This is a genomic window from Olsenella profusa, from assembly GCF_016900315.1.
GTDB lineage: Bacteria > Actinomycetota > Coriobacteriia > Coriobacteriales > Atopobiaceae > Thermophilibacter > Thermophilibacter profusus_A.
Genome location: NZ_JACSNQ010000011.1, coordinates 1 through 57671 on the forward strand (window position 1 = coordinate 1; position 57671 = coordinate 57671).

At 68.7% G+C, this 57671-nt stretch carries 45 protein-coding genes (1 of these 45 running past the window's edge); 27 read left to right on the forward strand and 18 right to left on the reverse strand.

Features of this window, described 5'->3' with window-relative positions; all coding sequences use genetic code 11:
• The first annotated feature begins 37 nt into the window (after positions 1 to 37).
• The 8 genes from H9X80_RS06010 (at position 38) to H9X80_RS06045 (ending at position 10955) form a co-directional block, all read left to right on the forward strand.
• Positions 38 to 2374 carry an ABC transporter ATP-binding protein gene (locus H9X80_RS06010; protein WP_204793441.1) on the forward strand — a complete coding sequence of 779 codons (2337 nt, stop codon included), beginning with the start codon at positions 38 to 40 and terminating at the stop codon, positions 2372 to 2374.
• Complete coding sequence (locus H9X80_RS06015) at positions 2374 to 4170, forward strand: ABC transporter ATP-binding protein (protein ID WP_204793442.1); 1797 nt, start codon at positions 2374 to 2376, stop codon at positions 4168 to 4170. Before H9X80_RS06010 ends, H9X80_RS06015 begins: the two co-directional genes overlap by 1 nt.
• A gap of 261 nt (positions 4171 to 4431) precedes the next feature.
• Positions 4432 to 5361: a quinolinate synthase NadA gene (nadA, locus tag H9X80_RS06020; RefSeq protein ID WP_204793443.1), complete on the forward strand. Its 930-nt coding sequence runs from the start codon at positions 4432 to 4434 to the stop codon at positions 5359 to 5361.
• Positions 5361 to 6683, forward strand: coding sequence for an L-aspartate oxidase (locus H9X80_RS06025; RefSeq protein WP_239471707.1), 1323 nt, complete (start codon positions 5361 to 5363; stop codon positions 6681 to 6683). The genes nadA and H9X80_RS06025 overlap by 1 nt, the downstream gene beginning before the upstream one ends.
• 122 nt (positions 6684 to 6805) lie before the next feature.
• Positions 6806 to 7660, forward strand: a complete 855-nt coding sequence (gene nadC, locus H9X80_RS06030; protein ID WP_204793444.1) for a carboxylating nicotinate-nucleotide diphosphorylase — start codon at positions 6806 to 6808, stop codon at positions 7658 to 7660.
• Positions 7657 to 8202 (forward strand): transcription repressor NadR, encoded by a 546-nt coding sequence (locus tag H9X80_RS06035; RefSeq protein WP_204793445.1) that lies wholly within the window; start codon positions 7657 to 7659, stop codon positions 8200 to 8202. The genes nadC and H9X80_RS06035 overlap by 4 nt, the downstream gene beginning before the upstream one ends.
• Positions 8203 to 8313: 111 nt before the next feature.
• Entirely contained in the window at positions 8314 to 9267 is a 954-nt protein-coding gene (locus H9X80_RS06040) for a hypothetical protein (protein WP_204793446.1), read from the forward strand.
• Positions 9268 to 9431: 164 nt separating this feature from the next.
• Entirely contained in the window at positions 9432 to 10955 is a 1524-nt protein-coding gene (locus H9X80_RS06045) for an alpha-amylase (RefSeq protein ID WP_204793447.1), read from the forward strand.
• Positions 10956 to 11005: 50 nt separating this feature from the next.
• Here the strand turns inward: H9X80_RS06045 and H9X80_RS06050 are convergent, their stop codons facing one another.
• The gene (locus H9X80_RS06050) at positions 11006 to 12424 is read right to left on the reverse strand and encodes a Sapep family Mn(2+)-dependent dipeptidase (RefSeq protein ID WP_204793448.1); all 1419 of its coding nucleotides are present in this window, start codon (positions 12422 to 12424) and stop codon (positions 11006 to 11008) included.
• A gap of 391 nt (positions 12425 to 12815) precedes the next feature.
• A complete protein-coding gene (gene trhA, locus H9X80_RS06055; RefSeq protein ID WP_204793449.1) occupies positions 12816 to 13532 on the reverse strand; it encodes a PAQR family membrane homeostasis protein TrhA in 717 nt (238 codons plus the stop codon).
• A 129-nt stretch (positions 13533 to 13661) separates the two neighbouring features.
• On the opposite strand from trhA, the gene H9X80_RS06060 reads away from it, so the two are divergent.
• From H9X80_RS06060 to H9X80_RS06070, 3 genes are all read left to right on the forward strand, one after another.
• On the forward strand, positions 13662 to 14147 hold the full coding sequence (locus H9X80_RS06060) for a hypothetical protein (protein WP_204793450.1): 486 nt from the start codon (positions 13662 to 13664) through the stop codon (positions 14145 to 14147).
• A 348-nt stretch (positions 14148 to 14495) separates the two neighbouring features.
• Positions 14496 to 15221, forward strand: a complete 726-nt coding sequence (locus H9X80_RS06065) for a DUF554 domain-containing protein (RefSeq protein WP_204793451.1) — start codon at positions 14496 to 14498, stop codon at positions 15219 to 15221.
• Between the two features lie 317 nt (positions 15222 to 15538).
• Positions 15539 to 16981 carry an ATP-binding protein gene (locus H9X80_RS06070; RefSeq protein WP_204793452.1) on the forward strand — a complete coding sequence of 481 codons (1443 nt, stop codon included), beginning with the start codon at positions 15539 to 15541 and terminating at the stop codon, positions 16979 to 16981.
• 15 nt (positions 16982 to 16996) lie between these two features.
• Here H9X80_RS06070 and H9X80_RS06075 read toward each other — a convergent pair whose 3' ends face one another.
• From H9X80_RS06075 to H9X80_RS06100, 6 genes are all read right to left on the reverse strand, one after another.
• Positions 16997 to 18268, reverse strand: a complete 1272-nt coding sequence (locus H9X80_RS06075) for an ATP-binding protein (RefSeq protein WP_204793453.1) — start codon at positions 18266 to 18268, stop codon at positions 16997 to 16999.
• A gap of 190 nt (positions 18269 to 18458) precedes the next feature.
• Positions 18459 to 18905, reverse strand: a complete 447-nt coding sequence (locus H9X80_RS06080; protein WP_204793454.1) for a helix-turn-helix domain-containing protein — start codon at positions 18903 to 18905, stop codon at positions 18459 to 18461.
• 55 nt (positions 18906 to 18960) lie between these two features.
• A complete protein-coding gene (gene brnA, locus H9X80_RS06085) occupies positions 18961 to 19224 on the reverse strand; it encodes a type II toxin-antitoxin system BrnA family antitoxin (protein WP_204793455.1) in 264 nt (87 codons plus the stop codon).
• Entirely contained in the window at positions 19217 to 19498 is a 282-nt protein-coding gene (locus tag H9X80_RS06090; RefSeq protein WP_204793456.1) for a BrnT family toxin, read from the reverse strand. The genes brnA and H9X80_RS06090 overlap by 8 nt, the downstream gene beginning before the upstream one ends.
• Positions 19499 to 19822: 324 nt before the next feature.
• Positions 19823 to 20578: a hypothetical protein gene (locus tag H9X80_RS06095; RefSeq protein WP_204793457.1), complete on the reverse strand. Its 756-nt coding sequence runs from the start codon at positions 20576 to 20578 to the stop codon at positions 19823 to 19825.
• A gap of 329 nt (positions 20579 to 20907) precedes the next feature.
• The gene (locus H9X80_RS06100; protein WP_204793458.1) at positions 20908 to 21486 is read right to left on the reverse strand and encodes a hypothetical protein; all 579 of its coding nucleotides are present in this window, start codon (positions 21484 to 21486) and stop codon (positions 20908 to 20910) included.
• 297 nt (positions 21487 to 21783) lie between these two features.
• On the opposite strand from H9X80_RS06100, the gene H9X80_RS06105 reads away from it, so the two are divergent.
• A complete protein-coding gene (locus H9X80_RS06105) occupies positions 21784 to 23868 on the forward strand; it encodes a DNA/RNA helicase domain-containing protein (RefSeq protein WP_204793459.1) in 2085 nt (694 codons plus the stop codon).
• Positions 23869 to 23876: 8 nt separating this feature from the next.
• On the opposite strand, the gene H9X80_RS06110 is transcribed toward H9X80_RS06105, so the two are convergent.
• Positions 23877 to 24212: a nucleotide pyrophosphohydrolase gene (locus H9X80_RS06110; protein ID WP_204793460.1), complete on the reverse strand. Its 336-nt coding sequence runs from the start codon at positions 24210 to 24212 to the stop codon at positions 23877 to 23879.
• 91 nt (positions 24213 to 24303) lie between these two features.
• Between H9X80_RS06110 and H9X80_RS06115 the strand changes: the two genes are divergently transcribed.
• From H9X80_RS06115 to H9X80_RS06135, 5 genes are all read left to right on the forward strand, one after another.
• The gene (locus H9X80_RS06115; protein WP_204793461.1) at positions 24304 to 24786 is read left to right on the forward strand and encodes a DUF4268 domain-containing protein; all 483 of its coding nucleotides are present in this window, start codon (positions 24304 to 24306) and stop codon (positions 24784 to 24786) included.
• Between the two features lie 92 nt (positions 24787 to 24878).
• Positions 24879 to 25040, forward strand: coding sequence for a hypothetical protein (locus tag H9X80_RS06120; RefSeq protein ID WP_204793462.1), 162 nt, complete (start codon positions 24879 to 24881; stop codon positions 25038 to 25040).
• Between the two features lie 151 nt (positions 25041 to 25191).
• Entirely contained in the window at positions 25192 to 26628 is a 1437-nt protein-coding gene (locus H9X80_RS06125) for an alanine/glycine:cation symporter family protein (protein WP_204793463.1), read from the forward strand.
• Positions 26629 to 26714: 86 nt separating this feature from the next.
• On the forward strand, positions 26715 to 28175 hold the full coding sequence (locus H9X80_RS06130; RefSeq protein ID WP_204793464.1) for a DUF2130 domain-containing protein: 1461 nt from the start codon (positions 26715 to 26717) through the stop codon (positions 28173 to 28175).
• A 60-nt stretch (positions 28176 to 28235) separates the two neighbouring features.
• A complete protein-coding gene (locus H9X80_RS06135; RefSeq protein ID WP_204793465.1) occupies positions 28236 to 28847 on the forward strand; it encodes a cyclic nucleotide-binding domain-containing protein in 612 nt (203 codons plus the stop codon).
• Here the strand turns inward: H9X80_RS06135 and H9X80_RS06140 are convergent.
• Entirely contained in the window at positions 28844 to 30619 is a 1776-nt protein-coding gene (locus H9X80_RS06140; protein ID WP_204793466.1) for a 1-deoxy-D-xylulose-5-phosphate synthase, read from the reverse strand. The genes H9X80_RS06135 and H9X80_RS06140 overlap by 4 nt on opposite strands.
• 267 nt (positions 30620 to 30886) lie before the next feature.
• Between H9X80_RS06140 and H9X80_RS06145 the strand changes: the two genes are divergently transcribed.
• The 3 genes from H9X80_RS06145 to H9X80_RS06155 all read left to right on the forward strand — a co-directional run bounded on the left by H9X80_RS06145 (position 30887) and on the right by H9X80_RS06155 (position 35566).
• Positions 30887 to 31741 carry a DegV family protein gene (locus H9X80_RS06145; protein ID WP_204793467.1) on the forward strand — a complete coding sequence of 285 codons (855 nt, stop codon included), beginning with the start codon at positions 30887 to 30889 and terminating at the stop codon, positions 31739 to 31741.
• Positions 31742 to 32190: 449 nt separating this feature from the next.
• On the forward strand, positions 32191 to 34548 hold the full coding sequence (feoB, locus tag H9X80_RS06150) for a ferrous iron transport protein B (RefSeq protein ID WP_204793468.1): 2358 nt from the start codon (positions 32191 to 32193) through the stop codon (positions 34546 to 34548).
• Positions 34549 to 34768: 220 nt separating this feature from the next.
• Complete coding sequence (locus H9X80_RS06155; protein ID WP_204793469.1) at positions 34769 to 35566, forward strand: HAD family hydrolase; 798 nt, start codon at positions 34769 to 34771, stop codon at positions 35564 to 35566.
• A gap of 79 nt (positions 35567 to 35645) precedes the next feature.
• Here H9X80_RS06155 and H9X80_RS06160 read toward each other — a convergent pair whose 3' ends face one another.
• Positions 35646 to 37223, reverse strand: a complete 1578-nt coding sequence (locus H9X80_RS06160) for a glycoside hydrolase family 32 protein (protein ID WP_204793470.1) — start codon at positions 37221 to 37223, stop codon at positions 35646 to 35648.
• Positions 37224 to 37595: 372 nt separating this feature from the next.
• Here H9X80_RS06160 and H9X80_RS06165 point away from each other — a divergent pair, with 372 nt between their 5' ends.
• A complete protein-coding gene (locus H9X80_RS06165) occupies positions 37596 to 38288 on the forward strand; it encodes a TIGR00730 family Rossman fold protein (protein WP_204793491.1) in 693 nt (230 codons plus the stop codon).
• 247 nt (positions 38289 to 38535) lie between these two features.
• Here the strand turns inward: H9X80_RS06165 and H9X80_RS06170 are convergent, their stop codons facing one another.
• Positions 38536 to 38790, reverse strand: a complete 255-nt coding sequence (locus tag H9X80_RS06170) for an HPr family phosphocarrier protein (protein ID WP_204793471.1) — start codon at positions 38788 to 38790, stop codon at positions 38536 to 38538.
• Positions 38791 to 39243: 453 nt separating this feature from the next.
• Here H9X80_RS06170 and H9X80_RS06175 point away from each other — a divergent pair, with 453 nt between their 5' ends.
• The gene (locus H9X80_RS06175) at positions 39244 to 39753 is read left to right on the forward strand and encodes a DNA-deoxyinosine glycosylase (protein ID WP_204793472.1); all 510 of its coding nucleotides are present in this window, start codon (positions 39244 to 39246) and stop codon (positions 39751 to 39753) included.
• 81 nt (positions 39754 to 39834) lie between these two features.
• Here the strand turns inward: H9X80_RS06175 and H9X80_RS06180 are convergent, their stop codons facing one another.
• From H9X80_RS06180 to H9X80_RS06195, 4 genes are all read right to left on the reverse strand, one after another.
• Positions 39835 to 40791 (reverse strand): carbohydrate kinase family protein, encoded by a 957-nt coding sequence (locus H9X80_RS06180; RefSeq protein WP_204793473.1) that lies wholly within the window; start codon positions 40789 to 40791, stop codon positions 39835 to 39837.
• Between the two features lie 181 nt (positions 40792 to 40972).
• Positions 40973 to 42364 (reverse strand): glycoside hydrolase family 32 protein, encoded by a 1392-nt coding sequence (locus tag H9X80_RS06185; protein ID WP_204793474.1) that lies wholly within the window; start codon positions 42362 to 42364, stop codon positions 40973 to 40975.
• A 185-nt stretch (positions 42365 to 42549) separates the two neighbouring features.
• Positions 42550 to 44751 carry a glucose PTS transporter subunit IIA gene (locus H9X80_RS06190; RefSeq protein ID WP_342590881.1) on the reverse strand — a complete coding sequence of 734 codons (2202 nt, stop codon included), beginning with the start codon at positions 44749 to 44751 and terminating at the stop codon, positions 42550 to 42552.
• 286 nt (positions 44752 to 45037) lie between these two features.
• Positions 45038 to 46021 (reverse strand): LacI family DNA-binding transcriptional regulator, encoded by a 984-nt coding sequence (locus H9X80_RS06195; RefSeq protein ID WP_204793476.1) that lies wholly within the window; start codon positions 46019 to 46021, stop codon positions 45038 to 45040.
• 141 nt (positions 46022 to 46162) lie between these two features.
• On the opposite strand from H9X80_RS06195, the gene H9X80_RS06200 reads away from it, so the two are divergent.
• Positions 46163 to 48718, forward strand: coding sequence for an excinuclease ABC subunit UvrA (locus H9X80_RS06200; RefSeq protein ID WP_204793477.1), 2556 nt, complete (start codon positions 46163 to 46165; stop codon positions 48716 to 48718).
• 625 nt (positions 48719 to 49343) lie between these two features.
• Positions 49344 to 50102, forward strand: a complete 759-nt coding sequence (locus H9X80_RS06205; protein WP_204793478.1) for an MATE family efflux transporter — start codon at positions 49344 to 49346, stop codon at positions 50100 to 50102.
• 802 nt (positions 50103 to 50904) lie between these two features.
• Here the strand turns inward: H9X80_RS06205 and H9X80_RS06210 are convergent.
• Positions 50905 to 53289 (reverse strand): plasma-membrane proton-efflux P-type ATPase, encoded by a 2385-nt coding sequence (locus tag H9X80_RS06210; protein WP_204793479.1) that lies wholly within the window; start codon positions 53287 to 53289, stop codon positions 50905 to 50907.
• A gap of 114 nt (positions 53290 to 53403) precedes the next feature.
• On the opposite strand from H9X80_RS06210, the gene H9X80_RS06215 reads away from it, so the two are divergent.
• Positions 53404 to 54276, forward strand: a complete 873-nt coding sequence (locus H9X80_RS06215; protein WP_204793480.1) for a LysR family transcriptional regulator — start codon at positions 53404 to 53406, stop codon at positions 54274 to 54276.
• 137 nt (positions 54277 to 54413) lie between these two features.
• Here the strand turns inward: H9X80_RS06215 and H9X80_RS06220 are convergent, their stop codons facing one another.
• Entirely contained in the window at positions 54414 to 56438 is a 2025-nt protein-coding gene (locus H9X80_RS06220) for an amylosucrase (RefSeq protein ID WP_239471709.1), read from the reverse strand.
• A 424-nt stretch (positions 56439 to 56862) separates the two neighbouring features.
• Between H9X80_RS06220 and H9X80_RS06225 the strand changes: the two genes are divergently transcribed.
• Together H9X80_RS06225 and H9X80_RS06230 are read left to right on the forward strand one after the other, a co-directional pair.
• On the forward strand, positions 56863 to 57078 hold the full coding sequence (locus H9X80_RS06225) for a LysR family transcriptional regulator (RefSeq protein ID WP_204793481.1): 216 nt from the start codon (positions 56863 to 56865) through the stop codon (positions 57076 to 57078).
• A 74-nt stretch (positions 57079 to 57152) separates the two neighbouring features.
• Positions 57153 to 57671, forward strand: partial view of a substrate-binding domain-containing protein gene (locus tag H9X80_RS06230; RefSeq protein WP_204793482.1) — the 5' portion only. It continues 81 nt past the right edge of the window; only the first 519 of its 600 coding nucleotides appear in the window; it begins with the start codon at positions 57153 to 57155; its stop codon lies off the right edge, out of view.

Genomic DNA, 57671 nt, shown 5'->3' on the forward strand with positions numbered 1-57671 from the left:
CCCCCGCAGCCGCCCCCGCCCGCGAGGAGGCCGCCGAATGAGGATTGTCAAGCTCTTCAGGAACCACGTGCTCGCCGTCCTGGCGGTGATCGCGCTGCTCGTGGTCCAGTCCAACGCGGACCTGGCCCTGCCCACGCTCATGAGCGAGATCGTGGACGTGGGCATCCAGCAGGGCGGCATCGAGTCTCCGGTGCCGGACACCATCCGCGCCAGCTCCCTCTCCGACCTCGAGCTCTTCATGAGCGACGACGAGGTCGCGCTCGTCGAGGCCGCCTACGCCCTCGCGGACGGCTCCGGCATCCGCGCCTACCAGGGCAGCGCCGCCGAGAAGGACGCGGACTCCGAGCTCGCCCAGGCCATGAGCCTGCCCGAGGTGGCCGTGCTCGCCCTCGAGCAGGGCGTGGACGCCTCCGCCCTCGGCGACCCGGCGCTCGCCTCCGCGGGCACTCTCGACCTCGACGCGGTGCGCGCCGCGGTGGGCGCCGGGCTCGTCTCGCGCACGCAGCTCGCCCAGGCGGCCACCGCCCTCGGAGACCAGATGGGCTCCATGAGCGGATCGATCGTGGAGCAGCGCGCGGTCTCCTACGTGAGCGCCGAGTACGCCGCCCAGGGCATCGCCGCCGCAGACGTCCAGAACGCCTACCTCGGCCGCACGGCCCTCACGATGTTCGGCCTGTGCCTCGTCTCCCTGGTGGCCACGGTCCTCACGGGCGCCGTTGCCTCCCACACCGCCGCCACCATCGCGCGCGACCTGCGCCGGGAGACCTTCGCGCACGTCATGCAGTTCTCGCCGGCCGAGGTCAACCGGTTCTCCCAGGCGTCTCTGATCACCCGCTGCACCAACGACGTCCAGCAGGTCCAGATGGCCGTGACGATGTTCATGCGCCTGGTCCTTCTCGCCCCGATCATGGGGGTCGTGGCCGTGATGCGGGTGCTCGCCACCTCGACGGGCCTGGAGTGGACCATCGGCGTGGCCGTCATCGCGGTGCTCGCCATCGTGGGCGTGCTGCTGGGCCTCACGATGCCCAAGTTCAAGAGCATGCAGCGCTTCGTGGACCGCGTGAACCTGGTGGCGCGCGAGATGCTCGACGGCATCATGCCGATCCGCGCCTTCGGCCAGCAGCGCCGCGAGCTCGCGCGCTTTGACGGCGCCAGCCGCGACCTCATGGAGACGCAGCTGTTCACCAACCGCGCCATGAGCTTCATGATGCCGCTTCTGATGTTCGTGATGAACTGCGTGACGGTGATGATCGTGTGGTTTGGCAGCCACGGGGTCTCGGACGGCGTCATGCAGGTCGGCGACATGATGGCCTTCATCTCCTACACCATGCAGATCGTCATGGCGTTCATGATGCTCACGATGGTCTCCGTGATCCTGCCGCGCGCCGAGGTCGCCGCCGAGCGCATCGAGGAGGTCGTCGAGTGCCCGGTCTCCATCAAGAGCCCGGCCAGGCCCAAGCTGCCCGCCGCGGGCGCGCCGCGCGGCGAGCTCACCTTCCGCGACGTGAGCTTCCAGTACCCCGACGCCCGAAACGACGTCATCCAGGGCGTCTCATTCACCACCCACGCCGGGAGGATGACCGGCATCATCGGCTCCACGGGCTCGGGCAAGTCCACACTCGTGCAGCTCATTCCGCGCCTCTACGACGTCACGGGCGGCGGCGTGCTGCTCGACGGCGTGGACGTGCGGGACTGGGACCTCTCCGAGCTGCGCGCCCGCATCGGCTACATCCCGCAGCAGGGCATGCTCTTCTCCGGCACCGTGGAGTCCAACCTGAAGTTCGCCGGCGAGAAGGTCAGCGACGCGGACATGCGCGAGGCCGCCCGCATCGCCCAGGCCACCGACTTCATCGAGGGCCGCGAGGGCGGCTGGGAGAGCCCGATCAGCCAGGGCGGCACCAACGTCTCCGGCGGCCAGCGACAGCGCCTGGCCATCGCCCGCGCCCTGGCCAAGCACCCGGAGGTCGTGGTCTTTGACGACTCGTTCTCCGCGCTCGACTACAAGACCGACGCGGCGCTGCGCGAGGAGGTGGCGCGCTCGCTCACGGACACGGCCGTCGTGGTGGTGGCGCAGCGCATCGCCACGATCATGCACGCCGACGAGATCCTCGTCCTGGACGAGGGCCACGTGGTCGGCCAGGGCACGCACGAGCAGCTCCTGCGCAGCTGCCCCACCTACCTGGAGATCGCGCAGAGCCAGCTCTCCGCATCCGAGCTCGGCCTCACGGAGCAGGAGGTCGCGGCCGTCCTGGACGGCGGCGCACCCGGCGAGAAGGACGGTGCAGCTGGCGAGAAGGGCGCCGCGCCCGTCAAGAAGGGCGCCGTGCCTGACCCCGCCTTGGACGGCCGCACGACGAAGGGAGGTGAGCGCTGATGCCGCGCGCAGGACATGGGCGCTCCGTCGAGCGCGCAAAGGACTTCAAGGGCACGATGCGCCACCTGCTGGGCTACGTGGGCGCCCACAAGGTCGCGGTTCTTCTCGCCCTGGTGTTTGCCGTGTGCTCGGTGGTGTTCAACATCGTGGGGCCGCGCGTGCTCGGCTCGGTCACCACGAAGCTCTACGAGGGCCTGGTGGCCACGGTCCAGGGCACCGGCTCCGTCGACTTTGCCTGGATCGGCGCCACGCTGCTGGGGCTTCTGGGCATCTACCTGCTGAGCTCGGGGTGCAACCTCGTCCAGGGCTGGCTCATGACCGGCGTCACGCAGAAGATCTGCTACCGCATGCGCGCCGAGATCGCCGAGAAGATCGCGGTGGTCCCGATGAGCTACTTCAACGGCCACAGCAAGGGCGACGTGCTCAGCCGCATCACCAACGACGTGGACACCCTCGGCCAGTCGCTCAACCAGTCGATCACGCAGCTCATCACCTCCGTCACGCAGATCGTGGGCGTGCTCGCGATGATGCTCTCGATCAACCTCACGCTGACGGGCGTGACGGTGCTGACGCTGCCGGCGTCGATCCTCATCGTGGGCGTGGTGGTGCACTTCTCGCAGCGCTACTTCCGCGAGCAGCAGACGGTGCTCGGCACGGTGAACGGCATCGTGGAGGAGGACTTCGCGGGCCAGAGCGTGATCCAGGTGTTCGACCGCGCCGACGCCTCCGTGGAGGAGTTCGAGCGGGAGAACGACCGCCTGTTCACGAGCGCGTGGCGCAGCCAGTTCCTTTCCGGCCTGATGATGCCGCTCATGAGCCTCGTGGGCAACATGGGCTACGTGGGCGTCGTTGTGGTGGGCGCGGGGCTCGCGCTCAACGGCACGGTCATGCCCGGCGACATCCAGAGCTTCATCCAGTACGTGCGCAACTTCACGCAGCCGGTCCAGCAGCTGGCCAACGTCTCCAACACCATGCAGTCCATGGCGGCGGCCGTGGAGCGCGTCTTCGAGTTCCTGGACGCCCCGGAGGAGACCGAGCCGGAGCACCCCGAGCTTCCCGCCCGCCGCGAGGGCCGCGTGGAGTTCGACCACGTGCGCTTTGGCTACGTGCCCGGAAACGACGTCATCCACGACTTCTCCTGCGTGGCGGAGCCCGGCCAGACCGTGGCCATCGTGGGCCCCACCGGCGCCGGCAAGACCACGCTCATCAAGCTGCTCCAGCGCTTCTGGGACGTGGACGGCGGCTCGCTCAAGGTGGACGGCCTGGACGTGCGCAGCTGGGACCGCTCCGAGCTGCGCGGGCAGTTTGCCATGGTGCTGCAGGACACCTGGCTCTTCAACGGCACCATCCGCGAGAATATCCGCTACGGCCGGCCCGACGCCACCGACGAGGAGGTGGAGGCCGCGGCCCGCGCGGCGCGCTGCGACCACTTCATCCACACGCTGGCCGGTGGCTACGACTTCGTGATCAACGAGGAGGGGACCAACCTCTCCCAGGGCCAGCGGCAGCTCGTGACCATCGCGCGCGCCGTGCTGGCCGACCGGCCGATCCTCATCCTGGACGAGGCCACCTCGAACGTGGACACGCGTACCGAGGAGCTCATTCAGCGCGCGATGGACGCGCTCATGGTGGGCCGCACGAGCTTCGTGATCGCGCACCGGCTCTCCACCATCCGCAACGCCGACGTCATCCTGGTGCTGCGCAACGGCGACGTCGTGGAGAAGGGCACTCACGAGGAGCTGCTCGCGGCCGGCGGCTTCTACGCGGAGCTCTACAACTCGCAGTTCGACGAGTAGGCGAGAAGAACCCTCCGCCTGTGGCTCGCGCGCCCGGCGGCCCGGCCAGGGTCCCGCCGCCGCGCGCCCGCCGCGTCCGCTCGCCCAGCGGCCCGACCGCGACATCCGCGGCCGGGTCGCTTCTGTCCGCGCCGCGCGCCTCGCTCGGGGCGGCGGACACTCCGCCGCTCCCTCGTTTGTGCCGTGCCCCCGTGCTTACTGTCTTGTCACCTGTCAAGTTTGCTGTCATACTGACGAGGTTTGCCGAAGAGGGGAGCCGACATGGTGACGGACGAGCTGCGCGCCGAGGTGGCGCGCCTCAAGAGGGAGCGGGACGCCGTGGTGCTGGCGCACTACTACGTGCCTGCCGAGGTTCAGGAGCTGGCTGACCACGTGGGGGACTCCTTCGCGCTGGCGCGCCTGGCGGCCACGCTGCCCAACCGGACGCTCGTCTTTGCGGGCGTGCGGTTCATGGCGGAGAGCGCCAAGCTCCTCTCGCCGGACAAGGTCGTGCTCATGCCGGACCCCAGCTCCGACTGCCCGATGGCCCACATGGTGCGCCGCGAGACCGTGGACGAGGTGCGCGAGCGCTACGGCGACGACCTCGCCGTCGCCTGCTACGTCAACTCCACGGCCGAGGTGAAGTCGTGGTCGGACGTCTGCGTGACCTCGTCCAACGCGGTGCGGATTGTCCGGGCGCTCCCGCAGCAGAACGTGCTCTTCGTCCCGGACCGCCACCTCGGCCGCTACGTGGCGGGCCAGGTCGGCGAGAAGAACGTGATCTTGAACGACGGCTTCTGCCCCATCCACCAGGCTGTCTCCGCCGCCGAGGTCGCGGCGCTTCGGGCGGCGTACCCCGGGGCCCCGGTGCTCGCGCACCCCGAGTGCGGCGAGGATGTGCTCGCGCTTGCCGACGTGGCGGGCTCCACGGCCGAGATCATCGAGGCGGCGGCCGCCGGCACCGCCACCGACTACATCATCGTCACGGTGGACGGCGTCCGTGCCGAGCTCGAGCGCCGCTGCGCCGGCACCGGCAAGCGCTTCCACTTCCCGCCCACGCGCCCGGTCTGCCCGGACATGGAGCGCATCACGGCCGAGAAGCTCGCGGCCTGCCTGCGCGACGGCTCCGGCGAGGTGGGGATGCCCGCGCCCGAGGTCGCCGACGGGGCGCGGGCGGCGCTCACGCGCATGCTCGAGCTGGGGGCACGCTGATGGCCGCCGCGGCAGCGGTGGCCCGCGCCGCCCGCACCATGGACTGCGACGTCGTGATCGTCGGCTGCGGCGTGGCCGGCCTCTACTGCGCGCTCAACCTGCCCGCCGCGCTCTCCGTGGTCATGCTCTCCAAGGAGGAGGTCGACCACTGCGACTCCATGCTCGCCCAGGGCGGCATCTGCGTCCTGCATGACGCCGGGGACTACGAGTCCTTCTTCGAGGACACGCTGCGCGCCGGCCACTACGAGAACCGCCTGGAGAGCGTGGACCTCATGATCCGCGCAAGCCGCCCGATCATCGACGACCTCATCAAGCGGGGCGTGCGCTTTGCGCGCCGCGCGGACGGCAGCCTCGACTACACGCGCGAGGGCGCGCACTCCCGCCCGCGCATCGTCTACCACGAGGACGTCACGGGCAAGGAGATCACCGAGCACCTGCTTGCCTGCGTCCGTGAGCTGCCCAACGCCCGTATCCTCGAGCACACCTGCATGACCGACGTCATCGAGGGCTTCGACGCCTCCGGCCGGCGCGTCTGCCGCGGCGTGGTGGCCACGGCCGCCGACGGCGCGCGCCTGGAGATCACCGCCGACGCCACGGTCATGGCCACCGGCGGCGTGGGCGGGCTCTACTCCCACTCCACCAACTTCGGCTGCCTCACCGGGGACGGCTGCCGGATCGCTGCCGAGCACGGCGTGCTGCTCGAGCACATGGACTACGTGCAGATCCACCCCACGACCCTCTGGACCAGCCGGCCCGGCCGCGCCTTCCTCATCTCCGAGAGCGCCCGCGGCGAGGGCGCCGTCCTTCTCGACGCGCGCGGGGAGCGCTTCTGCGACGAGCTGCAGCCGCGTGACGTGGTCTCGGCCGCGATCCTCGCCAAGATGGCCGAGGAGGGGTCCGAGCACGTCTGGCTCTCGTTCAGGGACGTGCCGCGCGCCACCATAGAGGGCCACTTCACCCACATCCTCGAGCACTGTCTCGAGGAGGGCTACGACATCCGGGAGGAGCCGATCCCGGTGGTGCCCGCGCAGCACTACTTCATGGGAGGCATCCACGTGGACTCCGACTCCGAGACCACGCTGCCGCACCTCTTTGCCTGCGGTGAGACCTGCTGCAACGGGGTGCACGGTCGCAACCGCCTGGCCTCCAACAGCCTGCTCGAGTCGCTCGTCTTCGCGCAGCGGGCGGCCGACAAGATTATGCGCGACCGCTTTGCCGAGGACACGGCGGCCCAGCTCGCGGCCGCGGCGCGGGAGCGCTCGCGCTTCATCGCCGGCTCGCGAGACGTGACGGACGTGGCGCTTCTGACCGGCGCCGAGTGAGACAATACTGGGACGGGCCTGCCGGGGCTGCCGGCAGGCGGGGCAGACGCCCGCCAGGCACGGGCCCCGCAGGCGAGAAGAACCCGCGCCGCGCGGCCCGGCCGGTCCCGAGAGGAGAGACGATGACGGATCCGATGGTTCAGATGCAGATGGACGACCACATCCGTGCGGCGCTCAGGGAGGACATGCCCTTTGGCGACGTGTCCACGATGGCCGTGATGCCGGAGGCCCGTCCCGGTCGCGTGCAGCTCATCGCCAAGGCCGACGGCGTGATCGCCGGCCTCGCGGTCTTCTCGCGCGTCTTTGAGCTGCTCGACCCCGCCTCGCACGTGGAGGCCCGCGTGGCCGACGGCGACGAGGTCTCCTTCGGCCAGGTGCTCGCCGTGGTGGAGGGCGACGTCCGGGCCCTCCTTGAGGGGGAGCGGACCGCCCTCAACTACCTGCAGCGCATGAGCGGCATCGCCACCTACACCCGGCGCGTGGCCGCGGCGCTTGCGGGCACCGGCACCACGCTCGTGTGCACGCGCAAGACCACGCCGGGCATGCGCCTCTTCGAGCGCGAGGCCGTGCGGTTGGGTGGCGGCGGGATGCACCGCTTCGGCCTCTCCGACGGCGTGCTGCTCAAGGACAACCACATCGACGCCGCGGGCGGCGTCTCGCAGGCCGTGGCCGCGGCCCGGGCTTCGGCTCCCTTCGTGGACAAGGTCGAGGTGGAGTGCGAGACGCTCGACATGGTGGCCGAGGCCGTGGAGGCCGGCGCCGACATTATCATGCTCGACAACATGGACCACGAGCAGATGGCCGAGGCGGTGGCGCTCGTGGCCGGGCGCGCGCAGACCGAGGCCTCCGGCAACGTGGACGCCGCCAATGCCGCGGCCTACGCCGACCTCGGCGTGGACTTCGTCTCGTGCGGGGCGCTCACCCACTCCGCGCCGATCCTCGACCTCTCCCTCAAGCACCTCGAGGTTCTGGGATGACGTCCGGCGACGCCCGTCGCGCGCAGATCATCCAGGAGCTCCGCAAGGCGTCGGGGCCCGTGAGCGGGGCCCTTCTCGCCGAGCGCTGCGGGGTGAGCCGCCAGGTGGTGGTGACCGACGTGGCGCTGCTGCGCTCCCGCGGCGAGAAGATCGTCTCGACGAACCGCGGCTACGTGCTGGAGTCGCCCGCGCCGGCGCGCCCCGTGCGCCTCTTCAAGTGCCGCCACGACGTGTCCGAGACCGCCGACGAGCTGACCTGCATCGTCGACCTCGGCGGATGCGTGGAGGACGTCTTCGTGAACCACCGCGTCTACGGCAAGCTCTCCACGCACCTCGGCGTGGGCAGCCGCCGCGACGTCGAGCGGTTCATGGGCGAGCTCTCCTCGGGCGTGTCCGCTCCCCTCATGCAGGTGACCGACGGCTACCACTTCCACCACGTGAGCGCCCCGACCGAGGACGCCCTTGACGAGATTGCCGCCGCCCTCGACGAGCGCGGCTACCTCGCCGAGCCCACCGCCTACGAGCTCGCCGCCTTCGCGTGACGGCGTGCGCGGCCGCCCGTTGCGCTTCGCGGCCGCTGACCCCATGAGGGCGCTCCCGCACAGTTGGGTATACTCCCCACATCCGAGCGACAAGGAGAAGGGGAGCCATACGTGATCGATCTTGAGCCATCCGTCCCGCGCACGCCTGCCCAGGCGGTGCTGCGGATCGTCTCGATTCTCATGGCGATCATCGGCGTGGCCGTGCTTGCCGGAGGCGTGGCGCTGCTTGTCGCAAACGTCCTTGGGGCGCTGCCGGGCGGCGACGTCTGGACCGTCGCCACCTTCGGCGTCATCATCGTCGTGGCGGCGGGGCTGCTCATCCTCACGGCGGTCCTCGGTCTTGCGGCGTCCAACAACTCGGCGCGCGTGGGCCCCTACCGGTTCCTGTGCTACCTCGTGGGCCTGGCCGTGCTCGTGGCCATCGTCTGGGGCTGGGGCGTGGGCAGCTTCATCCTGTTCAACCCCGTCGTGCTTGTCACCACGATCGTCTACGTGCTCGTCTGCTCGCGCCTCGCGGACAAGGTGAAGGAGGAGCACGACCACGGCGTCACCGGCGAGACCTTCCTCCGCTCGCGCTACCAGCGCGTGCTGCACCTGCTCTCAGAGATCACCGTCCTCAAGGGCGTGCTCACGGCCGTGGTGACGGCCGTGCTGACCGCCGCCCTGCTCGTCTACGGGGAGGGGGAGCAGGCCACCATCTCCGGCATGGACATCACCGTGACCGGGGCGACCTTTGCGCTGATGGTGGCCGGCGCGGTGTCGGCGGGCATCAACCTGCTCGTGGGGTGCCTCGGCATCTGGGGCTCAAACCGGCCGTCCAAGATCCGCCCGTTCCTCTTCCTGGCGGCGCTCGTCACGGTGACGGACGTGGTGCGCGTGGTGGTGGCGCTCGTGACGGTCGGGCTCATGGGCGTGTCCTTCGACCTCGTGCTCGACCTGCTGTTCATGGTGTCCTGCACCTACCTGGCCGCGCGCATCCTGCGCCAGCCCTCGCCCGAGGAGCTGCTCGCCCAGTCCGTGGGCGCCGCCACCGTCTCGCCTGCGGACGAGGGGGCCGACGCCTGAGGCCCGCAGCGTCGGCGGCCGCGCGTGACGGCGTCGGCGGCCGCCTAGACGGAGCGCGCCCCGCCGGTGCCCGACCCGACAGCCCCGAGGTTCTTCTCGCCGTGTCGCTCTGACCGTCCGCTGCCAAGTCCCGCCCCGCCCGTGGGCGCAAGAAAGGAAGTCGCATGAACGGAACGATGCTCCAGGGGTTCTCGTGGTACCTGCCGGCCGACGGCTCGCACTGGCGGCGCATCGCCGAGCAGGCCCCGAGCTTTGCCTACGAGGGGATCACGGCCGTGTGGCTGCCGCCCGCCTACAAGGGCCAGGCCGGCGCGCAGGACGTGGGCTACGGCGTTTACGACACCTACGACCTCGGCGAGTTCGACCAGAAGGGGACCGTCCGCACCAAGTACGGCACGCGTGCCGAGTACGAGGCCGCCATCGCCGCGCTCCACGCAAACGGTATCCAGGCCCTTGCGGACATCGTGCTCAACCAGCGGATGGGCGCCGACGGGGTGGAGGACGTGCGCGCCCAGGAGGTCTGCGCGCAGGACCGCGACGAGGCCACGGGCGCTCCGCTCACCATCGGCGCGTGGACCCGCTTCACCTTCCCGGGCCGCGCGGGCGCCTATTCGGACTTCACCTGGGACTGGACGTGCTTCCACGGCGTGGACTGGGACGAGAGGACCCGTCGGAAGGGCATCTTCCTCTTTGAGGGCAAGCACTGGGATGACGCGGTGGAGCGTGTGGAGAACGGCAACTACGACTACCTCATGGGTGCCGACGTGGACGTCAACGACCCGCGCGTGTACGACGAGCTCGTGCGCTGGGGCGCGTGGTACGTGGGGTCCTGTGGGCTCGACGGGTTCAGGCTGGACGCGCTCAAGCACATCGACCGGGACTTCTACCTGCGCTGGCTTTCCGAGATGCGCTCTCGGGCCGGCCGGGAGCTCTTCTGCGTGGGCGAGTACTGGGCCCGCACGGCAGACGAGCTCCAGGCCTACCTCGGCGCCGAGAGGTGCATGTCCCTCTTCGACGTGCCGCTGCACTACAACCTCTACCGCGCGAGCTGCTCGAACGGCGACGTGGACCTCTCCAAGATCTTCTCGGGCACGCTCGTGGAGCGCGACCCGGTGCACGCTGTGACCTTTGCCGAGAACCACGACACGCAGCCCGGCCAGGCGCTCCAGTCCTTTGTCCAGAGCTGGTTCAAGCCGGCGGCCTACGCGCTCATCCTGCTGCGTGAGGCGGGCTACCCCTGCGTCTTCTACGGGGACCTCTACGGGATGCCCAACGGCGGCAACATCCCGGCGGTGGCCGAGCTGCCGCTCCTGATGGAGCTGCGCCGGCGCTTTGCCTATGGCGCCCAGCACGACTTCCTCGACGCGCCCGACGTCATCGGGTGGACGCGCGAGGGCGACGACGAGCACCCGGGCAGCGGCCTCGCCGTGGTGCTCACGGACCGCGACGGCGGCGAGAAGCACATGTACGTGGGCACGCGCCACGCGGGCGAGCGCTGGGGCTGCGTGATCGGCGAGCAGGACGACGTGGTGGTGGGCGCCGACGGCTGGGCGAGCTTCCGCACGCTCGGCGGCCGGCTCTCGGTCTTTCTGCCGGAGCGCTCGGCCGACGCCCTCGAGCACGACCGCGTGCTGCGCCGGATCGTGCGCGAGACCGCCGAGGACACCGAGGAGATGCGCGTGCGGTAGGGCGCGCGGCGTCGGCGTGCGGTAGGGCGGGCCACACGCCGACGCGTTCCCTAGAGGTCGAGCTCCATCAGGCGCGCGATGGACACGATGTAGATCTTGAGCGCGCGGCGCAGGCTCTCCTCGGAGACCGCCTCGTCGGGACCGTGCTCCATGCCCACCCAGTCCGGCGTCTTCTCGCTCGGGTCGTGCGGGCCGAAGGCACAGGCGCGCTTGAAGTGGCGCGCGTAGGTGCCGCCGCCGATGGTGAAGGCCTTGGCCGGCCTGCCGGCGTACTCCTCGTAGGTGCTGAGCAGCACGCGGATCTCGGGGCTGTCCGGGCTGATGTAGAAGGGCTCCTCGCCGGAGGTCTGCTCGAAGGCGCAGCCGTACTCGGCGGCCACCGAGCTCAGGCGCTCGGTGATGGCCTCGGCCGAGGTGGTGGTGGGGAAGCGGGAGTCCACCGTCTGGACGAAGCGGCCGTCCACGGTGCGCACGGTGCCGGCGATGCAGGTGAGCGCGCCGAACTTGTCGTCCGAGGCGGCGATGCCGGTTGCGGTGCCGTCGGTGTCCTCGGTCAGGCGGGCGAGAAGCTCCAGGAAGGTGCGCTCGCCGGCGCCCGCGAGGTCGTTTGCCAGGAGGTAGCGCGCGAGCACGCCGATGGCGTTGACGGTGCCGGCCGGCATCGAGGCATGGCCGCCCACGCCGGTGGCCGTGACGCGGGCGAGGCCCTCGCCTGCGCCCTCCACTGCGATGCGCTCGGCCGCGGGAAGCGAGCCCGCGTCGGCGCGCACGACTGCCACGGCGTTGCCGGGGATGGCGTTGCTCGAGGTGCCGCCGTCAAGCTCCACGATCTTCTCGCCGGCGACGACGCCGGAGGTGAAGCGGCCGCTGTAGAGGCCCTTCTCGCCGCAGATGAGCGGGAAGTCGGCGTCGGGGGAGAAGCAGAAGAGCGGCTCGGGGTAGCGTCCCAGGTAGCGGGGTACGTCGCCCATGCCCGTCTCCTCGTTGTTGCCGATGATGCAGCGCAGCGTGTAGGGAAGCTCCAGGCCTGCGCTCGCGCGGCGCGCGAAGAAGTGGGCGGCGTAGAGGGAGACCACGAAGGGGCCCTTGTCGTCCTGGACGCCTCGGCCGACGAGGTAGCCGTCCTTGCGCGTGACCTCGAGCGGGGGGAAGTGCCAGCCCAGGCCGAGGGGGACGATGTCGGTGTGGGCGATCGTGGCGATGTAGCGGTCCGGGCCGGAGGCGCCGGGGACGTCGGCAAAGCCCAGGTAGCCTTCCACGTCGGTCACCTCGAGGCTCAGGCGCGCGGCCATGTCCTCGGCCTCGACCAGCGCGGCGTTGGAGGCAGGCCCCCAGGGCTTGCCGAGCTCCGCCGCAGAGAGGTCCTCCACGGACTCGTGGCGCACCAGGCGCGCGATGTCCGCGACGACGTCCTCCCAGACCTCGTCGACGTAGGCGTCGACCTCGTGCTTGAACTGCTCGTCTACCATGTGCCCTCCTCGGGGTCGGGTGTGTGCCGCGTCCCATAGTAGCGCGCCGGCGGGTCGCTGCGCGGGATGTCCGGGGAGTGTGCGCCGGCGGGCGTGTGACGACCAGGCGACGACCGGGCGACCGGGCGACGACCGGGTGGCGACCGGGTAGCGGCCGGGCGACCACGATTCCCTGCGCCGGTTTTGCCGGGGGTGTGCGTTTTGGGTGCGAGAAGTACGGGGTCTGTGCGCGTCGGCACGCACAGGGGCGCTGATTCTGGCACCGAAAACGCACAACGGCGCCGAATCCCGCGCACACCTCCGGCCAGCACGCAACGGCGCCGAATCCGGCGCCGCGCCACCGCGCCACCGCGCCGCGCCACCGCGCCGCCCCGCGGCCGGCCGTCCGGCCTCACACCACGAACAGCAGCGCCGAGAGCGTGATGCAGACGCTTCCCGCCAGCGTGAACAGATGGAAGACGAAGTGCAGGTAGGGAACCTTCTTGATGGCGTAGAGGACCGCGCCCACGGTGTAGCTGAGGCCACCGGCCAGAAGCAGCCAGAACGCGGGCGGCGCGAGCAGCTCCCAGAGGTCGCCCACGCGGAAGATCACGAGCCAGCCCATGATCACGTAGACGATCGCGGTGAGCCAGGCGGGCTGGCGCTCGCGCAGCAGGCACTCGGCCACGATGCCCGCCACGGCCACGGCCCAGACCGCCGCGCAGAGCGGAATGCCGCCGCGGTCGGCCAGCGTGACCAGCGAGAAGGGCGCGTAGCTGCCGGCGATGAGCAGGTAGATGCCGCAGTGGTCGAGCACGCGGAAGACCGCCTTGGCCTTCTCGGGCGCAAGGGCGTGGTAGAGCGTGGAGAAGAGGTACTCGATGATGAGGGAGATGCCCATGATGAGCGCCGCGGCCAGGCGCACGCCCCCGCCGTGGGAGACGGCCGTCACGATTAAGAGCACGAGGGCCGCGATGGCCAGCAGCACGCCGACGCCGTGACTCACCGAGTTGGCGATCTCCTCGCCGAGGGAGTAGAGCCGCTTGCGTAGGGGCTTCTCGCCAGCCGGGGCTCCTGCCGGGCCGGCCGCGTCTGGGACGGTCGTGGTTGGGTCGGTTGCGCTTGCCATGTGTCTCCCTCCGCCTGCGAGCCGTCCGCCTCGCCCGGGTATACTGGTACGTGTCGTGCCGGGGCGAGCGGTGTGCCGCCGGCGCGTTGTCTTGGAAGCATACCTTTCTGGAGGCGGGAGTCGCGGGCCATGAGGAAATCTACGTTCATCGGTAACTTTGTCGCGTGGGTGGTCGTGGCGGCGGTCTGCATCGCGTTTCTCGCGTGGTACCACATGAGCGACATGACCGTGGTGGCCGACGTGCTGGGCGACTCGCCGCTGGCGCAGCTTGGCGTGGTGCTGGCCGCGCCGGTGCTGCTCTACGCCATCGGGGTGATCTTGGGCCTCATGGTGCTCTGGTTCAAGAAGATCACGCTGGGCCACGCCTTCAAGCTGCTGTGGCGCGTGCTCGGGATTGTGGGGCTCGCGGTCCTTGCTCTGGCGGCGGTGCCGCTGCTGGGCGGCGACGCGGCCCAGGCCTTCATGTGGGCGTCGGTCATCGTGGTCTACGTCTCCGTGGCCGCGCCGATCCTCATCATGGTCTTCGGGTTCTTCTACGCGCTCGGCTGCGCGGGCACGGACAAGAGCCGCCGCGGGCCGTTTGCCAAGTACCTGCCGGACGACCACTTCGAGTAGGGCGGGGCTGCGGCGGCTGCGGTCTGGTTGACCGGGCCGGTTGCGGCGCACCGGTGGCGGCGCACCGTTTTCGGACGTTTTTCTCGCCAGAAACGTCCGAGAACGGTGCGCCCAGTTGTGACGCACCGTTACCGGACACTTTTCTCGTCGGGACCGTCCGAGAACAGTACATCAACGGTTTATGTACCGTCTTAGGACGCTCCGGGTGAGAAGAACGACCGAAAACGGTGCGTGATCCGCGCCGTAGGACCCGGTCAGTCCTGCCCCGAGGCAAACGTCTTGTCTGCCCAACGGTCACGTGCCGTACAATGCGCACGGCGCACAGGCGAGAAGAACGGGCGGCAGCACATGATCGGACTCGGGACCATCATCAACGTGGCACTTATCGTGGCCGGCGGAGCCGTGGGGCTGCTTGCCGGGCGGCTTGTGCCGGAGCGCGTGCAGGAGGGCCTGCTGCGCGCCACGGGCGTGGCCGTGCTCTTCATCGGGCTGGCCGGGGCGCTCGCGGGCATGCTCTCGGTGGGGGAGGACGGCGCGATGGTCTCGGGCGGGAGCGCCCTGGTGGTGGCGTCGCTGGCCCTGGGAACGCTCGTGGGCGAGCTGCTTGACATCAGCGCGTGGTTCGAGCGGCTGGGCACGTGGCTGCGGCGCGTCTCCGGCAACCAGGACAACGCTCGCTTTCTTGACGCCTTTCTCACGGCAACCTTCACCGTGTGCATCGGCGCCATGGCGGTGGTGGGCGCCATTCAGGACGGGATCCTCGGCGACTGGTCCACGCTGGCGCTCAAGGGCGTGCTCGACGCGCTCATCATCGCCTCGATGGCGGCGTCGATGGGCGTGGGCTGCCTCTTTGCGGCGGTGCCGGTGGCGGTGCTGCAGGGCTCGGTGACGCTGCTCGCGCGGCTCCTCTCGCCGCTCATGACGGACGCGGCGCTCGCGAGCCTCTCGTGCGTGGGGTCGATCCTCATCTTCTGCGTGGGCGTGAACCTCGTGCGTGAGCGCACGTTCAACACCGCCAACATGCTGCCCGCGGTGGTCGTGGCGGTTGCGCTGGCGCTCGTGGGGGTGGCATAGGTGTAGCTGGACAAGGTGTCCCAGCCAACTGGCCGACCTCGGTGCCTTGGGACCGGCGTTCCGAGCACCTGTGCTCCTTTTTTTCAACCTAGTGGAAAACAGTGCTGATCTTCGCTCTGATTGTTGTGGCTGAGTGCATCGAGGACTGCGACCTAATGTACGAGGGACACGCGTCGGCTCGTCTTGCGCCCTATTTGATGACGCTGGCATCAGAGACTAGGGAGTGCGCTCGATATGAGGTAAGGTCTTCTCATTATTTGTTGTCTACAATATACTAAGATACAACTTAGTAAGTCATAACTTAGTATGAGGTGGCAATGTTTATCGGTAGAGAGCGGGAGCTGTCAGACCTTGAGCGTGCCTACAAGGACGGTGGCTTTCAGATGGTTGCTGTGTACGGGCGGCGCCGCGTTGGAAAGACCGCCCTACTCCACAGGTTCGTCTCTGACAAGGAGAACGTGTGCTACTTCACGGCTCTGCGGACGACTGCACGTGAGAACTTGGACGGTCTGAGCGCGGCGCTGGCCCAGGAAACCACATATCCGGACAATGACCTGTATCCTGGCGCAGCGGTTTTTCCGGAGGCCTACCCCGTGTACCGCTCCTTTGCGGAAGCGTTTGCGGCTCTGTTCAGAATGGCCCAACGCGAGCGAATCATCTTCGTCATCGACGAGTATCCCTATCTCGCCGAGAGCTATCCCGGTATCTCCTCACTTCTTCAGAAGCTGATTGATGAGAACAAACAGTCAAGCAGGCTGTTCCTCGTATTGTGCGGTTCCTCGATGAGCTTTATGGAGGAGCAGGTCCTCGGCGAGAAGAGCCCTTTGTACGGTCGCAGGACCCTGCAGATGAAGCTCGATCCCTTCGACGCCTTCGATGCGGCACAGCTGCTTGGCAATCCCGACTCCGCGAAGGCTGTCGAGTTCTATGCGCTTGCGGGGGGCGTCCCCCTCTACCTCGAGCAACTCGATGCTCGTAGGAGCGTGGCGTGGAACATCGCGAACAGGCTCCTGGCGCCGAGCTCGATTCTCTCCAACGAGGTGGAGAATCTCCTACTTCAGGAGGTCAGGTCCCCTTCGAGCTATAACGCCATTGTCGAGGCAATCGCCCGAGGCTGCGTGCGGCCTCAAGAGATCTCGGATAGGACGGGCATCAAGTCACCGCTGGTCCAACAGTGTCTTTCTCGGCTGGAGCGTCTGGCCATTGTACGACGGACGGAGCCCGTTGGCCATCACAAGAAGAATCAGGTCCGCTATGTAATCGCGGACAACCTGTTTCGGTTCCACTATCGTTTTGGGATTCGCTATCGCACGGCCGTGGAGTCAGGGCTGGCCGAGGCCGCGGCGAGAAGAATCGTCTCCGATGACCTCTCGACCTTCGTAGGCCCGGTCTTCGAGGAGGTCTGCCGGCAATGGCTGATGAGGCAGGTCGCTGGCGGGGAGCTGGACATGATTCCCGTCGAGATGGGCTCTTGGTGGGGGACCAACCCCGTGACTCGACAGGAGGAAGAGGTGGACGTCGTTGTGCGGGGCGTCGATGGCGAGCTCGTGATCGGTGAGTGCAAGTGGAACAACGCGCCGGTAGACGCGTCTGTGCTGGGCACATTGCGGCGTCGTGCTGCACTCTTTGGGGGAGGGGAGAACACCCAGCTTTATCTGTTTGCAAGGAACGGATTCGACGAAGCGTGTCGTGAGCGGGCGCGGCGCGCTCCGGACGTTCATCTGGTTGCGTTGGGCGAGATGTTTGGATGCGACGGGTGACGGAACCGCCTCGCCCTACACCGCCCAGACGGGGAACGCCCAGGCGCGCTCGCTCACGGGGAACGTGTCCCGCGTCATGCAGACGATGGCGCCCGTGCCGATCTCGCGCCTGAGCGCCGCCAGCTCGGCCGGGACGTCATCGGCGGCGACCGGGTCGAGGACCCCGAGGTTGCGCGCGTCCTTCTTGGACGGCGAGGCGGTCTTCTTCACCTCGATGGGGTAGAGCGTCCCGTCGCTCTCCATGAGCAGGTCGATCTCCTTCTTGTCGTTGTTGCGGAAGAAGCAGAGCGGAGCCCTCCGGCCCGCGTTGAGGAAGCTCTTATAGATCTCCCCGAAGGCGTAGGTCTCGAACATCTGCCCGCTCATGGCTCCCGCCTCAAGGGCGCGCGGGCTCGTCCAGCCGGTCAGGTAGGCGGCGAGGCCGGTGTCCAGGAAGTGCATGATCGGCTGCTTGGAGAGGCGCTTGAGCAGGTTGTTGGCATAGGGCTCCACGACCTTGACGATGTAGGAGCTCACGAGCAGCGACAGCCACGTTTTGGCGGTCTTCTCGTCGATGTCCGCGATGCGCGCGAGCTCTGCGTAGACCACGGGCTTGGAGGTGAGCGCCGCGCACGCCGTCATGAAGCGACGAAACTTGAGCTCGTCGCCGATCTGCGAGAGATCGCGGATGTCGCGCATGATGTAGGTGTCGAGGTAGGACTCGTAGCCGCCGGGACGCAGGTCGTCGGGTAGCGCACGGATGCCGGGGAGCGAACCGGCGCAGATGCGCTCGTACGCCTCGGCCACGTCATAGGATGCGGATGCGGCCACGCGTCGGACGAAGTAGTCGGGGCCGGGCGAGAAGGGCTCGGACGCCGTGCCCGCGATCTCCGCACCGGAGAGCCCGAGCATCTCGATGACGCCGACGCGTCCGGCCAGCGACTCGGAGACCTCCTTCATGAGGTGGAAGGGCTGCGACCCGGTGAGCCACACCGTGCCGTTCTGGTCGGAGGCGTCCACGACCTCCTTGATGTATGGGAGAAGCTCCGGTGCCTTCTGGATCTCGTCGATGAGGACGGGAGGGCTATAGCGCTGAAGGAAGAGGGCGGGGTCATCCTTTGCCGTCTGGAGGATGGCGGTGTTGTCGAGCGACACGTAGGAGCGCCCGGCGCCGTTTGCGGCGTCCTCCTCCATGAGGTGGCGCAGCATGGTCGTCTTGCCGACCTGGCGGGGACCGGTCACCACGATGACCTTGAAGTGCCCGGAGTAGCGACGAACGACGGGCTCGAGTGCGCGCGTGATATACATCGGCTGCCTTCCTCGAATCTTCTCAAATCCGGAGTCGATTCCGGATTTGAGAAGATTATAACAGGGGTGATGAGAGTGGCGCTTTGGTGACGGGTCTTTCTGCCGCCAGGCTCCGGAATCGCCGCCTCGGCGCCGGGCCAGCGTGGCGGCGCGCTGTAATGGGGTGCCGGGACGGGAGGGAGACCATCCGCTACGCCGTCCGAGCCTTCTTCCGTGGCCGGCCGGGATGCGGCGGGTCGACGAGCCGTGCCTCCACGCTTGCGCGTGTGACGAAGGTGGCGTGGCCCTTGGTGTAGCCCTCGAGCCTGCCCGACCTGATCATCTGCGTGATGCGCGGCCGGCTGACGCCCAGCGCCCTCGCCGCCTCGCTTGCCGTGACGGTGTCGATGGCCTCGAGGGAGACGTCGACGCCGATCAGGATGACGGTTCCGCCATGCGCAGGCGGCAGGCCGATGGGGAGCTCCGGCGGCTCGGTTCCGGCCATCAGCCAGTGCTCGGCCTCGCCCCGGAGCCACTCGGCCGCCATCATCGAGGCGTCGCGTGGGTCGCTCCCCTCGGTTCCTCCTTCGAGTCCGTGCGGCACGGCGAGGACCACGCACTCGGTCTCGACGAGCTCGAACTCTGCCATCACGAACATGCGCGCTCCGTTCTCACTTGAGGCCCGCCTGGCGCTTGATCTAAGTGCGGACGGGCTACATCGAAGTCCTCCTCGCGCGCCGGTCGTCCTCGTCGTCGAGCCGCTCGGCGAGCCATATCTTCACGAGCGACTGGCGCGTGACGCCGTACTCGCTCGCGTAGGCGTCGAGGCGGGCCACCATTGGCGCGCTCATGTCGACACTCACCCGCCGCTGCGGCTGTCGGGGGCGCTCGAAGGTCGCCTCGTCGGCGTAGGGGAGCACCTCCCCTCCGGCGTCGAACAGCTCGTCGATTTGCTGGCTTGTTGGCTGGTCAGTCATGGTATCGCCTCACCTCTGCCTTGGTCGCGCATCGCGCGGAGATGATGCGGGTGCGCTCGCCACTGATTCCGCGGTAGGTGACAATCGCGGACAGATAGCGCCCACGAGCGACGCGCCCCACCACGAGCCATCGGTCCTCGGGTTCCTGGGCGACCTTGACGCGATAGTAGTTCGGGTCGAGCCAGATGCGCGTTGCCTCATGAAAGCTTACCCCGTGCTTGGCGAGGTTTGTGCTCGCCTTGTTCTTGTCCCACTCGAATCCTGACGGCCTCATTGTACGCTTTCTGAACAGTTATGGAGTAGATACCGTGCTTTGCTCAGACGTTTTGAGGTTGTCAGGCTAGCGCTACGACTTCGCCGTTGTCTGACGGCTGACTGACCTGAAGGTGACCGCCCAGCTCGGGGCGGCGGGAGGGTCGTGTGGTTGCAGGTTCTATCGGTGGGCGGTAGCTGGGGAGGCGACGAGCGTCGCGTGCGCTACGCGGTTCGCGTTAGCCCCAGCCATGTTGTGCGCCAAATGGACCGTTTGCACCCGGTCTTTGTTGCGATGTCTGGACTGTGTTATCACCAGTCACTTGCTATATGATATCCAGCGCAGTTAAGGAGCTCCAACTAAGAGCTGGCAGATTCGGGTAACCTGGAACGACGTTCTCCGCGTCGCCTTCATGTACAAGTTCGGGATGGGGAAGCTCCTGAACCTTTTTCCGCGTAGATTGACGGGCGTTTTAAGACATGCCTCGAGGCTCTCGTCCTGACGGGAGATTTTCATGGCTTCACTTTTCGCTCTCAGAGACGCCTTCGTGGCATCGTCGGCCACCCTGAGGCATTCCTCCGTGAACTCCGCCCACTCCTTCGCGCTTTTCTGCACGAAAATCGACCCGATCTTGCTGATGGTGAACGCTGCGCCGGCAACTACCGCCAGTATCCAGGCGACGGCGACTGGCGGCTTCTTTTTGAGGAGGTTCCCTATCTCGTTGCGGAACTTGCAGACGGCGCCCAACACGCCGCCAACGGTAGCAACTGCGGCGCCCGCTGCAATTGCGTCTCTCGCGAACTGCTTTTCAACTATCTCGTTGCTTTTTCGGAACTTCTTCCTTGCTCGCCCGACGAATCGAACCTGTCTTCTCATTCTGAAGGGCGCGGACCTCATCGAGCTCAGCAGATCGAGACACTCTGAGACCGTAGCTTCCGCCTTAGCCCTCGCGTCTGTAAGCGTCTTGCGGCTCTCGTCCAGCGCATCAAGAGCCCCATCCCGTCTCTTCTCCGCTTCTTTGGCGCGCTCTGATTGTTCTTTCCTTATTCCAAACACGCCGTTCGCGCTCTCTCTCGACACTTGCCAATCAATAAGAACCATTATTGGACATTTCCCGATTCCTCCTCCCGCGTGAATTCCTTTGTGGAACGACAGAACGCATCGCCTTGCGCCCTTTCCCGGCTGAAATGGCGCTTTGTGACCACGTTGGACACCCTTCCCGAGCGGGGCATCCCCGCCCGGAGAGGAGATACGAATGGAATCGGTGGTCACGACGCTGATGATGGACCTTCTAACACCTGTAAGCATGCTGGGTGCAATCGTGGCCAATGTCGACATGCTGGTGGGTTACGCGATGCTGATGGCAGGACTTGGCGCCGCAACCGATAACGCACGCGCCATTCGAGTCACGCTGTGCAGACGAACGAATCCTACAGCCCCAAGAAGTACGTCCGTATCTTCTCCGCCATGAGCTTGCGGCGCTCCTCGAGGAAGTACTCGTAATCCTCGGCTCCCATGCTATATACATCGGCAGGAATGCAGTTGGCGGAGAGATTCGCATTGAGCTCGTCAACCGTCTGGATGTCTCCGAAGTACTTCTCCCCCGCCTGACAGGCATGCAGCGCCTTTGCGAAGTAGTCGCCCGGTCGGCTGTCGGCTATCGCGATGTTGATGCGCTTCTCGAGATAGGCGTAGTTGGCGATCTGGTTGTAGAGGCGCTGCGGCGCGTCGAGCTTTTCCCTGAGGTACGCCTTAGGGAAGATGTGGTGGATGTCGCCGATGTTGCTGATGACGTCAGCGACCTTGAACCCGCTCGTAAAGAGCGTGTTATCCGCTGAGCGCACCTGCGAGGCAAGGTACACCAGCCAAGCGCCCGTGCGCGTGCTCGTCGTGTTGAGTTGCTGGGGCAGGCCGACCTCCCAGAACGTGTCGGAGAGTTGCGCCCGGACGATCTCCTCGTACACCGTAAGAAAGCCCCGCTCGGCGATGGAGCGGATGTCACGGTCCATAACGGACTCAGACGATCCCGAGTACCTCCCCGTCAGAACGGACGTCACGTACTAACGCTGGACATACCGCTTCACGTCAGTGGCCGAGACCGCCGCGTCGTCTCGCAGCCTGAGATAGACGCTGTAGGCGAAGTTGATCGCACCCTGAGAGCAGGGCCACAAGGTCGGCGAAGATCCCACTTCCGCCATTCGGAGCCATACTTGCTGTTCAAAGCACTCCTTTCGCTCGGCAGACTCTTGGATAGAGAATTGTAAGCTACAGTAGTATCTGACGTCCTGAGAGTGAAGGAAGACGAAGTGACTCCTCAAGATCTCATTCCCCAACCGCTCGTTGTCGACGCTCCCGTTTGGGATTTTGACGAGGACTCGTTTGCGCGACGGTATCGGGATAAGCTCGGGAAGGACGAGCGCCATCTTATCTTCCATTATCCGACGGTGTACGTCGTTTATTCAGGGACGTGCGACCAGCATTCTCGGATGAACGAGTATGACGTCTACGTCGGAGAGACGAACGGCATCGTCGCGAGGACGAGGCAGCACCTTGGCCCCGATGCGAAAGTCCGAGAGGACTGGGGGGAACTTGCCAATCGCGCAGAGCATGATCACGAGTCAGTCCGTCAACTCATCATCGGAAATGAGCACTTCAACAAGTCACTTACGCTAGATGTCGAGAACCGCATGATGCAGTATCTTCTCGGCTCGGATGCTGTCTCGCATCTTAATAACCGTCGCTCCAACGCTCAGGGCGATTATTATACGCGTAAGGAGTTCGACAGTCTTTTCTCGAGCATTTGGCGCAGCTTGAGCACAATGCGCCCGGAGATTTTCCCGTCGGAGACCGTTGTCAAGGACTCGGCGCTCTTCAAGGCATCTCCCTTTCATCGGCTGACAGACGAACAAATTGAGGCTGAAGAGATGGTTCTTCAGGCGATTCAGGAGGCCTTGATCGCCTCAGCGTCAGCCGACGCGCTTGCTGACGGACAATTCGGGAAGCTGATTCTTGTTGAAGGTGCTGCTGGCACGGGAAAGACCGTGCTCATAAGCCATCTTTTTTATCGAATTGCTCGTGAGCTGGGGCCGCGGGGACTCTTGGACGACGAGGGTCTCGTTGATCTTTTTAGGGAAAACGCTAACAGAGCGGACAGACTCTCCGCCTTCATTCTCATCAAGCATAACGAGCAACGTCACGTCTACAACCAGGTTGCCACGAAGCTCGGCCTGCAGAAAGAAGCAGATCAGGTTGTTTTGAAGCCCGTTACGTTTATTGACAGGTACAGCGCCCCGCGGTTTGATGCAAATGGCAAGCGGATGCAGAGGGGTGACGTGTTTGCCCCGTGCGGACGAGCCGACATTGCCCTCGTGGACGAGGCCCATCTGCTCCTTACACAAAAAGATCAAAGCTATTCCGGCTATAATATGCTACTTGACATCATGAGACGTGCCAAGGTGACGGTTGCCGTCTTTGACCCTAAGCAGATTCTTCAGGCCAAGCAACAGTGGACCGATGATGATTTGGTACAGCTTGTAGGAGCGTACGACGGCGCTTCCAATGGGGAACGCTCGGTCATCCTGAGTACGGGCGAACATTTCTCGTGCGCTTCGGTTCAACTTAGGCGGCAGATGCGCATTGCCGCGGACGACGAGACGATTCGTTGGATTGAGGACTTCGCGGATGGGAGGGGCATCGGGGCAATTCCAAGATCTGAGAAAAAGGGATTCCCAGAGGGCCAGCAGCCTTATGACCTGAGAGTCTTCTCATCACCTGTCGATCTGTTTCTCGCCATCCGTGAGAAGGCGGCTGATGATGAGGGAAAGGGGCTCTCTCGGGTGCTTGCTACGTATGATTGGGCATATAAGGACGACAAGCCCCATGAGGGCACTCCCGACTCTATGTGGGATGTTGAGCTTCATCTTGATTATGACGGTCAATGGAAGATGGGGCTTGCCGCCGATGATCCAAATGGGTTTGTCGAGGGCGAGGACGCGAGCCAGCCAACTCGTTTCTGCCATCCCTGGAACTATTGTCTCGTGAAGCGCTCTTCCACGAAGGCGGAGGAGGAGATTTCTTGGGCGGAGAAGCCCGAGACGATCGATGAGATTGGGTCGACGTATACGATTCAGGGATTCGACCTCAACTACGCCGGGGTTATTATCGGGCCATCAGTAAAGTATCGTGAGGGCAGGATTGTGTTCGACGCGGCTGCGAGCAAGAATGCCAAGGCGACAAACAAGCGTGAGAGCAAGTACGACTATTCCGAAAAGAACCTCAGAAACGAGCTTGGTGTCTTGCTCAAGCGTGGCGTACACGGCTTATACCTTTTTGCGGTGGACCCTGAGCTGCAGGCGGCGCTCATGCGTGCCCAAGAGGGACATGCAGCATAGAGCGTCGGTTAGAGCTCCGAGTATTTTGCGGAGGAGTCACGTGATTTCTCAACAGGGTAGTGCTGCCCATTCTTGAGAATCTTGTCATGAAGCGCTTCGGGTATGTTGATTCCCTCCGCATCGGCAAGATAGATGCAGTACATCATTACGTCTGAAAGTTCCTCTCGAACGTGCGAGCGAGTTTTCTCCGGATTCAGATCGGCTCCGCTCCACTGGAAGCACTCGAGCAGCTCGGCGGCCTCTAGAGAGATTGAAAGCGCGAGGTCCTTTGGGTTGTGAAACTGCTTCCAGTTTCGCGCGTCGCGGAACGAGAGGGCTTCGTCTCTGGCGTCTTCGAAGGTCATGAAGGTCACCTTTCCTGTTGACGATCTTCCATATAGTGTAATTTATCATCTGATATTGTGCTGTGCGGGATGGTTTCTGACTACGAGCGCTTTGGTACGGTACCTGGTGGACGCGGAGCGGGCCGAGGCGATAGACCGGAAGAGCCTGCTCGCCGCGTTCTGGGACGGGCTCTTCAGCTACTGCTCCGACCGGCCCGACTTCGTGCAGGCGTACGGCGACCAGTCGGAGCGGTGGGAGAACTCGGGCTGGTACGTCACGTTCGGCCTGGGGCGGCGCGACGCGCACGCGACCGCGTTCTGCGCGCGGCGCGACGGCTGGGTCGGGGCGAGCGTCTACACCACGGACTTCTCGCTGTACGATTGGCTGCTGGAGCGGCGGCACGAGGTCGAGGCGCTGCTCGGCGCTACGGGTGGGGAAGTTGTCTGGAACGACGGGAACGAGAAGTCACGTGAGCTCCTGGTAAAGCTTTCGGCCGACGTCTCGCCCGAGCACTGGGACGAGCTCTACCCGTGGATCGCGGACGAGCTGCTGCGGATTCGGCAGCTCGTCGGCGAATCGTGCGAATGGACGTGACAGCAACCGAACCGCGGAGGAGCTTGGCCTGACGCCGGCCTCCGCCCCCACCGTCCTCCGCCCCCCCGCCGACCTCCGCCCACACCGTCCTCATGAAGCGCCTCGTTGACGAGGGCGGCTTTTCCTTTGCCGTCCGCAGGCGCGTGCCGACGGGGACCGAGTTCACGCGGGAGATGGACGAGCGCCGTGCCATGCGCGAGGGCAACGAGGCGGCCCACGACCTGGTGGAGGTAGATGCCCTACCTGCGGGATGACCGTACTCGGCAGCTACCTCGCGCTGGCGGGAGAGTAGCCGCCCCCAATGCCCGTCCTTCTCGCCCCGCCTCCCTGTCATGGGATGGAAACACCGGAACCGTAGACTTTTTTCAGCTTGTACCGTCGTGCATCTCCGTCGAAGGGTGACTCATGTTCGACTCCTTCATGTCTGTCCTGTCCACGCTGAACGACAACGTCCTGTGGGGCCTTCCCATGGTCGTGCTGATGATCGGGACGGGCGTGTTCCTGCTCTTCGTCACGCGCGGCGTCGTTTTCAGGCGCTTCAACGTGGTGATGCGCTACACCACCAAGACGCTCTTCCACCGCCCGAGTGCCGACGAGCTCGAGCACGGCGCCATCTCGCCGTTCCAGGCGGTCTGCACCGCGCTCGCGGCCACGCTCGGCACGGGCAACATCGTCGGCGTGGCGCTCGCCGTGGCCACGGGCGGCCCGGGCGCGATCTTCTGGCTGTGGCTCTCCGCGCTCGCCGGCATGGTCATCAAGTACTGCGAGGTCACGCTCTCGGTGGCCTACCGCACCCGCAACGAGCGCGGCGAGATCGTCGGCGGCCCCATGTACTACATCTCCCGCGGCCTGGGCACCACCTGGCTCGCGGTGCTCTTTGCCATCTTCGGCTTCCTTGCCTCGTTCGGCATCGGGGCGAGCGTGCAGGCCAACTCGCTCGCCGGCAGTGTGAACGCCACCTTCGGCGTCCCGCTGCCCGTCATCGGCGCCGTCGTGGCGCTGCTCGCCGGGCTCGTGCTCATCGGCGGCATCAAGCGCATCTCGCAGGTCACCGAGAAGCTCGTGCCCTTCGTCGCCGTCTTCTACCTCATCGGCGCCTTCGCGGTGCTCGTCATCAACGCGGCGGAGATCCCGGCGGCCATCGCCATGATCTTCCGCGACGCGTTCACCGGCACGGCGGCCACGGGCGGCTTCCTGGGCGCCACGGTCATGTACGCCTGCCGCGTCGGCATGTCGCGCGGCGTGTTCACCCACGAGGCGGGCATGGGCTCGGCGCCCATCGCGCACGCCTCCGCCGACACCGACCACCCCGCCCGCCAGGGCCTCTGGGGCACCTTCGAGGTGTTCTTCGACAGTATCGTGATGTGCACGCTCACGGGCCTCGTCATCATCACCTCGGGGCTCTGGTGCGCCGACCCGCAGATGCCCGAGGGCGCCATGAGCTCGGCGGCCTTCGAGCAGAGCATCCCCGGCGGCCAGTACGTCGTGACCGTGGGCCTCATGCTCTTTGCCTTCGCCACGCTCATCGCGTGGTACTACTACGGCGAGAAGTGCGTCGAGTACCTCTTCCGCCGCGCTCCCAGGGCCGGTCGCGTGGCGCGCCGGGTCTACCAGGTGGCCTACGTCGCCATGGTGTTCGCGGGCTGCGTGGCGAACCTCGACGTGGTGTGGGAGTTCGCCGACTGCTTCAACGGCCTCATGGCCATCCCCAACCTCATTGCCCTCATCGCGCTCTCGCCGGTTATCCGCCGCCTCACGCGCGACTTCTTCCGCGACCCCGACCGCATCCGTCCGCGCAACGCTGACTACTCCGACCTGCTGACGTTCCGCGACGGGGAGTAGCAGGCCTCGTGCCCGCCGCCCCTTCTCGCCCGTTTGTGTCCGGTCGGACGGGTACCCTTGTACCAGACCACAAGAACGGGGGAGCGATGGCTGAGATCAGGTGCCCGCACTGCGGGGAGGTCTTCCAGGTTGACGAGACGGAGTACGCCGAGATCGTGCGGCAGGTGCGTGACGCGGAGTTCCAGAGCGAGCTCGCGGCGCGCGAGCAGCTGGCCCGCCGCGAGCGCGAGAGCGCGGTGACAGCTGCCGTTGCCAAGGCCCGCGAGGAGGCCGCCTCCGCCGCCTCGGCGAGCGCCGCGGAGATCGAGCGCCTCAAGGCGCAGGTCAGGGAGGGCGCCACCGCGCTCGAGCTCGCCCGCGCCTCGGCGAGCAAGGACCTCGCGGAGCAGCGCGCGGCCGCCGAGAAGGACCTCGCGGAGCGGCTCGGCGCCTCAGAGCGGCGCGTGGCGGAGCTCGAGGCCCAGCTCAAGGCCCGCGAGGAGGCCTTCGCCACGGAGAAGGCCCTGGCCGTGAGCGAGGCCACCGGCGAGCAGGGCCAGCGCATCACGGAGCTGGAGGGGCAGGTGCGCTCCGCCCAGCTCGAGCGCAACCAGGTGGAGGCCTCCCTCAGGCAGCAGATGCTCGAGCAGGCCAACTACAAGGACCAGACCATCCGGGACCGCGAGGCGGAGATCGAGCGCCTGCGCTCCCAGCGCTCGCGGCTCTCCACCAAGCTCATCGGGGAGACGCTCGAGCAGCACTGCGAGATGGAGTTCAACCGCTGGAGGTCGCTGGGCTTTCGCGGCGCGGAGTTCCACAAGGACAACGACGTCGTGGACGGCTCCAAGGGCGACTACGTCTTCCGTGAAGTGGGGGAGGACGGCGTGGAGGTCGTCTCTATCATGTTCGAGATGAAGAACGAGGACGACGCCTCGGCCGAACGCAGCCGTCACAAGAACGCCGACTTCTTCAAGAAGCTGGACCAGGACCGGCGCAACAAGCACTGCGAGTACGCGGTGCTCGTCTCGATGCTCGAGCCGGAAAGCGACCTCTACAACTCCGGCATCGTGGACGTCTCCTGGGCCTACGAGAAGATGTACGTGATCCGCCCGCAGTTCTTCATCCCCATGATCACACTGCTGAGAAACGCCGCGGAGAACGCCGTGGGCTACCGGCGCGAGCTCGCCGAGATCCGCCAGCAGAACATCGACATCACGCACTTCGAGGAGGCGCTTGACGACTTCAAGGACAAGTTCGGCAAGAACTACGCCACGGCGAGCAGGAAGTTCCAGACCGCGATCGAGGAGATCGACAAGACCATCACCCACCTGCAGAAGGTGCGTGACAACCTGACCTCCTCGGAGAACCAGCTGCGCCTGGCCAACAAGAAGGCCGACGAGCTCACCATCAGAAAGCTCACCTGGAAGAACCCCACGATGCGCGAGAAGTTCGCCGAGGCGCGCGCCGCGCGAGAGGCAGGCCCCGGCACGCCCGCGGCCGAGGACGTGCCGCCCAGGGCAAACGTCCCCGAAGAGGAGGACGCCGTGGAGCCGGATGGCGTAGAGTAAGTAGCCCTGGCCCGAAGGGGCCGCCTGCTGGAGCCTACCCGGAAGCGGAGGTGTTGGGCCGTGGAGCCGGTTTCTGACTTTGACTTTGAGACGTTCTTCAAAGACGTCGTGGGCATAAGGGACGAGGAGCTGGCACGGGCGCTTGCCGCCGACGCCGCGCTCGTGCACTATCGCAAGGGCGAGCTCCTGCTGCGCGAGGGGGAGGTCTCGGGCCGTGTGGGCTTCCTCGTCTCGGGGCTGGTGCGCAGCTTCTTCACCGACGCCGAGGGCCACGACGCCACGGACTGCCTCGTGGTCCGTCCGGGCGCCGTCCTTGCGCCGAGCCCAGAGCTGAGGGTGCCCTCGCCGGATGCGGTCGAGACGCTCGCGGAGAGTGACATGGCCTTCGTGCCGCTTGCGGTGATAGAGCGTCTGCTTCAGACGAGCCTCGCCGCCAACCAGCTCTATGCACGCATCGTGGCCGAGGCGTGGCGCGAGCACTGGGAGGTGCGCCGCGCCGTCTCTCAGCTGCGCGCGCGTGAGCGCTATCTCTGGTTTGCCGAGAAGAACCCCGAGCTCGTCGAGCTGGCCCCGAGCAAGTACGTTGCGTCGCTCCTGGGGATGACGCCGGTCACGCTCTCCCGCCTGCGCTCCGAGATCAGGAGCGAGGACGGACGACGGATGCCCCGCTAGGCCTCGCGCCCCAGGGCGGCAAGGACGTCGGCGCAGACGTCCGCGGGCGTCATGCGGCAGCTGGCGAGAAGCTCGGCGGGGTCGTAGCGGTCGACGAAGGCGCGCGGCAGGCCGTAGCAGAGCACGCGCACGTCGTCCGCGCCGAGCGCGCGGGCGCAGCGCTCGCCGAAGCCGCCCTCCAGGACGCCGTCCTCAAGCGTGACGATGACGCGGTGGCCGACCGCAAGCCTCCCGAGCAGCCCCTCGTCGGCGGCGTTCGCACGGCGCGGGTTCACGAGCGTGGCTCGCACGCCATGCGCGGCAAGCTCGTTGGCGACCTGCTCGCCCAGCGGGAAGGCGTCGCCGAGCGCGAGCACGGCCACGCCGGCGCCCTCGCGCACGACCTCGAAGCCCTGCCCGTAGTCCTCGGCCCGGGCGAAGTCCGGCCGGGACGCAACGCCTGCCACCGGGACGCGGATGGCAACGGGACCGCCCTCGTGGCCGACGGACCAGGAGAGCATGTCGAGGTACTCCTCGATGCAGGTGGGCGCGAGGTAGGTGAGACCGGGCATCGAGCCGAGCATGGGGACGTCGAAGAAGCCCAGGTGCGTGGCGTCGGTCGTGCCGAAGGCGGACGCCCCGAAGACGAGTATCGTGGCTGGCACGGCGTTGAGGCAGAGGTCGTGCCAGAGCTCGTCGTAGGCGCGCTGCAGGAAGGTGGCGTAGATGCCGAGCACGGGGCGCGCCCCCGCGCGGGCGAGCCCGGTCACGTAGGTGACGGCGTGCTCCTCGGCGATGCCTACGTCCACGAACTGGGCTCCGGCGCGCTCGCGCAGCTCCGGCGTGAAGCCCATGATGTAGGGGGTCGCGGCGCTCACGGCCACGACGCGCCGGTCGGTGCGCATCCAGTCCAGCAGGAGCGCGCCAGTGACGTTGGCGTAGTTCTCGTCGGCGGAGTCGGCCGGCACGGGCGTGTGGGCCCGGCCCCCGCTCGTCACGTCAAAGGGCGCCGCGTGGTGCCAGCTCTCGGGGTCGGCGACGGCCGGCGCGAAGCCGTGGCCCTTCTCGGTGTGCACGTGGAGGACCACGGGGTGGTCGCACCCGCGCAGCTCGGCGAGGGCCGCCTCGAGCGCGGCGACGTCGTGGCCACCCTCGAGGTAGCGGTAGTCCAGTCCCAGGGCGCGGAACACGTTGTTCGGAGCGGTTCCGTGGGTGGCGCGCAGCTCGGCGAGGTTGCGGTAGATGCCGCCGCGGTTGGGCGCGATGGACCACTCGTTGTCGTTCACCACGACGATGAGCCCGCTGCCGAGCTCGGCGGCGTTGTCGAGGCCCTCGAAGGCCAGGCCGCCGGAGAGCGAGCCGTCGCCGATGACGGCCACCACGTCGTACTTCTCGCCGGCGAGGTCGCGCGCCTTGGCAAGGCCGCAGGCCAGGCTCACCGAGGTGGAGGTGTGGCCCATGGAGAAGAGGTCGTGCTCGGACTCGCGCGGGCTGGAGAAGCCGGAGACGTCCTCGAAGTGCTCCGGCTCGAGGAAGGCGCGGGCGCGCCCGGTGAGCATCTTGTGCGGGTAGGTCTGGTGCGAGACGTCAAAGACGAGCTTGTCGTGCGGCGTGTGGAACACGCGGTGCAGCGCCACAGTGAGCTCCACCACGGCGAGGTTGGAGCCAAGGTGCCCGCCGACGGCGGCCGAGCTCGTGATGACGGCGTCACGGATCTCCTGGCAGAGCGCGGGGAGGGCGGAGGCGGGGAGGGCGCGTACGTCTTCTGGCGACGTGATGTGCTCCAGATACATGGACGTCCTCCTCCCTGTGCGCGCCTTGGCCTGACCGGCCCCGGCACCTGGCCCCTCCACAAAGTCACGGTCTTATAGCTTCTCACATTTGCTTGTACAAGTTGTGTCGCGTCTGCGAAAAGCGCCTGTCACCGACGCACGGGCGCCCGGGCGGTGCCGCGTCGGCATGAGCCGGTACAATGGGCGAGGCTTTTCAGGGTTGTGTGCCGCGCCCCGTGCGCGGGCGCCTACGGACGCGGGGGCGGACGCCCCGGGGAGGGGACGATCATGGCACGGGTCATCATCACGGCGGAGACGGGCTGCGACATCCCGGCCGCGGAGGCGGCCGAGCTGGGCGTGGAGCTCGTCCCGATGCACGTGACCATCGGCGACAAGACCATCGACGACGGCACGATCTCGCCCTCAGAGATGCTCGAGCAGTGCCGTCAGCTCGGCGTGCTGCCGCGCACGAGCGGCTGCGTGCCGGCTGACTTCCAGGCCGCCTTCGACCGCATCCACGCCGCGGCGCCCGACGCCCAGATCCTGCACCTCGCCTACTCGGCGGTGACCACCTGCTCGCTCGAGTCCGCGCTCACGGCGGCCGAGGGGCGCGACTACGTGACCACCCTCGACACCCAGCACGTCACAGTGGGCCAGGGCCTCGTGGTGCGCGAGACGGCCGCCTGGCTGCGCGCGCACCCGGAGGCCGACGTGGCCGCGGCGCGCGACTTCGCCGCGGGCGTGGCCGCGCGGGTGCGCATGGCGTTTCTGCCCGGGGACCTCGGCTACCTGCGCGCCGGCGGGCGCCTCTCCAACGTGGCCTTCCTCGGCGCCACGCTGCTCAAGATCAAACCGGTGGTGGAGCTCCGGGAGGGCCGGCTCGTGGCCACCAAGAAGCTCCGCGGCTCGATGTCCGGGGCGGCGGTGAGCCTCATCGACTACCTGGCGCTGCGCGAGGAGTTCGACCCCGCGCGCATCGTCTTCGTGAAGAGCCCGGGGCTGCCCGACCAGGTGCGCGCCGCGGCCACCGAGCACGCCCAGGGCCTCGGCTTTGCGCAGGTCGAGTGGTACGAGACCGGGAACGTCATCACCTCGCACTGCGGCCCGGGCGCCATCGGCGTGGCGCTGCTCGCCAAGGCATAGGGCACCGGCGCCGGCGCGGGTGGCCCGGCGGGCGGGAAGGACCGTCTGCCGTGGGCGGCCCGGCGGGCGAGAAGGACCATCCGCCGCGGACGCACCGTTCTCGGACGGTTTTCTCGCCGAGAACGTCCGCAGGCGGTGCGCACATCCTGGGCCGCACCGTTCCTGGACGGTTTTCTTACCGAGACCGTCCGCAGACGGTACGCGCTCCCGGGGCCGCACTGTTCCCGGACGCCTTGGAGGAAAGATTCGTCCGCAGACGGTGCGCGCCCCCGGGCCGCACTGTTCCCGGACGGTTTTCTCGCCAGGACCGTCCGCAGGCGGTACGTGCGCCTCCCTGTCCCCGCCCTGCCGCGGCCCTTTGGTTTCAGGCTCGCTCGATGTGCCCCCGTCCTCCCTGCCACGCGCTAGAATGGCGTCCGAACGGAGCATCGAGGGGGAAGCGAGCGCGCATGACGCTGGACGAGCTTGAGATCGGCAAGGACGCGGTGGTCGCGTCGGTGGACTGCGAGGAGGCGTCGCTCCGGCAGCACATCCTGGACATGGGGCTCACGCCGGGCGTGGAGGTCACGCTCATGAAGCGCGCCCCGATGGGGGACCCGCTGGAGATCCGCCTGCGCGGCTACGAGCTCACGCTGCGCTCGGCCGACGCGGCGCACATCACGCTCACCGGCGTCCATGACGCCCACGAGGCCGCCCAGGGCGCCGAGCGCATCGAGGCATCCGCGCACCCGGCCATCGGCGAGCGTGCCTATGCGCCGCGGCGCGCGGGCTCGGTGGTGGCGGAGGGCCACCCGCTCAGCTTTGCCCTCGCCGGCAACCAGAACTGTGGCAAGACCACGCTCTTCAACGCGCTCACGGGCTCCAACCAGCACGTGGGCAACTTCCCGGGCGTCACCGTCGACCGCAAGGACGGCCAGATCAAGGGTCACCCCGAGGCCACGATCACCGACCTGCCCGGCATCTACTCGCTCTCCCCCTACACGAGCGAGGAGGTGGTGAGCCGCCGCTTCATCCTCGAGGAGAGCCCGGACGCGATCATCGACATCGTGGACGCCACCAACATCGAGCGCAACCTCTACCTGACGCTGCAGCTGATCGAGCTCGACCGGCCGATGGTGCTTGCCCTCAACATGATGGACGAGCTCACCGAGAACGGCGGTACCGTCGACGTCAACCGCCTGGAGGCGACGCTCGGCATCCCGGTGGTGCCGATCTCGGCGGCCAAGGAGGAGGGCATCTCCGAGCTCGTGGAGCACGCGCTGCACGTGGCGCGCTTCCGCGAGCACCCCGGGCGCATTGACTTCTGCGACGAGCACGGCGCCGACGGCGGCGCGCTGCACCGCTGCATCCACGGTATCTGCCACATCATCGAGGACCACGCTGACGCGGCGAACCTGCCGGTGCGCTTTGCGGCAACCAAGCTCATCGAGGGCGACCACCTCGTGGTGAGCGCGCTCAACCTTGAGCAGAACGAGCTCGACGCCGTGGAGCACATCATCACGCAGATGGAGGACGAGTCCGGGCACGACCGCATGGCGGCCCTCGCGGACATGCGCTTCTCGTTCATCGAAGGGGTGTGCGCGGCGTGCGTGGTCAAGCCGCACGAGAGCCGCGAGCACGCGCGCTCGGTGGCGGCCGACCGCATCCTCACGGGCAAGTACACCGCCATCCCCGTCTTCATCGCCATCATGGCGCTCGTGTTCTGGGTGACCTTCAGCCTGGTGGGCCAGCGCCTCTCCGACCTGCTGCAGCTGGGGATCGACTGGGTGACGGAGGCGGCGGACGCGGGGCTCACGGCCTTCGGCATCAACCCGGTGGTCCACTCCCTGGTGATCGACGGCGTCTTTGCCGGCGTGGGCACGGTGCTCACCTTCATGCCGATCATCGTGGTGCTCTTCATCCTGCTCTCGGTGCTCGAGGACTCCGGCTATATGGCGCGCGTGGCCTTCGTGATGGACAAGCTGCTGCGACGCCTGGGCCTCTCCGGCCGTAGCTTCGTGCCGATGCTCATCGGCTTCGGCTGCTCGGTGCCCGCGATCATGGCCACGCGCACCCTGCCCTCCGAGCACGACCGCAAGATGACGGTCCTGCTCACCCCGTTCATGAGCTGCTCGGCCAAGCTGCCGGTCTACGCGCTCTTCGCCGGCCTCTTCTTCCCGGACACGGCGCCCCTCGTGATGGTGGGGCTCTACGTCCTGGGCATGGTCGTGGGCGTGGTGGCCGCGCTCGTGCTCAAGAACACGGCCTTCCGCGGCGACCCGGTGCCCTTTGTGATGGAGCTGCCCAACTACCGCCTGCCGAGCCTGCGCACCACGATGCGTCTGGCCTGGGACAAGGCCAAGGACTTCATCACGCGCGCGTTCACGATCATCTTCGTGGCGAGCGTGGTGATCTGGTTCCTGCAGACCTTCGACGTCCGCCTCAACGTGGTGGCCGACCAGTCCCAGAGCATGCTCGCGCAGCTCGGCGCCCTCATCTCGCCGATCTTTGCCCCGCTGGGCTTTGGCAGCTGGATTGCGGTGGCGGCGCTCGTCGCGGGCTTCGGTGCCAAGGAGAACGTCGTGGCCACCCTCACGGTTCTGCTCGGCGGGTCCACGGCGGCGCTGGTCGGGCTCTTCACGCCGTTCACGGCCTTCTGCTTCCTGTGCTTCGTGCTGCTCTATACTCCGTGCGTGGCGGCGATCTCCGCGGTGAGAAACGAACTCGGCGGGCGCTACGCGGCGGTGGTCGTGGTGATGCAGTGTGTGGTGGCGTGGGTCGTGACGTTTGCGGCGCACGCGATCGGCATGGCGCTCGGGCTCGCGTAGCGGAGGGGCCGTGGCGGGTGCGTTTGGCGACGGGGGCGAGAAGGACCGTCCGCGGTGTCGGGCGTGCCCGGCCGCGGCCGCCCGCGCAGTACCCGCGCCTCGCCCGTCCGCGGCACACTCCGCCCCGTCTCCCGGCTGTCCCTTGACGTGGGCGCCCATCTGGGCAACCATGCAAGTATGAGAACGATTCCACATCGGCTGCGCGCAAAGGAGACGGGCCATGATTAAGCTCATCGCATCGGACATGGACGGGACGCTGCTTGACGGGGACTCGCAGGTCCCGGAGGAGACCTTCGGCCTCATTCACGCCTTGACCGAGCACGGGGTCCGCTTCGTGGCCAGCTCGGGTCGGCGCTACGACACGCTTCGGTGGTTCTTCGGCCCCGTCGCCGACGAGATTGCCTACGTGGCCTCGCTCGGCACGCAGGTCTACGCCGACGGCCACCTGCTGGACCGCGAGGTCTTCTCGACGCTCTCCGTGCAGAAGCTCTTTGAGACCTGCCACCTCTTTGACTGCCTGCACCTCGCCGTCTACGAGGACAACGCGGTCTACCTGATCGACGACCTCAGCTCCTACATCAGCGAGCTGGACAAGGACCTCGGGACGGCCATCCGCGTGTACGACCCGCCCTCGCCCGAGGTCAACATCATCAAGGCCGCCGTCTGCTGCGACCGGCCCGAGCTCATCACCGAGATGGCCTACGTGCTGGAGCGCGAGCTCGGCGAGTGGTTCACGTTCCTGCCGAGCGGCTCGCGCTGGATCGACGTGACGCCGCGCCACGTGAGCAAGGCCACCGGTCTCAACCAGGTGATGCGCTACTTCGGCGCCTCGCCCGACGAGGTCCTGGCCTTCGGCGACTCGATGAACGACTACCAGATGCTGCGCTTCGTGGGGCACCCGGTGGTGGTGGACAACGCCCGCTACTCGCTCAAGCAGATCGCCGAGCGCGTGATCGGGCGCAACACCGAGCACGCGGTGCAGGCCGCCCTACGGGAGATCCTCGAGAGCCTCGACTAGGGAAGCGGCGCCGGCGAGAAGAACCTGCGGGCAGAAACAGCTCACGCAAGGCCCCTGTCGCTTGCGGCGGGGGCCTTTCTCAGGCGCGGCCGTCGAGCCCGATGGAGCGGAGCTCGCAGATCGCGAGCGTGCGAACCTCGGCCGCGTCGCTCTCCGCGACGAGGCACACCGCGCGCGGTCCGTTCACGGGGAGGCTGTAGGCGGAGATCGCCTCCCGGCCGCCGTCGACAAAGACCTCCACGGAGTCCCGGTCCACGAGGACCCGCAGCGTCACCTCCCCGGCGTCGGGCGGCAGCGGGGCCACGCCGCAGACGGCGTCCGTCCCGTCAGCGGAGCGTCGCACAAGCGTCACCCGGCGCAGCGCGGGGCTCACGACGACGCGCGCGCAGGAGCCGTCCTCGGCCACGTGCGCCTCCAGCGCGAGGGCCGCAGACGTGCTATCCCCCAGAGGGGCGCTCAGCGCAACCTCCGCGGTGCGTGCGTCGTCGGTGAGCGTGAGCGCCTCTTCCGCCCCCAGTGCGAGCGGCCCGAGCTCGCGGACCGGGCCTCGAAGCGCGGCGAGCTCGCGGGCCGGCGCGCTGCGCAGCGCCCCGTCGTCGCCGAGCGTGAGCTCGCGCGGCACGCTGAGCTGGCCGCACCAGTTGTCGTCCTGGACGTCGAGCGCGCCGTCCGGCCGCATCCACCCCACCACGAGGCGCCGGCCGTCGGGGGCCTCCATCGTCTGGGGCGCGTAAAGGCTTCCTCCCCGGTCAAGCGGGCACGCCGGGCCCTCCGGGCGGAACGGCTCGCCCGGCTGCCACGTGCCCACGAGGTAGCCGGAGGTGTCAACGTGGTCGTGCGCCGCCGCGCCCTCGTCGCCCTTCTCGCCCTTGGATGCGCCGTCTGCCCCGTCTGCCGGTGCCTGTGAGCGCATGGCGGAGAGGAACAGGACCCAGCGCTCGTCGCCGTCCGGTGCGCGCAGGCAGAAGAGATCCGGGCACTCGATCATGTAGACGCGGGGGTCGGGGTGGCGGTAGAGCACACCGGCCCACGACCAGCGGTCGAGGTCGTCCGAGGCGTAGAGCACGACCTCCCCGTGCCCGTCGGGGGAGCGGCGGCCCACCACCATGTACCAGCGCCCGTCCCGGCGCAGCACCTTGGGGTCGCGGAAGTCGCGCAGGTCGTCGGGGTTGTCCACCACCACGCCGAGCTTCTCGAAGCGCGTGCCGTCGGTGGAGCAGGCGGCGCACTGGACCTCCTGGTTCCCGTCCGCCTCGTCACGGCCGTTGCGCCAGCGGTGGGCGGTGTAGAAGAGCCGCAGGCGCCCATAGTCGCCCACCACGGCCGAGCCTGAGTAGACGCCGGCGCGCTCGACCTCGAGGCTCGGAGCCAGCGCCACGGGCTCGCGCCGCCAGGTGACGAGGTCGGCGCTCGAGACGTGGCCCCAGTGCATGGTGCCCCACTGCGGGCCAAAGGGATGGAGCTGGTAGAACACGTGCCAGCGCCCGCCGAAGTACGAGAGGCCGTTGGGGTCGTTGATCCAGCCGCCGTCCGAGGCGATGTGGAAGGCGGGGTAGCACCGGTCGCGGCGCGCGGCGGCAAGCTCGCGCAGGCCGCGCTCGGCGCGGGCCAGGGCCTCGGCGTGGGGGACAAACGATGCGGGGGCGCAGGTGCTCATGGAGTCCTCTCTTGCTGGTCGTCGTGCTGGCGCGGGCGACGTGGGCCTTGGTGGCGCAGTCGTCCGCCGCATCATTGTGAGACTTCGGCCCGGTGCGTTGTGGGAAGGTTCCCACTCCACACGTTCACCATCGTCCCGCCGCTTGCCGGCCCGCTCAGGTCCTGCGGGCGCCCGAGTGGGTACACAACTTGTGACGCTGCTTACGCGCCGCTGACCTCTCCGGCGTAACGTGGGCGTTCGACGAAAGGAGCCTCGATGGCTGACAAGAAGAACCCCGCCGCGACCCCCGGCGAGAAGAGCCCTGCCGACGCGTCCGTCACGGACGCGGGCAGCGACCCGCTCGGCACCACCTACCACCGCGGCCCCGTGATCATGCGCGGGCCGATGATCCCCTCCGACACCACCACCGGCAACCTGCTCGCGCCCGAGAGCTCCACCGACTGGCTGCACATGGACCCGTGGCGCGTGCTGCGCATACAGGCCGAGTTCGTGGACGGCTTCGGTGCGCTCGCGGAGCTGGGCCCGGCCGTGACCTGCTTCGGCTCGGCGCGGACGCCGCGCACAGACCCGATGTACCGCGCCGCGCGCCACGTGGGCAGAAAGCTCGCGCAGGCCGGCGTGGCCGTGATCACCGGCGGCGGCCCCGGCATCATGGAGGCCGTTAACTGCGGCGCGGCCCGCGCGGGAGGCAAGTCCGTGGGCCTGGGCATCGAGCTGCCGCACGAGCAGGGCATCAACAAGTGGGTCAACCTCGGCATGACGTTTCGCTACTTCTTCGTGCGCAAGACGATGTTCGTCAAGTACTCGAGCGGCGCGATCATCTTCCCGGGCGGCTTCGGCACGCTCGACGAGACCTTCGAGCTGCTCACGCTGGTCCAGACGCACAAGGTCACGCGCACGCCGGTGGTGCTCTTCGGCTCCGACTACTGGCAGGGGCTCATGGAGTGGCTCGAGGGCACGGTGGCCGGCGCGGGCAACATCTCGCCGCTGGACCCGGAGCTCGTCGTGGTGACCGACGACGAGGACGAGGCCGTGCGTGTGGCGCTGAGCGAGATCCACCGGTAGCGCGGCCGCTCCGCGGGGAGGCGCGCTTTGCGGGGCGGACGCACCGTTGGCGGACGTTTTTCTCGCCCAGAACGTCCTAAAACGGTGCGCGGAGAGAAGGACGTACTGTTTCCGGACGGTCTTCTCGCCAAGAACGTCCAAAAACAGTGCGCGGCCGGAATGGCGAGAAGGACGCACCGTCACCGGACGTTCTTCTCGCCTAGACGACCCGTAGAGCGGCCGGGCCCCTGGCAGTCGAATCTACCTATCAGAACGTGGCCAGCAGCTTCCTGATCGCCTCTCCGGCGGTGGCCTCGTCGGGGCCGTCAACGCGCACCACGACGTGCTCGCCGGGACGGACGCCCAGCATCATGAGGTCGAACGTCTGCCGCGCGTCGACCGTGCGGCCCGCGTGGGTGAGGGTGACACGGCTGCGCCAGCGCGCCGCCTCGCCGGCAAGCAGCACCGCGAGCTGCACGTGCAGCCCCAGCGGGTCGGTGATGTCACAGGGTAGCTCGAGCATGGGTTCCTCTCGGGGGTTGAGGCGCGTGGTGCCCATATTCACAAACCTTAGAGCTCACGTGCACTCACGGCGAGAAGAACCCGCCGAGCGTCGCGCGCCGCTCGCTGGGCGGTAGGGGAGGGCGCGGCGAGAAGAACGTGCGGCTGCGTCGTCGCGTGCGGGGCGCGGTGCCGGATCCGCGGGGTTTGTGCGCCGCGCGGGATTTGCTGGGAGTGTGCGCGTCCGCCGCCTGATTCGTCGCCCCTGTGTGCGGTGTTGTGCACAGGGGCGGAGCTTTTCGCGGCGCAAACGCACACTCCCCGGGATTTTGGCGCAGCGCACACGGGCGCCGATTCGCGCACCGCCGAGTCGCACACCGGCGAGTCGCACACCGCCGAGTCGCGCACCGCCGAGCCGTACGTCGCAGAAGCCCGTCGGTCCTGTTCTTCTCGCCGACTGCGCTACCATGGGCGCATGGCGGAGTATCAGCACATAACCCACGGCTTCGAGCCGGTCTTCGACGAGCGCAGCCGTGTGCTGGTGCTGGGCTCGTTTCCCTCCGTGCTCAGTCGGGAGAACCGCTTCTACTACGGCAACCCGCGCAACCGCTTCTGGCGCGTGATGGCGGCGGCGCTGGGGGAGCCCGTGCCCGCGGACGGGGACATCCCCGCCAAGCGGGCGCTGCTGCTGCGCCACGGCGTCGCGCTCTGGGACGTGATCGAGAGCTGCGACGTGCGCGGATCGTCGGACGCGTCCATCAGGAACGTGGTGCCGGCGGACGTGGCGAGAATAACGTCCGTGTCGCCGATTCGCGCGGTGCTCTGCAACGGCGGCACGGCGGCGCGGCTGTACCACCGCTGGCTGGAGCCGGTGACGGGGATGGACGCGGTGACGCTGCCCTCCACGAGCCCGGCCAACGCCGCCTGGTCCGCGGAGAGGCTCGCCGAGCGCTGGTCCGCGGCGCTTGCCCCCTACGTGCGATAGGCCCGTCAGCAGGAAGCCCCGCAAGAAGGCGGCCGGGCCCCGTGGGGGCGCCCGGCCGCCGTTGGCGTCATCTCGTACGAGCTAGGCGAGCAGCGCCTCCGCCTCGGAGCGCTCCGGCATCGCGGGGATGGCGCCGCGCTTGCGCACGCAGAGGGACGCCACCGCGTTGCCCAGGCGCGCAAAGCTCACGGCGTCGTCCAGCGTGACCTCGGCGGGTGCCTTGCCGCTCTCGCAGAACGCGGCGAGGAAGCCGCCCCAGAACGAGTCGCCGGCGCCCGTGGCGTCCACGGCCTCGGCCGGGAACCCCGGTACCTCGCGCCCGCCCTCGGCGCAGGCCACGTAGGCCCCGCCGGCGCCGAGCGTCACGGCCACCACGCGCGGGCCCTGCTCCAGTAGCGTCGCCGCAGCGGCAGCCGGGTCCTTCTCGCCCGTGAGCAGCTCGCACTCCTCGTCGGAGAGCTTCATGAGGTCCATCTGCGGCACCACGGAGCGCATTTGCTCAGACGCGGCCTCCGCGCTCGGCCAGAGGTTGGCGCGGTAGTTGGGGTCGTAGGAGGTGACGCAGCCGGCCTCGCGCGCCACGCGCAGCGCCTCGAGCGTGGCCGAGCGCGCGGGCTCGTCGGTGAGCGAGAGCGACCCCACGTGGAAGACGCGTGAGTCGGCGATCACGTCGCGGGCCAGCTCGTCGGCCGTGATGCGGGTGTCCGCGTCCGGCTTGCGGGCGAAGGAGAACTCGCGCTCGCCGTTGGGCGCAAGCTGCACGAAGGCCAGCGTGGTGAATGCGTCCGGGTCGGAGACGAGGCCCGTGGTGTCGATGCCGTTCTCCTCCAGGGTGCGGCGCAGGAAGGCGCCGTGCATGTCGCAGCCCACCTTGCCGAGGAAGGCGGTCTTGTGGCCGAGCCGCTGCAGGGCCACCAGCACGTTGGCAGGGGCGCCGCCGGCGTTGCGCTCGAACAGGTGGCCGCCGGCCTCCGACGTCCCCGCGTCGGTGAAGTCGATGAGCAGCTCGCCCAGGGCGCTGACAGAGTACGTAGGCATGATGGTGATCCTTTCCCGTGTGGAATCGATTTCACGAACAATACGTGCAGCATGGGCCATCGGCTGGCGCCCGGACGGCTCTTCTCGGTGGACGGCGCGGCGAGACGGGCCTGAGCCCCGGCCCCGCCACGCGCGAGCCGCGCCGCGTGCGAGGCCCGCCGCACGCGGGAACCTCGCAGGGCTACGCTTCGTATGTGCCGGCCATGCCGTCGCCCATCTCCCAGAGCGAGCCGGCCGCCTCGCCCGTAAGCGCCACCTCGAGGGCGTCCGCGCGGGGGAACCAGCGCGTGGAGAGCACCGTCTGCCCGTCGTTGGCGTAGACCTCCACGGCCGAGCTGTCCACGAGGACGCGCAGCTCGCGGACGTCCCCGCAGGGGGCTACGCGCTCGGTGCGCCCGGCGCCGACCCGCTCGTCGGCAAAGGAGAGGGAGAGCTCGCCGTCCGCGCACCTCACGTGCAGGGCGCCGTCAAGCGTGAGCGCGAGCGGCCCCCCGGAGCCGCGCACGACCACGTCGGCGCGGTGGTGTCCCAGCCTGAGGGGCGCGCCCGGGCGAAGGTCGTGGCCCGCGCCCCTCAGGGCGTCGAGCTCGGGGACCGGCCGCTGCAGCAGCGCGCCGCCCTCGCCGGCCGAAAGCTCGCGCGGCACCGTGAGGCAGTGGCACCACGCCAGGCCGTCCGGGGCGCTGTCGTAGGGTGCGTCCGGCATGCCCATCCAGGCTACGAGCAGCGTGCGGCCGGACTCGTCGACAAAGGTCTGCGGCGCGTAGAAGTCAAAGCCGTGGTCCCAGAGGCGAGCGTCCGCACGCGCCACGGTGACGTCGGCGGCCCCCTCGAGCTTCTCGCCAGCCGGAAGCGGCAGGTAGCAGGTCACGTCGTGCAGGCCTCCGGAGAGGGGGTCGTCCTGCATGCCCTGCGGGCAGAGGGAGAGCCACGCGCGGTCGCCGAACATAATCCGGTCCGGGCACTCCCACATGTAGCCGAGCGGCCCGTCGCTGCGCACGGTGCCCGCGCTCTCCCAGCTCACGCCGTCGATCGAGCGCATCAGCAGCGCAAGCCCGCGGTCGTCCAGGTCGCGCGCGCCCAGCAGCATCCACCAGGCGTCGTCGCTGCGCCAGACCTTGGGGTCGCGCACGTGGCAGGTGCAAAACGATGGGTAGCTGGCGTTTCTCAGCACCACGTGCTTCTCGCCGAGCGCGCGGCCGTCGGGGCTCTCAACAAGGATCTGCACGGAGCGGCGCCCGGCACGGACGTAGTCGTAGTCGCCGGGCTCCTTGACGTTGCCGGTGTAGTAGAGGCGCAGCCCGCCCTCCCACGGCACGGCGCAGCCCGAGTACGCGCCGCTCGTCTCATCGGGGGTGTCGGGCGCGATCGCCATGCCCAGGTGGCGCCAGTGCACGAGGTCGTCGCTCACGGCGTGGCCCCAGCCGCGCGCGGCCCCGGGCGCGGGCCACTCGGGGCTGTACTGGTGAAAGACGTGGTAGGTGCCGTTCAGCTGGCAGAGCCCGTTGGGGTCGTTGAGCCAGCCGGTGGGCGGCATGAGGTGAAATCCCATTCTCCAGCGGTCGTGTGACATGTGAGGGAACCCTCCGTAGGGACTCGTAAAGACGTGGCGAGAAGAACCTGGGGCTTGTGCGGTGGAGCGTGCGCGGCGGCGTCGGCGGCTCGGGCAGCTGCGGCTCGGGCAGCTGCGGCGCGCACGGCGCGTACGGACGGGGCGCCCGCAGCCAGGCCGCGGGCGCCCCGAGGGAGCACTCCTGCCTAGGCGAGCTCGATGATAGCCTCGCCAGGGGCCACCGTGGCGCCGGTGTGCGCGGTCACGCTGGCGTAGGCGTCGGTGTTGGTGATAATGACCGGGGTCACCGGATCCAGCCCGGCGGCGAGGATGGCGTCGAGGTCGACGTCCATGAGCAGCTGCCCCGCGCTCACGTGGTCGCCCACGCTGACGTGCGCGGTGAAGGGCTTGCCCTCAAGCGTCACGGTGTCGATGCCGATGTGCATGAGGATCTCGGCTCCCGCGTCGGTGGTCATGCCGAGCGCGTGACCCGTCTCGGCGAGCACGGTGACGGTGCCCGCGGCCGGCGCGTAGAGCTTGCCCTCGGTGGGCTGGACGGCGGCGCCGGTGCCCATGGCCTCGCTCGCAAAGACCGGGTCGGGGACCTCGGTCATCTTGATGACGGTGCCGGCGAGCGGCGAGACGATCGTCTCGGCGGCAGCGGCGGACGTGGTGCCCGCGATGGCGGACACGGCGGCGTCGGCCGCGGCGGCGGAGAGGGCCGCGGCGTCGGCGGCGTCGGAGGCGGGGGCGGCCACGGAGGCCTGGACGGTCGGGGCGGCCTGCTCGGCGGCCTCCTCCGGGTCCTTGAAGAGCATGAAGGTGAGGCCGAAGCCGACGCCGGCGGCGATGAGGAACATCACCACGTACTGGACGGGCTGGTTGAGGCAGAGCAGCAGGCCGAAGATGCCGGTGACGCCGGTGCCGTTGGCGGCCAGCCCCACGATGGAGGCGAATATGGCGCCTAGGCCGCCGCCGATGCAGCCGCAGACGAAGGGCTTGAAGAAGCGGATGTTCACGCCGAAGATGGCCGGCTCGGTGATGCCCATGAACGCGGAGAGCGAGGAGGGTAGGGCCAGGGCGCGGGTCTTGACGCTCTTGGTCTTGAGGGCCACGGCGAGGGCGGCGCCGGCCTGGCCGATGTTGGCGGCGGAGGCGAGCGGCAGCCAGTAGGTCACGCCATAGCTGGCGATCTGGCCGAGGTCGATCGTGGTGTGCATCTGGTGGATGCCGGTGACGACGGTCGGGGCGTAGAGGGCGCCCATGATGAGCGAGCCGATGCCCGCCGGCAGCGTGATCAGCCACTGGATGGCGCCGAGGATGGCGTTCTCGGCCCAGACGAAGATTGGGCCCACCACGAGCATCGTGATGTAGGCGGTCACGGCCACGGAGACAAGGGGCGTCACGAAGAGGTCGAAGGCCTCGGGGACCACCTTGTGCAGGCGCTTCTCAAAGAAGGCCAGGATCCAGCAGGCCACCACGATGGGGATGACGTGGCCCTGGTAGCCGGTCCACTCGATGGAGTAGAGGCCGGGGATCACGGCGTAGGTGGGGATGGTCTCCCCGTTGGCCACCATCGTCGCCACGCTGTTGGCGTTGGTGAGCGCGGGGTTGATCAGCACCATGCCGATGACGGCGCCGAGGTAGGGGTTGGCGCCGAAGGCCTTGGCGGCCGAGAAGCCGATGAGGATCTGCAGGAACGTGAAGGCCCTGTTGGCCACGAGGTTGAGGATCTGATACCACGCGTTGTCGGTGCTGAGGCTGATGAAGCCCTGCGTGTCCATGAAGCTGAGGGCGCTCATGATGCCCAGCAGCAGGCCCGAGGCCACGATGGCGGGGATGATGGGCACGAAGACGTCGCCCAGCAGCTTGATGGCGCGCATGAACGGGTTGGTCTGCTGCTGCGCCGCGGCCGCCTTGGCCTCCTCCTTGGAGGCGGCGCTGATGTGGCCGAGCGCGATGAACTCGTCGTAGACCTTGTTGACGGTGCCGGTGCCGTAGATGACCTGCAGCTGGCCCGACGCCTTGAAGTTGCCCTTGGCGCCGGTCGCGTTGTCCACGGCGGCCTGGTTCACCTCGGAGTCGTCGGCGAGCACGAGCCTCAGGCGCGTGGCGCAGTGCGCGGAGCGTCGCTTCCCCCCTGTGGCACGCCGCTTGCGCGCCGTGCCGGCGAGCCGAACTCGCAAGCCGGACCGGTAAACCACGACTCCGCATGTGAAATCGTTCTCACAATATGCCGAGAAGCGCATGGACTTTGTGTTGGTTGGCGAACGGCCGTATTTTCTCGGCAAGCGGCTGTCGAGAAGAACCGTGGGGTTGTGTCGGCGCCGGCTGGGGTGTGATGCGGCTGGACGTTCTTCTCGCCTGCGGATCGGGCCGGGGCTCTGGTGCTTGCAAAATCGCGGCATTGCGCTCGAGCACCTCCCGGGAGCTTACGAAATCGCGACCGTTGCGCCGGGACACGGCCCATGCGCTTAGAAAATCGCGACCGTTACGCCTGCCCCGTCTGTGATGTCTCGTCCGGCCCGAGAAACTCCAGGTGGCGTTTGCGCGAGAGGCGCCGTGCGTCCTCGAGAGGGGAGAGCTGTGTACGGGGCGCCGAAACGACCGCCGTTTCGTAAGCGCGGGGGCCGCCGTCCCTGCAACGGTCACGATTCCGTAAGCACGCTCACTTCCGCCGACGCCGACACCAGCTCAGCGCGTGGAGTTTCTCGCCACGACGTCATAGCCCATCTTGAGCTCGCGCGGCACGGAGTCGTCGCCGGCCATCATCCCGACCAGCATCCGGGCGGCCTCCACGCCCGAGGTCTTGTAGTGGTGGTGCACGGTGGTGAGCGTGGGCGTCACGATCTGGGAGAGCTCCGCGTCGCCGACGCCGGTGACCGCCACGTCCTCCGGCACGCGCCGACCGTACTCGCGCAGGCAGGTGAGCGCCCCGTAGGCGATCGAGTCGGTGGCGCAGACGATGGCGTCGAGGTCGGGGTGCGCGTCGAGCAGCGACTCGGCCTGCTCGTAGCCGGAGTCCACCGTGAACTCGGCCACGCGCGTCATGTCGTCTGCCACCGTCACGCCCGCGGCGGCGCACCCGGCGAGAAACCCCTCACGGCGCATCCGCCCGGCCGACACGTCCTCCTCGAGCACGCCGATGTAGGCGGGCCGCGACGAGCCCCGCAGCGCGAGCGCCGTCACGTCGCGCACGGCGTCGAAGTCGTCCTGGTAGACGCAGGTGCGCCCGGCCACGTTCTGGTCGAGCACCACCAGGGGCACGCCGAGCGCCGAGAAGGCCGCCTCGTGCTCCGGGGTGACGACGGTCGCCACGAGGATGACGCCGTCCACGCGGCTCTTCTCGGCAAACAGGCGCAAAAACTCGACCTCGCGCGCGGCATCGTTGTCCGTGTTGGCAAGGAGCACCTGGTAGCCGGCCTGGTTGAGCACGCCCGTGATGCCGGCGACCATCCGGCTCACCGAGGCGGAGTTGATCTTGGGGATGACCACGCCCACCACGTCGCTCTTGCCGGTGCGCAGCGTCTTGGCCTGCCGGGAGGGCACGTAGCCGGTCTGCTCGATGACGCGGCGGATGGCGTCGCGCTTCTCCTGGCTGACGTAGCCGTCGTTGAGGTAGCGCGAGACCGTGGCCCGCGAGACCCCCGCCATCTGTGCGATCTGGTTGATGTCCATGCGTCCTCCCCGTTTGCGTACCGAGTGTAGCGCACGACGCGTCCGCGGGCCCAGCCCCAAGCCGGAGAGGCGGGCGTGTCCGTCACGCGTCCGGTCCCGGGCGTATCATCAGGGGCGAGAAGAACGACGGAGGGGGCGGACATGCCAAGGGCGGGGCAGCCAGACCACATCGAGGTGCGCGGGGCGCGCGTGCACAACCTCAAGAACGTGGACGTTGACGTGCCGCTGGGGTGCCTCGTGGGGATCGCGGGCGTGTCGGGCTCGGGCAAGAGCTCGCTGGCGCTCGGCACACTCTACGCGGAGGGCAGCCGGCGCTACCTGGACGCCCTCTCAACCTACACGCGCCGGCGCATCGGCCAGACGGCGCGGGCCACGGTGGACGAGGTGCTCCACGTGCCCGCCGCGCTCGCGCTGCGGCAGCGCCCGGGCGTGGGCGGGGTGCACTCCACCTTCGGCACCTCCACCGAGCTGCTTAACTACCTGCGCCTCATGTTCTCGCGCCTGGGCAGCCACCGCTGCCCCCACTGCGGCGCGCACGCCGAGCCTTCCATGGCGGTGGCGCTCATGCAGCCGATCACCTGCCCCAACTGCGGGCGTGAGTTCTACGGCCCCGGCGCCGAGGACCTCGCGTTCAACAGCGGCGGCGCCTGCCCCACCTGCGGCGGGACGGGCGTGGTGCGCACGGTGGACGAGTCCACGCTCGTGCCGGACGAGTCGATCAGCATCGACGATGGCGCGGTGCTGCCGTGGGGCAGCCTCATGTGGGACCTCATGAAGCAGGTCTGCGGCGCCATGGGCGTGCGTACCAACGTCCCGTTCAACCAGCTCACGCCCGAGGAGCGCGAGATCGTCTTCCACGGCCCCATGGTCAAGAAGCACATCCTCTACAAGGCCAAGAAGGGCGACACCTTCGCGGAGATGGACTTCACCTACTACAGCGCCGTCAACACCGTGAAGAACGCCCTCTCCAAGGCCAAGGACGAGAAGGGCCTCGCGCGCGTGGCAAAGTTCCTGCGCGAGGACGTGTGTCCGGACTGCGGCGGCACGCGCCTCTCGGAGGCGGCGCGCGGCCCGATGATCGACGGGCGCACGCTCGCCGACGCCACGGCGCTCACGCTCGACGAGCTCGCCGCCTGGGTGCCCGGCGTGCCCGCGCTCATGCCTGAGGCCCTGCGCCCCATGGCCCAGACCATCGTTGACGAGTTCGCCGAGCCCATCTGCCGCCTGCAGCAGCTGGGCCTGGGCTACCTCAGCCTGGACCGCGCCTCGTCCACGCTCTCCACGGGCGAGCGCCAGCGCGTGCAGCTGGCCCGCGCGGTGCGCAACCGCACCAACGGCGTCCTCTACGTGCTCGACGAGCCCTCCATCGGCCTGCACCCCTCCAACGTGGACGGGCTTCTCGGCGTGGTGGACGACCTGCTCGAGGACGGCAACTCCGTGGTGCTCGTGGACCACGACGTGCGGGTGCTGCGTCGCGCGGACCACCTGATCGAGATCGGCCCCGGCTCGGGCGCCGACGGCGGGCGCGTCATCGCCCAGGGCACGGTGGCAGACGTCGAGAAGAACCCGGACTCGCGGATCGCGCCGTTTCTCTCCGGCGAGCGGGGCGTGCGCGTGCGCAGCCGCGCGGCGGCCGACGACGTGTTCGAGCACGGGGCAATCCGCCTGGAGACGGGCGCCATCCACACGGTGCGCCCGCTCTCGGTGGAGGTCCCGCGCGGGCGGCTCACCGCGGTCACGGGCGTCTCCGGCTCGGGCAAGACCACGCTCGTGCTGGAGAGCCTGATTCCGGCCCTGCGCGCCGCCATCGCGGGCGAGGCGCTGCCGTCCCACGTGCGCTCGGTCGACGCCGAGGGCATCCGGCGCGCCAACCTCATCGACGCCACGCCCATAGGCGCTAACGTCCGCTCGACGGTGGCCACCTACTCCGGCGTCCTCGACGACCTGCGCCGCGCCTACGCCAAGACCGACGCCGCGCGCGAGCGGGGCCTCAAGGCGGGCGCCTTCTCCTACAATACCGGCAGCCTGCGCTGCCCCACCTGCGACGGTACGGGTCAAATCTCGCTCGACGTGCAGTTCCTGCCGGACGTGGACGTGCCCTGTCCGGACTGCGGCGGCGCCCGCTACGCCCGCGCGGCCTGGGAGATCCCGCTCTTTGGCGAGAAGGACGCGAGGGAGGGCGGCGCGCACGGCCACGGGGACGGCTGCGGGCCCAGCCTGCCGGACCTTCTGGCCCTCACGGTGGACGAGGCCGCGGACGCCCTGGCCGGGACCAAGCTGCGCACGGCCAAGGCCAAGCTGGCCGTCCTCTCCGACCTGGGGCTCGGCTACCTCACGCTCGGCGAGGCCACGCCGGCGCTCTCGGGCGGCGAGGCCCAGCGCCTCAAGCTCGCCAGCGAGCTCACGCGCGACCAGGCCGACGCCCTCTTCGTCTTCGACGAGCCCACGATCGGTCTGCACCCGCTCGACGTGGAGGTCCTTCTCGGCGTGCTGCAGCGCCTCATCGACAACGGTGCCACGGTGGTGGTGATCGAGCACGACCTAGACATGATCGTCAACGCGGACTGGGTGATCGACATGGGCCCGGGCGGCGGCGACGCCGGCGGGCGCGTGGTGGCCGCCGGCACGCCCGAGCAGGTGGCGGCCTGCCCGGAGAGCGTCACGGGCCGCTACGTGGCGGAGGAGCTGCGCGCGTAGGGCGGCCGGGGCCGGGCGTCCTTCTCGCCGGTTGCTATGGAGGTTGCTTCAGAGTCCCTGCGGGGGCGCCGTCCCGGCTCCTGCTGGGGCGCCGTCCCGGTTCCTGCGAAGACTGCCGCTCCGGCCCCTGCGGAAGTTGCCGTCCCGGCCCCTGCGCCGGAACCGGCGGGGTTGTGCGTTTTAGCCGCGAGAAACACGGGGGTTGTGCGCGCCGGCGCACACAGGGGCGCCGATTTCGGCACCCGGAACGCACACTCTCGGGAAATTCCGCGCAAGGGGCGCAGGCCGCCGCGCAAGGGGCGCAGGCCGCCGTGCAAGGGGCGCAGGCCGCCGTGCGTCGCGCAGGAGCCGCTGCGCGTCCGGGAGCCGCCGCGCGTCCCGCGTCCTTCTCGCCGTCCGGCCGTTTGACTTTGCGGGCGCGGCTTCGCTAGCATGGGGTCAAGCGGCCGTGGCCGCAAATTGAAGAGACTCACCGGAGGGTCGTGCGCCGCAGCGCACAGGGAGGCCAGGGCCTCTGGACCGGAGAAGGTGTCGGGTGCGCCCGGTTGTCGAGAGACGATCGGGCGCGCCTTTTTTGTGGACCGCCGCGCCGTCCGCCGGCCGGCGGGGAGGGGAGGAGAAGGACATGGACTCGCGCACGCTCTACCTGGGGACGCCCACGCGGCGCCTCTTCTTCATGGCCGCCGTGCCGGGCGCGGTGAGCATGCTCGCCTCGTCGCTGTGGCAGACGCTCGACGGCGTGTTCGTGGGCCAGTTCGTGGGCGCCACCGCGTTTGCTGCCATCAACCTCGCGATGCCGTTCGTGATCGTGAACTTTGCCCTGGCCGACCTCATCGGCGTGGGCTCGGCGGTGCCGATCTCGGTGGCGCTCGGCCGCGGCCGGCGCGACGAGGCGAACAGCGTCTTCACCTGCGCGACGATCCTTATCGTGCTCACCGGGCTCGTCACGGGCGCGGCGATGTACCTCGGCGCCCCGACACTCATGTCCCTCATGGGCGCGAGCGGCGAGTTTGCGGAGCTCGCAGTGGGCTACCTGCGCGTCTACGCGCTCTTCTCGCCGCTCTCCTCGCTGCTCTACGCGGTCGACAACTTCCTGCGCATCAGCGGCTACATCCGCGGCAGCATGGCGCTCAACGTGGGTATGTCCGCTCTCAGCATGTCGCTCGAGCTGCTGCTCCTGGCGGGCCTGGGGTGGGACACGCGCGGGTGCGCTCGCTCGCGGGGTGCGTGGCGATGTCGGTCTGCAGCGTCATCGGCTACGTGCCGTTCCTGCGCGGGCGCGCCACGCTGCGCCTCTGCCGGCCTCGGTTCCGTGCCCGCCTGGTGCGTCAGATCGCCGCGTGCGGCAGCCCCACCTTCCTCAACAACGTGGCGGGCCGCGTGACCTCGATCGTCATGAACGCGATCCTCGTGCGCACCGGCGGCGAGGTTGCGGTGTCGGTCTACGGCGTGCTCATGTTCGTCGACGGCTTCGTGCAGCCGCTGCTCTACGGCATGTGCGACTCGCTGCAGCCCGCGGTGGGCGTGAACTGGGGCGCGCGCCGCCACGCGCGGGTGCGCTCGCTCGCGCGCCACTCGTTTGCGGCTGCGGCGGCGACTGCCACTGCGAGAAGTGGGCGCCGAGAAGAACAAGACGGCGGGGCGATTGGGGCTGCGCGGCCCTTCTCGCCCCGCCGTTCTTTGTGGGCTGCGACTGGCGTGCCAGCTGGTGGTGGGCGTGCTTACGAACCCGCGGCTGTTGCACCGGTTGGCCCGATGCGCGCTTTGAGAATCGCGGTTGTTGCACCACCTGGTCAAGAAGGTGCTTACGGAATCGCACTCAATACGGCATCTGGGGCCTCAATCGCTTTGAAATCCTGGGTTGTTCCACCAGGCGACGTTGGATGCAGGTGCAACAGCATGCGCTTTCAAAGCAACTCGCCCGATTATGGCGCCGACGACCTCCAGTTTCTAAGCATCGTCGGACTCGGTGTTGCAACGGCCTCTAATCCCAAAGCAGCGATGGGCGGCTGGGCGAGAAGGGCAACGGGGCGAGAAGGACGGCTGGGCGAGAAGGGCAACGGGGCGAGAAGGACGGCTGGGCGAGAAGGGCAACGGGGCGATAAGGACGCGCTGGCGAGAAGGACAACGGGGCGACAAGGACAACCGCGCCGCGAGCGCACGTCGGGCCCGCATCGCGTCGTCCGCTACGCCACGTGGAAGCGACGGAAGAGCGCGACCTTCGCGAAGTCGAGGGCCGCCCCGCCCGCCGCGCACACCGCGAGCGTTGCTGCCACCGCCTCAGGCGTCACCGCAGGCACCGCCACGCCCGCCAGTACGAGCGCCGTGAAGCCCACCGTCACCGCTGCGGCCACGATGAGCATCCCGCGGCTCGGTCGGCTCGCCCACGCGTGCCCGCGCTCGCGCACCGTGAGGATGCGGACCTGCGAGTTCACCACGAGCGCGTACATCACCAGCGTCGGCGCGGCCCCCGCACCCAGCCCGAGCGGACCAGCGGCGAGCCAGGCCACCACGAGCTCCTCGACCGCGAAGAGCGCGCCCAGCACGGCCGAGGCGCGCACGATCGAGTGCAGGTCCCAGCCGTTGGGGGAGGTCGTGGCGCGCACGTTGTCGGTGGCGATGGACATCGTGGCGAAGTCGTTGGCAAAGATGAGCAGGCTCATGCCCAGAAGCGAGACGAGCATGCTTCCGGTGAGCACATACCCGGCGGCAAGGAGCACCACCGACTCCACGACCTTGGTGACCTTGTTGATGACCCAGGTGAGCATCCGCTGGTAGGCGCGGCGGCTTTCGGTGAGGGCGTCCACGATGCCGGCGAGCCCCTCGCCGGTGAGCACCGCCGACGCCGCGCCGCGGGCCACGTCGGTGGCGCCGGGGGCAGCGCACCCCAGCTCGGCTTGGGCGAGGGCGGGGGCGTCGTTGACGCCGTCGCCGGTCATGCCCACGGAGTGGCCCGCCTCCTGGAGCAGGTGCACGATCAGGTGCTTGTCGGCGGGGAGCACCTCGGCAAAGCCGTCCGAGCCCTCCACCAGCGCAAGCTGCGCGTCGTGCGGGGCGTCGCGCAGCTCGGCGGCGCGCCGGACGCGGCCGCCCACGCCCACGGCCGCCGCGACCTCGCGCGCGATGGCCGCGTCGTCGCCGGTGAGCATCAGCGGGCGCACACCGAGCGCCCGCAGGCGCCCCACGAGCTCGGCCGCGTCGTCGCGCGGGGGGTCGGCCAGGCCGAGCAGCCCCACGACCTCGAGGTCCTTCTCGCCTGTGCCGGAGGCCACGGCCACGCAGCGCAGGCCTCGTGCGGAGAGGCCCTCGACGGCGCGCCCGAGCGTCTCCGCGTCCGTGGCGGCAAGGCCTGCCACCACGCGCGGCGCGCCCTTGACGAGAAGGACCCGCGTGCCGTCCGCGAGCTCCGCGGTGGCCTCGGTGCGCTTGGCCGCGGGGTCGAAGGGGACGTAGGAGAGCTGTCGCGCGCCGGCCGCGCCCACGCCGTCCGCCTGCGCGCGGCGCCTGATCGCGGCGTCGATGGCCTCCGAGCCGGTGGCCTCGCTCGCCAGCGCCGCGGCGCGCACGACCTCCGCGGCCGTGTGGCCGCCGAGCGGGACGACCTCGGTGACCTCGAGCTGGTTGGTGGTGAGTGTGCCGGTCTTGTCGAGGCAGAAGACGTCGATCGAGGCGGCGTCCTCCACGGAGTCGAGCCTCGTCACGAGCACGCCCTCGCGCGAGAGCGCCAGCGCGCCCGCCGCCTGCACGATGGCGAGGACTGCGGGCAGTGCCACGGGGACCGCGCCCATGAGGAAGGTGATCACGAGCGACGCCACGTCCACGAGGCCGTCGCCGCGCACGAGCGCGTAGCCGCCCACCACGACCGATGCGGCCACGCCCAGGTACATCATGTACCGCACGATCGAGAAGAGCAGCTCCTGCTGGCGCGAGCGCGGCGCGGCGTCGCGCACGAGCGCGGCGGTGCGGCCGAGCCCCGAGCGCTCGCCGGTGGCGGTGACGACGGCCGTCACGGCGCCGCGGGCCACGACGGAGCCCGCCGGGAGCTCGTCGCCGGCCGCGACCGTCCGGGGCAGGGACTCGCCGGTGAGCGAGGAGAGGTCGGCGTCGGCGTCGCCGGAGAGCACGCGCACGTCGGCCGGCACCACGCGTCCCAGGCCGAGCGAGACCACGTCGCCCACCACGAGCTCGCGGGCCGCCACCTCGCCCCAGGCGCCGTCGCGCCGGCAGCTCACGCCCACGGCGAGGTCGCGCCGCAGCAGCTCCACCGCCCGGCGCGCGCTCGAGGACTGCAGCTGGCCCACCACGGCGTTGACCGTGAGCAGCACGGCGATGACCACGGCCTCGGTGGCGTGGCCCACGGCCAGCGCGAGCACCGCCGCCAGCTCGAGCAGCCACGGCATCGGCCCCCAGTAGCGGGCGAGAAACGCGAGCACGGGGTTGCGTCGCCGTTCGGCCACCTCGTTGGGGCCGTCCTCGGCGAGCCGGCGCGCTGCCTCCGCGCTCGTGAGGCCGGCCGCGGTGCCGTCCCCGGACGCCTCCTGCGTGGGGTTCTGTGCCGTGCGTGCGTCCATCTCTGCCCTGCCTTCCTCCGGGTGCTTCGCCACGAAGGTACCGCGCCGCAGGACATATGTAAATTACTATTATGAGTATGAGAACTATCGATAATTACGATGGATTGGAGCGTCATGGCCGGACGCATGACGATCAGGCACCTGGAGCTCTTCCGCGCCGTCTGCGAGGCCGGGGGCGTGAGCGCAGCCGCGCGGGAGCTGGGCGTCTCCCAGCCGTCCGTGAGCCAGGCGGTGCGCGACCTCGAGCTCCACTTTGGCGTCGAGCTCTTTGACCGCGAGGGCCGGCAGATGCTCCTCACCGAGCAGGGCGCGCGCCTCCTCGCCCGCGCCCGGGCGGTCCTCGACGACCTGGGGGACCTCGAGTGCGCGATGTCCGAGGCGGCCGGGACCCAGACGCTGCGGATCGCCTCGAGCATCACGTGCGGGACCTGCCACCTGCCGGCCGCGCTCGCGCGCCTCGCCGCGGCGGCGCCCCAGGTGCGGCCGCGCGTGCGCGTGGAGGACTCGCAGGCCGTCGAGCGCGACGTGGTGGCGGGCGTTGCGGAGGTAGGCCTGGTGGAGGGGCTCGTGCACGACGGCACCCTCGTGGCGGAGCCGTTCGCGCGCGACGAGCTGGTGGCCGTGGCGGCGCCCGGCCGCGCGGGCGAGGCCGTCACGGCGGCCGAGCTCGCCCGGGGGCGCCTGGTGCTGCGCGAGCGCGGCAGCGGCGTGCGCGAGCTCTTCGAGGCGGCCCTCACTGAGCGCGGCCTTGCCTGCGACCCCGTCTGGGAGAGCGTCTCCACCGAGGCCCTCGTCGCGGCCGTGGAGGCGGGCCTTGGGGCCTCGGTGCTGCCCGCGAGCCTCGTGGACCGCGCGGTGGGGGAGGGGCGCGTGGCGCGACTAGCCGTCACGGACCTCACGCTCTCCCGGGAACTGCTCGTCATCCGCCGGCGTGGGCGCGCCCTCACACCCGCGACGCAGGCGTTTCTCGCCGCGCTCGGGGCCTGACGGCGGCATGGCCGCCCTTGGGGCTTATGCCTCGGCCCCGCAGCATTCGGTCCCCAGCCGCGCGCCCGCACCCTTAGCACCGGCCCCCAGCCGCGCACCCGCACCCTTAGCACCGGCCGCGCTGCGGAGCCGCGCCCTCACACGAGGAGCCAGGCGAAGCCCCACGCGGGCAGGGAGATCCTCTTGCGCTCGCCCTTCTCGCCGCTCATGAGGTCCGTGCAGCTCACGGTACCCGGCATCCAGACCTCGCGCTCCTCGTCGGAGAAGTTGTAGATCGCAAAGAGGACCTGGTCGCCCGCGCGGCGCGTGATCCAGAGGATGGCCGGGTCGCTGTAGTCGGAGACCTCCGCCTCGGCGTCCGCGTCAAAGACGGCCTCGGCGCGGCGGACGGCCTCGAGCCGGCTCAGCGCTGAGAAGACCTTGCCCTGCACCGTGCTCTTGTCGCGGACGTTGTCGACGAGCGCCCAGTCGAAGCGGCCGCGGTGCACGTAGCGGGAGTCGTCGGCGCGTTCGGGGTCGTCCTTGTAGGTGTAGTCGTTGACCTGGCCCACCTCGTCGCCGCTGTAGATGATCGGCAGGCCGGACTGCGCGAGCAGGTAGGCGTGGAGCATGACGTCCTTGCGGACGGCCACCTCCATCGCCGCCTTGTCGCCCTCGAAGCCGGCCGCCTCGATTCCGCACATCGACGCCGTGGTGGCGCAGAAGCGCGCGTCGCCGGTCATCGGGTCGGCGTTGTAGAGCTCGCCGCGGGAGACGCTGCCGGGGGTGTGCCCCTGGAAGTAGGCGTTGAGGTAGTCCTTGTGCGGGCGCTCCTCCATGCCCCACGCCCTCAGCGCGTCGTAGTCGAGGCCCCAGCCGATGTCGTCGTGGCAGCGCAGGTAGTTGAGGAAGGTGTACTCCTTGGGCAGGCCGCAGACGGACTCGAGCTGCCCGCGCAAAAGGCGCGTGTCGCGCGTGGCCACGGTGTGCCAGGTGGTCGCCATCGTGGTGACGTTGTAGAGCATGTGGCACTCGGGCTTTTCCGGCGTCCCGAAGTAGGGGACCACCTCGACCGGCGCCATGACCACCTCGCCCAGGAGCGCCACGCCCGGGCACACCACCTCGGCGACCATGCGCATCATCCGCACGATGGTGTGGACCTGCGGGAGGTTGCGGCAGTTGGTGCCGAGCTGCTTCCAGATGTAGGGGACCGCGTCCAGCCGCATGACGTCGATGCCCTGGTTGGCCAGGTAGAGGAAGTTGTACATCATCTCGTTGAAGACGCGCAGGTTGCGGTAGTTGAGGTCCCACTGGTAGGGGTAGAACTGCGTCATCACGTACTGGCCGAGCTCGGGCAGGTAGGTCCAGTGGCCGGGCGCGGTGGTGGGGAAGACCTGCGGAACGTCGCGCGTGTACTGGTCGATCACGGCCTGGTTGGACTCGAAGAAGTAGCGGCTCATGTACTCGCCCTCGCCGGCGCGGGCGCGGCGCGCCCAATCGTGCTCCTCGGAGGTGTGGTTCATCACGAAGTCCATGCAGAGGCTGATGCCGCGACGGTGGCACTTCTCGGCAAGGAGGGAGAGGTCGGCCATCGTGCCGAGGTCGGCGCGGACGCTGCGGAAGTCGCGCACCGCGTAGCCGCCGTCGGAGCGGCTCCTGTCGGACGGGGTGTCCAGGAACGGCATGAGGTGCAGGTAGTTGACGTGGCAGCGCTCCACGTAGTCGAGCCGCTCGCCAACGCCCTCGAGGGTGCCGGCGAAGTTGTCCACGTAGAGCTGCATGCCGAGGAGGTCGCGCTGGCGATACCACGCGCCGGCGGCCTCGCGCTGGGTGTCGAGGCGCTTCAGGGACTCCGGGCGCTCGTCGTAGAAGCCCTTCATCCTGTCGAGGAGCTCGGCGAACATGGAGCCGTTGTCGTAGAGCTCCATGTAGAGCCAGCGCAGCTCGTCGTGGTGGCGGGCAAGGTGGCGCTGGAAGACGGCGTCGGAGGACGCCTTGGCGGCGGCTCGTGCGAGCGGGTGGCGGCCGGCGGGCCGTGCCGGGGCGTCCGTTCCGCGTGCGCGCCCGGTGCCGCTGCGCGCCGCGCCGGCCGAGCTGTCGCGCGACACGTCGGCCGCGCCGCTGCGTGCCGCGCCGGCTGTGGCCCCCGAGGTCCTTCTCGCCGAGGTCTTCTTATTTGCCATGGGAGGAATCCTTCCACTTTGTGATGTTTTTCGCACATTACGCATAGATTCTAGCTGCGGTGCCGCCTCGTTTGGGGTGGCTTTTCCTGAGCGTCGCCACCCGTCCCGTGAGCGCCGTCCCCGCCTGGTGCGAGGCGTCTCGACACGGCGCGTCCCGAGGCGCCCCCGCCCTGGCGTGGCGCCCTCTCCGTCAGGCGGACTCCAGCGGCGTCCTGTGTCTTGGGGGTGACGGGACGCGCCCTCCGGCCTGCGCCCTCGCCTCCGGCAGGCTTTCGTTTCTCAACCCGTTGTTTAGCAAGACCATGCGTCTCCCGGGAAGGGGACCCACTCGTGCCATTATTAGAAGGCTGTGTTTGTGGCGCCTGCTGCAAAGCCAAAAAAACCTGAAGCCAGAGCCGTGTTTTTCGCATGGGAGGGGGGTTGCATGAACGTCAAGCAGCTCAGGTACGTCTGCTCGATCGTGGACGCGGGGAGCTTCTCTGCCGCCGCGGCGAGGGAGGGCGTCTCGGTGCAGGCGGTCTCGAAGTCGATGGCCGAGCTCGAGGGGCGCCTGGGGACCCCGCTCTTCGAGCGCCTGAGCGCGGCGTGCGCCCCACGCCCTTCTGCCACGCCTTTGCCCGGCAGGCTCGCCGTGTCCTGAGCGAGTGGGACAGCCTGGAGCGCTTTGCCCTATCGGGCGGGGCCGAGGGCGACCCGAGGGCTTCGGACTTCAGGATGGGCTTCTGCTGCCCGTTCTTTCCGGGCGTCGAGAAGTTCAGCTCGCTCATCTCGATCGTCTCCAGCAAGGTGCTCGGGCGCGAGGTCAGGGTTGACCTGCTCGAGGACGGCGAGTCGCTTGACGCCCTGCGCTCCGGCCGCGTGGGGGGCGTCATCTCCATCGGCCAGATCCACGCCGATGACGTGGTCTGCGGCTCGCTCGGTACGGTGGGGTGCTGCCTGCTCATGGCTCCCGACCACCCGCTCGCCGCGCGCGAGTTCGTCACGATCGAGGACGTCAGCGGCTACCCCGTGCTCTACTCCGACCACTTCGAGCACTTCAAGAGCTCCGTCCTGGACGCCTACCTCGCCCGCGGGCTGCGCTCCAGGTTCGTGGCGGTGAACAACGACGAGGAGCTCGCGGCGTTCATGGCCGCCCACGGCCTCTCGTTCATGGTGGCGGGCAACCTCGTCGTGCCTGGCGGCGGGCTCGTCACGCGCCCCATGGCCAAGGAGGACGAGGTCGCCGTTCCCGTC

Coding starts and splice junctions, on each gene's coding strand:
- H9X80_RS06090 (WP_204793456.1), bottom strand. CDS start 19,498: ATGAGGCCGTCAGGATTCGAGTGGGACAAGAACAAGGCGAGCACAAAC.
- H9X80_RS06170 (WP_204793471.1), bottom strand. CDS start 38,790: ATGCTCGAGCTACCCTGTGACATCACCGACCCGCTGGGGCTGCACGTG.
- H9X80_RS06200 (WP_204793477.1), top strand. CDS start 46,163: ATGCCAAGGGCGGGGCAGCCAGACCACATCGAGGTGCGCGGGGCGCGC.
- H9X80_RS06095 (WP_204793457.1), bottom strand. CDS start 20,578: ATGGTTCTTATTGATTGGCAAGTGTCGAGAGAGAGCGCGAACGGCGTG.
- H9X80_RS06080 (WP_204793454.1), bottom strand. CDS start 18,905: ATGTTCGTGATGGCAGAGTTCGAGCTCGTCGAGACCGAGTGCGTGGTC.
- nadA (WP_204793443.1), top strand. CDS start 4,432: ATGGTGACGGACGAGCTGCGCGCCGAGGTGGCGCGCCTCAAGAGGGAG.
- H9X80_RS06140 (WP_204793466.1), bottom strand. CDS start 30,619: ATGTATCTGGAGCACATCACGTCGCCAGAAGACGTACGCGCCCTCCCC.
- H9X80_RS06065 (WP_204793451.1), top strand. CDS start 14,496: ATGATCGGACTCGGGACCATCATCAACGTGGCACTTATCGTGGCCGGC.
- H9X80_RS06155 (WP_204793469.1), top strand. CDS start 34,769: ATGATTAAGCTCATCGCATCGGACATGGACGGGACGCTGCTTGACGGG.
- H9X80_RS06130 (WP_204793464.1), top strand. CDS start 26,715: ATGGCTGAGATCAGGTGCCCGCACTGCGGGGAGGTCTTCCAGGTTGAC.
- nadC (WP_204793444.1), top strand. CDS start 6,806: ATGACGGATCCGATGGTTCAGATGCAGATGGACGACCACATCCGTGCG.
- H9X80_RS06025 (WP_239471707.1), top strand. CDS start 5,361: ATGGCCGCCGCGGCAGCGGTGGCCCGCGCCGCCCGCACCATGGACTGC.
- H9X80_RS06175 (WP_204793472.1), top strand. CDS start 39,244: ATGGCGGAGTATCAGCACATAACCCACGGCTTCGAGCCGGTCTTCGAC.
- H9X80_RS06110 (WP_204793460.1), bottom strand. CDS start 24,212: ATGACCTTCGAAGACGCCAGAGACGAAGCCCTCTCGTTCCGCGACGCG.
- feoB (WP_204793468.1), top strand. CDS start 32,191: ATGACGCTGGACGAGCTTGAGATCGGCAAGGACGCGGTGGTCGCGTCG.
- H9X80_RS06050 (WP_204793448.1), bottom strand. CDS start 12,424: ATGGTAGACGAGCAGTTCAAGCACGAGGTCGACGCCTACGTCGACGAG.
- H9X80_RS06165 (WP_204793491.1), top strand. CDS start 37,596: ATGCGCGGGCCGATGATCCCCTCCGACACCACCACCGGCAACCTGCTC.
- brnA (WP_204793455.1), bottom strand. CDS start 19,224: ATGACTGACCAGCCAACAAGCCAGCAAATCGACGAGCTGTTCGACGCC.
- H9X80_RS06180 (WP_204793473.1), bottom strand. CDS start 40,791: ATGCCTACGTACTCTGTCAGCGCCCTGGGCGAGCTGCTCATCGACTTC.
- H9X80_RS06210 (WP_204793479.1), bottom strand. CDS start 53,289: ATGGACGCACGCACGGCACAGAACCCCACGCAGGAGGCGTCCGGGGAC.
- trhA (WP_204793449.1), bottom strand. CDS start 13,532: ATGGCAAGCGCAACCGACCCAACCACGACCGTCCCAGACGCGGCCGGC.
- H9X80_RS06225 (WP_204793481.1), top strand. CDS start 56,863: ATGAACGTCAAGCAGCTCAGGTACGTCTGCTCGATCGTGGACGCGGGG.
- H9X80_RS06125 (WP_204793463.1), top strand. CDS start 25,192: ATGTTCGACTCCTTCATGTCTGTCCTGTCCACGCTGAACGACAACGTC.
- H9X80_RS06215 (WP_204793480.1), top strand. CDS start 53,404: ATGGCCGGACGCATGACGATCAGGCACCTGGAGCTCTTCCGCGCCGTC.
- H9X80_RS06190 (WP_342590881.1), bottom strand. CDS start 44,751: ATGCCGCGATTTTGCAAGCACCAGAGCCCCGGCCCGATCCGCAGGCGA.
- H9X80_RS06160 (WP_204793470.1), bottom strand. CDS start 37,223: ATGAGCACCTGCGCCCCCGCATCGTTTGTCCCCCACGCCGAGGCCCTG.
- H9X80_RS06205 (WP_204793478.1), top strand. CDS start 49,344: ATGGACTCGCGCACGCTCTACCTGGGGACGCCCACGCGGCGCCTCTTC.
- H9X80_RS06015 (WP_204793442.1), top strand. CDS start 2,374: ATGCCGCGCGCAGGACATGGGCGCTCCGTCGAGCGCGCAAAGGACTTC.
- H9X80_RS06010 (WP_204793441.1), top strand. CDS start 38: ATGAGGATTGTCAAGCTCTTCAGGAACCACGTGCTCGCCGTCCTGGCG.
- H9X80_RS06145 (WP_204793467.1), top strand. CDS start 30,887: ATGGCACGGGTCATCATCACGGCGGAGACGGGCTGCGACATCCCGGCC.
- H9X80_RS06100 (WP_204793458.1), bottom strand. CDS start 21,486: ATGGACCGTGACATCCGCTCCATCGCCGAGCGGGGCTTTCTTACGGTG.
- H9X80_RS06075 (WP_204793453.1), bottom strand. CDS start 18,268: ATGTATATCACGCGCGCACTCGAGCCCGTCGTTCGTCGCTACTCCGGG.
- H9X80_RS06035 (WP_204793445.1), top strand. CDS start 7,657: ATGACGTCCGGCGACGCCCGTCGCGCGCAGATCATCCAGGAGCTCCGC.
- H9X80_RS06070 (WP_204793452.1), top strand. CDS start 15,539: ATGTTTATCGGTAGAGAGCGGGAGCTGTCAGACCTTGAGCGTGCCTAC.
- H9X80_RS06120 (WP_204793462.1), top strand. CDS start 24,879: ATGAAGCGCCTCGTTGACGAGGGCGGCTTTTCCTTTGCCGTCCGCAGG.
- H9X80_RS06185 (WP_204793474.1), bottom strand. CDS start 42,364: ATGTCACACGACCGCTGGAGAATGGGATTTCACCTCATGCCGCCCACC.
- H9X80_RS06195 (WP_204793476.1), bottom strand. CDS start 46,021: ATGGACATCAACCAGATCGCACAGATGGCGGGGGTCTCGCGGGCCACG.
- H9X80_RS06060 (WP_204793450.1), top strand. CDS start 13,662: ATGAGGAAATCTACGTTCATCGGTAACTTTGTCGCGTGGGTGGTCGTG.
- H9X80_RS06220 (WP_239471709.1), bottom strand. CDS start 56,438: ATGGCAAATAAGAAGACCTCGGCGAGAAGGACCTCGGGGGCCACAGCC.
- H9X80_RS06045 (WP_204793447.1), top strand. CDS start 9,432: ATGAACGGAACGATGCTCCAGGGGTTCTCGTGGTACCTGCCGGCCGAC.